The following is a 45,600-nucleotide window of genomic DNA, read 5'->3' on the forward strand; positions in this document are numbered from 1 at the left end:
CCGGCATCCTACGGGCCAACGGAAGCCAGAAATCGACGAGTTATTTTTCGACAGCCCCCAGGGTCCTGGCGGTGGCCCTTTCACTACGCGTGGCCTGCCCGGGGTGTGCCGGCCGGGACGTCGGTGAAGGGCGGCACGCCCTGAGCAGTCCTGGGCGAGGCGAGCACCCCTGATCTCGATGGGCATCGCGACCTTCCGGCGGGCAGAGCACCGCATCGCGACCTGTGCGGCCGGCCGCTCGCACGGCTCGCCGTACGCCATCGTCCTGTCAGCCTTCGCTCGCCATTGTCGAGCGGGTGCGCCCCGATCGCCGATGCTCCCGTGCATGCGGGCGCACTCGACCGTCCGTTGATGAGAGAGTGCGAGGCGCCCCTCCGCGGTGCCCGGGACACAGGCGGGTGCACCACAGCGGCAAGACCGGCAAGTCGTCCGTCGGCGACGTGAGACCTTGCGGTTGCGTGCCGGTTACGTGCGGAAGCAGGTGTCCGCGTGCGTGCCGCAGCGGCTCGGCCGACCGGCTCGACACGTCGTAGGCCGTCCCCCGGAGGCGAGTCCGCACAGCCCGGCCGGGACCTTCGGCCGGCTGGGGTACCAGCGCCACCTCGCCGGCTGCCACGAGATCCTCCCGCACCGCCGCGAAGCCATGATCCACATCGCGATGATCGACTCGCCCGCGGCGACCGCGACACCCCACTCGACGAGTGAAACGGCGGACCCCCGCCACCAGGGCGGGGGTCCGCACGACGTCACGGCTGTCCGGTCAGCCGGACCCGACGAATACCACCAGCAGCAACCACACCACCGGCGCCGTCGGCAGCAGGGAGTCCAGGCGGTCCATGATGCCGCCGTGGCCGGGCAGCAGCGTGCCCATGTCCTTGATACCGAGGTCCCGCTTGATCATGGACTCGCCCAGGTCGCCGAGGGTGGCGCTGACCGAGACCGCGAGCCCGAGCAGCAGCCCCTGCCACCAGATGCCGTCGTCGATCAGGAACTGCATGCACAGTGCGCCCGCCACCATGGCGAAGGCGACCGCGCCCAGCAGGCCCTCGCGGGTCTTGCCGGGGCTGATGCGCGGGGCGAGCTTGTGCGTGCCGAAGCGCCAGCCGACGGCGTACGCACCGGTGTCGGCGACGACCGTGATCACTATGAACGTCAGTACCCGCCAGGGCCCGTCGTCCGCGGCCAGCATCATCGACACGAAGGTCGCCAGGAACGGCACGTAGAACGCGGCGAAGACCCCCGCCGTGACGTCTCTGAGGTAGTTCTCGGGCGGTTGGGCCATCCGCCAGACCAGCACCGCCAGCGCGGTGAGCGCCATCGCGATCCACGCGCCGTCGGCGCCCCGGACGTATCCGGCGACGATCGTGGCCGCACCGCCGACGGCGAGCGGCACGAACGGCACCTTGATGCCCTTGCGCTCGTCCAGCCGTTTCGTCAGCTCCCGCAGGCCCACCACGATGGCGACAGCGACGACACCGACGAAGACGGCCTTGACGACGAACAGCGACACGGCGACCAGCACGCCGAGCCCGAGGCCGACCCCTATCGCGGCACCCAGATTGCGCCCCGCGCTCTTCTTCTTCGGCGGGGGCGCCGGCTGCGGGGTGTCGGACATGGACTCCGGATTCTGCGGTATCTCCCCGGGATGGGAGCGTGCCCGCGCCGTCTCGTCTCGGACCAGGGGGCCGCTCGGCCGAGCGGCCCCCTGGTCCACCTCCTGATCACCGCCGTGTTCGGGTTCGCCGGGCACGACCGGCATGGGGCGAGTCTGCTGCGCGTAGTGCGCATCGTACGGGGGACCCGCCGGGACAGCTCCCTGGACGGGCCCCTGGTCGGGCGGCCCCCAGTACCCGGCCTGCGGCGCCCCCCAGGAAGAGTCGTTCATCAGACCTCGAGGAGTTCCGCTTCCTTGTGCTTCAGGAGCTCGTCCACCTGGGCGACGTACTTCGCGGTGGTGTCGTCGAGCTCCTTCTCCGCACGGCGGCCCTCGTCCTCGCCGACCTCGCCATCCTTGATCATCTTGTCGATGCCGTCCTTGGCCTTGCGGCGCACGGCGCGGATGGAGACCTTGGCGTCCTCGCCCTTGGCCTTGGCGACCTTGATGAACTCGCGGCGGCGCTCCTCGGTCAGCTCGGGGAACACCACGCGGATGATGTTGCCGTCGTTGCTCGGGTTGACGCCCAGGTCGGAGTCGCGGATGGCCTGCTCGATGTTGCGCAGCGCGCTCTTGTCGAACGGCGTCACCACGGCCATGCGCGGCTCGGGCACGGAGAACGAGGCCAGTTGGTTGATCGGCGTCAGTGCGCCGTAGTAGTCGGCCACGATCTTGTTGAACATCGCCGGGTGCGCACGGCCGGTGCGGATCGCGGCGAAGTCCTCCTTGGCGACCACGACGGCCTTCTCCATCTTCTCCTCGGCCTCGAGGAGGGTCTCTTCGATCACCACTTGCTCCTGCGTGTCTTGAGTAGGCCCGGCCACGGTTCCCTGTCGGGGCGGCGGCCGGCTGCGTCGCGTCTTCTTCCTGCACGGTTCCCGACCGGTGGGACATTGTCCATCCCCCGGCCCGGTCCGTCCCGTCCGTCCCCCCGGGGTGTCGCCCCTCGGACGGGTGCTTGTGGTCCGGTCACTTCCGGTCCGTCGGGTCACCCACCAGTGTGCCGATCTTCTCACCCTTGACGGCGCGCGCGATATTGCCCTCAGTCAGCAGTTCGAAGACGACGATGGGGAGCTTGTTGTCGCGGCACAGGGTGACGGCCGTGGCGTCGGCGACCTTCAGATCACGCGTGATGACCTCGCCGTATCCGAGCTGGTCGAACTTCACCGCGTCGGGGTTGGTCTTCGGGTCGGAGTCGTAGACCCCGTCCACGCCGTTCTTGCCCATCAGCAGTGCCTCGGCGTCGATCTCCAGGGCGCGCTGGGCGGCAGTGGTGTCGGTGGAGAAGTACGGCATGCCCATGCCGGCGCCGAAGATGACCACGCGGCCCTTCTCCAGGTGCCGTACGGCCCGCAGCGGGATGTAGGGCTCGGCGACCTGGCCCATGGTGATGGCGGTCTGGACCCTGCAGTCCACGCCCTCCTTCTCCAGGAAGTCCTGGAGCGCGAGGCAGTTCATCACGGTGCCGAGCATGCCCATGTAGTCCGAGCGGGCCCGGTCCATGCCGCGCTGCTGGAGTTCGGCACCGCGGAAGAAGTTGCCGCCGCCGATGACGATGGCGATCTCGGCGCCGTCACGGACGACCGCCGCGATCTCGCGTGCGATGGCGTGCACCACGTCGGGATCGACGCCCAGGCCTCCGCCACCGGAGAAGGCCTCTCCGGACAGCTTCAGCAGAAACCGTCCGTGCACTGTGCCGTCGTCGCTCTTCTCAGCCTTGGTCATCGGGGATCCCGCCTCTTTCACCTGTTGCACATACGAAGGAGGCCACTGCCGGTGGGGTGTACTACGCATCCCATACGGCAATGGCCTCCTCGTCAGATCTGCTGTCGTCCGGCACGCGCGCGTGCGTGACGGCGTGTCCGAACGACTGCTGACGACCCTATAGGGGTCGCACGCCCGTCGCGGTACGGACTCAGATGCCGACCTTGATGCGCGTGAAGCGCTTCAGGGTGACACCGGCCTCGTCCAGAACCTTCTGGACGGACTTCTTGTTGTCCAGCGCGTAGGGCTGACCCAGCAGCGTGGCGTCCTTGAAGAAGCCGCTCAGGCGCCCCTCGACGATCTTCGGCAGGGCGGCCTCGGGCTTGCCCTCCGCGCGGGTGGTCTCCTCGGCGACGCGGCGCTCGGTCTCGACGACCTCGGCCGGCACGTCCTCCTTGGAGAGGTACTTCGGCGCGAACGCGGCGATGTGCTGGGCGACGCCCTTGGCGACCTCGGCGTTCGGCTTGTCGAGCTCGACGAGAACACCGATCTGCGGGGGCAGGTCGGGCATCGTGCGGTGCATGTACGCCGCCACGTAGCCGTCGGTGTACTGGGCGAAGCGGTCCAGGACGATCTTCTCGCCCAGGTTGGCGTTGGCCTCGTCGACGTACGCCTGGACGGTCTTGCCGGCCTCGATCTCGGAGGCGAGCAGGGCCTCGATGTCGGCCGGGGAGGTCGCGGCGACGTGCTCGACGATGGCGTTGGCCACGGCCTGGAACTTCTCGCCCTTGGCGACGAAGTCCGTCTCGCACTTCAGCTCGACGAGGACGCCGGAGGAGTTGTCGTCGGCGATGATCGAGACCACGGCGCCGTTCTCGGCGGAGCGGCCCTCGCGCTTGGCGACGCCCTTCTGGCCCTTGATACGGAGCGCCTCGACGGCCTTCTCGACGTTGCCCTCGGCCTCGTCCAGCGCCTTCTTGCAGTCCATCATGCCGGCGCCGGTGAGCTCCCGGAGCTTCTTGACGTCGGCGGCGGTGTAGTTCGCCATGAGTCTGTGAATCTTTCTCGAAGTCTGGAGAATCGGAGATCTGCGGGGTCTGCGGTCCACAGTGAGCTGTCCGAACCGGGGAACCGTGACGCGCCGCGCGCCTACGGGTGAACGGCGGGAGCGGTGGGGGGATCTCCCATGCCCTTCAGGCAATGGGGGATCATGTCACTCGCTCCCGCCGTCATCAGCACTGACGGGCAGCTCAGGCCTGCTCGGCCTCGGCGGCCTCGGCGGCCGGGGCGGCGTCGGCCGCGGGGGCCTCCTCGGCCGGCTTCTCGGCCTCGGCCTCGGCGGCGGCCGGGGCGTCGGCGGCGGGGGCCTCGGCCTCGGGAGCCTCGGCGGGCTTCTCGGCCTCGGCGGCGGCCGGGGTCTCGTCGGCCTTCTTCTCACCCTCGAGCAGGTCGCGCTCCCACTCGGCGAGGGGCTCGCCGGCGGCCTTCTCGCCCTTGCCCGCGGTGGCGACACCGGAACGAGAGATGAGGCCCTCGGCGACCGCGTCGGCGATCACGCGGGTGAGCAGGGTGACGGAGCGGATCGCGTCGTCGTTGCCCGGGATCTTGTAGTCGACCTCGTCGGGGTCGCAGTTGGTGTCGAGGATGGCGACGACCGGGATGTTGAGCTTCCGGGCCTCGCCGACCGCGATGTGCTCCTTCTTGGTGTCCACGATCCAGACGGCGCTGGGCACCTTCTGCATCTCGCGGATACCGCCGAGGGTCTTCTCCAGCTTGGCCTTCTCGCGGGAGAGGACCAGCAGCTCCTTCTTGGTGAGGCCGGAGGCGGCCACGTCCTCGAAGTCGATCTGCTCGAGTTCCTTGAGGCGCTGCAGACGCTTGTAGACGGTCGAGAAGTTGGTGAGCATGCCGCCCAGCCAGCGCTGGTTGACGTAAGGCATGCCGACGCGGGTGGCCTGCTCCGCGATGGCCTCCTGCGCCTGCTTCTTCGTACCGACGAACATGACCGTGCCGCCGTGGGCGACGGTCTCCTTGACGAACTCGTAGGCGCGGTCGATGTACGACAGCGACTGGAGCAGGTCGATGATGTAGATGCCGTTGCGCTCGGTGAAGATGAAGCGCTTCATCTTCGGGTTCCAACGACGGGTCTGGTGACCGAAGTGGACGCCGCTCTCCAGCAGCTCCCGCATCGTGACGACGGCCATGGCCGCATCTCCTTGATTTTCTCGGTTGTGCCGCGGGAACCGGCGGCTCCCGCGCCTGACGCCCACGACGCGCCATTGCCACGAAGGACCGAGGGGCGCTGACACCGGGAGCGGTCGTGACCAGTCCTGATGTCGGGGCGTGCGAAGTCGACCCGGTGACCCGGGTCGCCACCAGAAGTGTACGGGACCCGCGGGGTACTGGGTGACGCCGTTGTCCACAATCGGGTGGCGGTCCACAGGTCCGGGCCGTGATCACGGATTCCGGGGGAGGCTCTCCGGCATGCGAGTGAGCCGATTCCCGAGGGCATGGGCACGCCTGATCGTCCTGCTGGTCCTGACACCGACGACCCTGCTGTCACCGCCGCCGGCACTGCCGCCGGCACTGCCGCTGCTGCTCACGGCCGACGCCGGGAACCCTGCTGGGGCTGGGGCTGGGGACGCGGCTCCGGCCCCCGGTGCCGGGGCGCCGGACGCCGATGCCGGAGTGCCGGCCGTCGGACGGGCCTGGCCCGTGGGGGTACGGCCCCGGGTGCTGCGGGGCTGGGAACCGCCGGAGACCGTGTACGGACGCGGACACCGGGGAGTGGACCTGGCGGCGGCCCCGGGGACGCCGGTGCGGGCGGTGGCGGCGGGCCGGGTCTCCTTCGCCGGGCAGGTGGCCGGGCGGGGCGTCGTCTCGGTGGAGCTGTCGGGCACGGGGACGCCACCGCTGCGTACGACCTACGAGCCGGTCGTCCCGTCGGTGGAGAAGGGGACCGAGGTGGCGCCGGGCGAGGTGATCGGCGCGGTGGCGGCGACGGCCCCGGCGAGGAGCCCTCACTGCGCGGCCCCCTGCCTTCACTGGGGCCTGCTCAGGGCGGACGTCTACCTCGACCCGCTCTCCCTGCTCCCGCCCTGGCTCCTGCGCAACGGCCCGCCGAGGCTCCTCCCGGTCCTCGGCCTGCCGGTACCCGAGTGACCGGCCGGGCGGGCGACGGGAGGTCGGGCGGCGAGGCGGCGGCCGTCAGGGCTGGACGCCGCGCAGGGTCATGGCGACCGCTGCCTCCGTGATCGTCTCCGGGTGTTCGGCGGCGCCGAGTTCGATGCGGCGCACCGCCGCGTCGACCACGCCCTGGAGCAGCATCGCCGCGAGCCGGGGCTGGTCGTGACCCAGTTCGCCCAGGGCCTCGACAATCATCGCGACGAGGCCGCCGTGTGCCGCGCGGATCTTTTCCCGGGCGCCCCCGTCGAGTTCGCTCGCGGAGATCGCCACCACGGCCCGGTGACGCCGGTCCCCGACCAGTTCCAACTGCTTGCGGACATACGCCTCGATCTTGGCCTCGGCCCCGCCGGCCGCGGCCATCGCCGTCTCCACCTCGGCCGCCCAGACCGGGAAGTCGACCTCGCACAGTTCCTCGACGACGGCCGCCCGGGACCGGAAGTACTCGTAGACGGACGAGCGCGCCAGGCCCGTGCGTTCGGCGAGGGCGGGGAAGGTCAGCGCCTCCGTACCGCCCTCGGACAGCAGGGAGCGTGCCGCGTCCAGCAGGGCGGCGCGTTGCATCGACCGGTGCTCGGCCACGGAGGCCGCTCGAATCCTTGGCACGCCACCACTTTACGGACGCGCCGCGCGAGACGGGAGTCCCCCGGCCGAAACCGCAGGTCAAACAGCCGTATCTCACCGACGGGCCCGGCGGCCGGCTCAGCCGGCGGGTCGAGTCGGCCGGCTCAGCCCCGGAAGCTCGCCAGCTTCGCCCTGAGCTGGAGCACGGACTTGGTGTGGATCTGGCTGACCCTGCTCTCGGTAACCCCCAGCACATGGCCGATCTCGGCCAGGGTGAGCCCCTCGTAGTAATACAGCGTGACCACGGTCTTCTCCCGTTCCGGGAGTGTGTTGATCGCCCGCGCCAGGAACCGTCGCAGCTCCCGGCCCTCGGCCACTTCCACCGGGTTGTCGGCGGCAGTGTCCTCCAGGGTGTCCATCAGGCTGAGCCGGTCGCCGCCGTCGCCCCCGGCGTGCAGCAACTCCTCCAGGGCGACGACGTTGGCGAGCGACAACTGGCTGAAAACCGCGTGCAGCTCGTCCACGGCAATGCCCATCTCGCCGGCGACCTCGCTCTCCGTCGGCGTACGCCTGAGCCGTGCCTCCAGCGTCGCGTACGCCCGCTCGACCTTGCGCGCCTTCTGCCGCACCGAGCGCGGAATCCAGTCCAGGGCCCGCAGTTCGTCGATCATCGCGCCCCTGATGCGGGTGATCGCGTAGGTCTCGAACTTGATCTCCCGGTCGACGTCGAACTTCTCGATCGCGTCGATCAGCCCGAACACCCCGGAGGAGACGAAGTCCGCCTGGTCGACATTGGGCGGCAGCCCCACGCTGACCCGGCCCGCGACGTACTTCACCAATGGCGAGTAGTGCAGGATCAGCTGCTCCCGCAGCCGCTCGTCGCCCGTCGCCTTGTACGACCGCCACAGCTCGTCGAGCGTCGAGGGAGCGGGCGGCCGCACGCTGCCACCGTCACGGGCGGCTGGGGGGATCGCCGCCCGGTCGGACCCGGAGGTGTGCTGGGGCATTCGTCGCCTTGTGCCGTTCTGCAGTGGAGTGGTGCTGCCTGGGTGAGCTGTCCGTCTGATGCCGAGCTGCCTGTCTGTGCCGCCTGCCCGTATCGCCTGCGATATCGCCTGCCGGGCGTCCTTCCGTACCGTCGTTCCGTGCAGGGACGCTTGTGAGCGTAGCGTGACTAAGGGGTCGCGGTGTGCGAGGAAGTGAGGTCGGGACGGGTACGAGGGTGTCCCGCGCGTCATCCCACCGGGTGAACCACGTCGCTCTGCGTGATCACCCGGGTGCTCCAACTGACGTATTTTCCAAGGGATGTAGCCGTTCCCCCGGACGGCCGAACACCCTCCGTCAGGGCACGCCGGAACCGTCGTCGGCCGGGATCACCGCCTGGCGTGTCAACTTCCAGCCATCGCCGTGTCGTTCGACGTAACCGAGTGCTCGCAGTTCGTACAGTCTCGCGATCGCGTCGTCCCGGGTGGTCCGTGCGTCGCGCGCGATCCCGTCGGCGAGGGCCGCGCCGCGCGCGGGCAGCGCGTCGAGGACCTGGCGGGCGGTGGGTCGCAGCAGGTCCCGGGGCAGCACCGGCCCGCGTCGTTCCGGGGCCAGTTCGCCCATGTCCCCGACCAGTTCGACGATCTCCGCGGCATCGGTGACCAGTACCGCGCCCTGCCTCAGCAGTTCGTGCACTCCGGCCGAGCGCCCGCTGGTGGCCGGCCCCGGTACTCCCATCGTGTGACGTCCGAGGTGCCCGGCCGCCCTGGCGGTCACCAGGGAGCCGCTGCGGTGCGCGGCCTCGACGACCACGGTGCCCCGGGTGAGTGCGGCGATGACCCGGTTGCGGAGAATGAACCTGCTCGGAGTCGGGTGATCGCCGGGCGGCAACTCTCCGATGACCAGCCCTTGTTCCGCGATCCTGCTGATCAGTCCGGTGTGTCCGCGCGGGTAGGGCCGGTCGACGCCGCAGGCGAGTACGGCGACGGTGGCACCGCCCGAGCCGAGCGCGCCGCGGTGAGCGGCGCCGTCGACCCCGTAGGCGCCGCCGGAGACCACGACCCAGCCGCGCTCGGCGAGCTCGGCTGCGAGGGTGGCGGCCATGTGGGCGCCGTACTCGGTGCAGGCGCGGGCGCCGACGACGGCGACCGAGCGCAGCGCCCACATCCGCAGGTCGGCGGGGCCGCGCACCCACAGCCCGAGGGGCCGGCCGTCCCCCAGGTCGTCGAGCTGCCGGGGCCACTCGGCCGTCCCGGGGTGCACGAACCGCGCCCCGGCACTCCGCGCGACGGCGAGATCCCGGCCGGGGTCGGCCCGCTCGGCCCGTGCCAGCGACCCGGCCCAGCGCCGGCCGCTCGCCCCCGGCAACGGCTCGCCCCCTGCTCGCAACCGTGCCGCCACCTCCCGCGCGCCCAGCTCCCGTACCCACCGCCCGGCGGTCTCGTCGCCGGGTTCGACGACGCGTGTGAGAAAGATCCGGGCGAGGAGTTCGCCGTCCATGGGCCCGGCGGCGGGCTCGGCGGCGCCGCTCATGTCAACGCCCCGATCGCCATGGGCACCCCGCGCGGGACGCCGGTGCGCAGGTGCAGTGCGAGGGCGACGTCCCTGGCGTCGGGCCGGTCGCGGCCGACCAGGTCGGCGACCGTCCACGCGACCCGCAGCACCCGGTCGAGTCCGCGTGCGCTGAGCACGCCTCGCTCCAGGCTCCGCTCGGCGTCGTCCATCGCGCCGGGTGCCGCGTGCCAGCGGTTGCGCAGCTCCCGTCCGGGGATGTCGCTGTTGGTGCGCCACGGGGTGCCCGTGAGCCGCCTCGCGGCACGTTCCCGGGCCGCGCGCACCCGGTCGGCGACCGTGGCGGTGGACTCGCCGCAGGCTCCGTCGGCGGTCAGTTCGGCGCGGGTGACGCGTTCGGCCTCGACCCGCAGGTCGACCCGGTCGAGCAGCGGGCCGGACAGCCGGGCCTGATAACGGCGGATCGATGAGGGCGGGCACTCGCACAGGGTGCCCTTCGGCGAGAAGCGGCCGCAGGGACAGGGGTTGGCGGCGAGCACCATGAGGAACCTCGCCGGGAAGCGCACCACGCCCGAGCTGCGTGCGATGACGACGTGCCCGGCCTCCAGCGGCTGGCGCAGGGCGTCCAGGGCGTGGCTGCCGAACTCGGGGGTCTCGTCCAAAAAGAGCACGCCCCGATGCGCGAGCGACACGGCTCCGGGGCGGGCCATACCGGGGCCGCCGCCGACGAGCGCCTGCATGGTGGCCGAGTGGTGCGGGGCACAGTAGGGGGCAGTGTCGATCAGGGGCTTGTCCGGGGGCAGCAGGCCGGCCACTGAGTGCACGGCGGTGACCTCCAGGGACTCCTGCCGGTCGAGCGGGGGCAGGAGCGAGGGCAGCCGCTCCGCGAGCATGGTCTTGCCCGCTCCCGGCGGCCCCTCGAGGAAAAGGTGGTGTCCGCCGGCCGCCGCCACCTCCACCCCGGTCCGCGCCGGGAGTTGGCCGACGACGTCCGCGAGGTCGTGGCCGGTGTCGTACTGTGCCGCGCCGGCGCTGTGCATGCCGGTGGCCGCGCCGGTGCCGGGCATCCGCAGTCCGGCGAGGAGCGGGTCGGGCCGTCCCTGGTGGGCTGGTTCCTCCTCGGGCACCGGCTCGTCGGTGAGGAAGGCGATCAGCTGGCGCAGGCTGCGGACGCCCAGCACGGAAACGCCCGGCACCAGCGAGGCCTCGGCGGCGGCGCACTCGGGCACCACGACCTGTTCGTACCCGGCGTCGACCGCCGCGACGACCGCGGGCAGCGTGCCCCGGACCGGCCGCACCCGGCCGTCCAGTCCCAGCTCGCCGATCATCACGAGGTCGGCGAGCACCCGCGGGTCGATCCGCTCGGCGGCGCCCAGGACGGCGCTGGCGACGGCGAGGTCGAAGCCGCTGCCGGCTTTCGGCACCGACGCCGGGCTGAGGCCCACGGTGAGTTTCTTCTGCGGCCATTCCGCCCCGGAGTTCTCCGCTTCCCTGATGATTGAGTGAGTTCAAGCGTCGGGAGTGACAGCAGTTGAGTACGTGGCAAGTAGTGCGGGTACCGGACCCAGGTCGGTGGGGGACGCTCCCGCCTGAGGGTGTTTTGGGGGTTCGGGATCTGCCGGAAGCGGTGGCCCGGATGGGCCTGAAGCCGGGTGATCCGGTGTTCGTACGGCCGGACGGAATGGTCGATGCGGATCTTCTGGATTTCGTCCGGTCGAGCACCTTCCGGAATATGGAGCGTGAGTCGAAGCGGAATTACTCGACGGATATGCGTCTTCTGCTGGATTTTCTGTCCTCGCGGGGTGTCGAGTGGCGGCAGGCGACTCAGCAGGACCTGGGGGACTTTCGGGACTGGCGGTGCGAGGCGCCGGAGAACCCGGGGCAGATCAGCGGAACGAAGTGGGATCGGGAGGCGGCGGCCTTCACGAAGCTGTTCAAGTGGGCTGGGGTGCGTCCCATGCCTGTGGACATCTCGCGGCCAGAGGACCGGGCGGCGGACTCGGTCAGCTCGCGTGTGTCGTGGCTGACGCCGCGGACCTGGGGCCTGTGGTCGGACATCGGCCTGCGCGGCCACGGCCGAGGCGGGATACCGGTGCCGGGGTGGGATTCGCGGACGGAGATACGGAACACCAGCTTCGTGCAGCTGCTGCTGTCGTCGGCTCTGCGGCGGCAGGAAGGCGGGTCACTGCTGACGTTCGAATTGCCCACTCAGCAGCTACGGCACGGGCGCTACTGCCACGGGCGAATAGCGGGGGCGGTGACGCGGTCGAAGAGCAGCAGGGTCTTCTACGTCTCGGTCGATGCGGTCGGCCAGGTCGAGGCATACATCCAGTCCGAGCGGGCCTGGGCCATCACGCGAGCCCAGGCGACGGGCCGCTACGAACGGCTGCCCCAGATGCGGCTCATCACCCGGATGACTGGCGGGCTGAAGCCGAAGGTCGAGTGGGTCGACCGGAACGGCGTCGTCGGCGAGCGGGAGCTGAGCCGGCTGCGCTGGATGGAACGGCAGTCACTGTTCCTGGAGGGGCCGGAGGGGCCAGAACCCGCGTATCTATGGCTGACCGAGCAGGGCATGCCCATGCCACCCGAGCGGTGGAACGGGGTCTTCAGAACGGCGAACCAGCGTTGCGAGAAGGTCCTGCTGACCGAGAAGGAGCGGAAGGTCACCCGTGATCTGCGGCTGACAGCGATGCGGGCCAAGAGCCCGTACGCCACCCCACACTCGGCCCGGCACTCGGCGGCGCTCTATCTGCTGATCGTGCTGAACCAGCTGGTGGAGACCCGTTACGGACTCACGAAGGCCGAGAGGCGGGACTTCGCCCTGCTGTTCGGCGACCCGTGGTGGCTGGTGAAGACGATCCTCGGTCATTCGGACGTGGAGACGACGAAACGGCATTACCTTTCGCCTGTCGCTCACCTGCAGCTCGAATCGATCCTGGCCATGGCCGACACCACTGACGACCAGGACAAGGGCACGGAGGATCTGGACGGTGTCTTCGCCCGACTGGCCCGGGAGACAGCCGGGATCCAGGACATTGACACGCTTCTCGGGACGGTGTCGTGAGCGGCCGGGGGCGCAGGGCGATCCCGCCGCCGCCCGATCACCGCGTTGATCCGCCGCTGGCCCCGGACGGACTGGTCGTCACAATCACCAACAAGGCGGGCTACAAGAAGGAGTTCGACTTCGCCGAACTTCCTGTTGCTGAGCCGATGCAGCGGTCTCTGGCCAACGCGTTCGCCGGCCAGTCCAGGAACTGGACGAGTCACAGGTCCAGTCGGAGTTTCTGGTCGAACATCAAGTTGTTCACAGAGTTTCTCGCGAAGCTGGACAGTCCGCCGAAGGACTTGGATGGTCTGACCGTCAGTGTGATGCAGAGCTGGCGGGACGAGAACAAGGGCACCAGCAGCGGCAGGAACAAGCAGGCAGCGGTTCGCACGATTCTGCGACGGGACCCGCGTTTGGCGACTGGGCCCTTGGCGGAGGAGTTGGCCCGTCGGATCCCTCGGTCGAAGCCGAGTAAGCAGTCCTATGAGGAGGCCGAGTGGGAACGGGTGGTACTGATCGCTCGGCGCCAGTTCCGGTCGGCCTGGCTGCGGATCGGTGAGAACACGCGCCTGCTGAACCGCTGGCGGGGCGGCGATCTCTCCAGGGGAAGCCGCGAGTGGAAGATCGGGAGGATTCTGGATCACCTCGCCCGCTCTGGCGATGTCCCCCGTACTCTCTACCCGAGTGGACAGTTCGGCGTGACGAACCACAAGCTGTTGGGCGGCAGGGGGCCCGAGCAGACGTGGGGAAGGCTCTTCTTGACCGGTGGTGAGCTCACTGCGCTGGCAGTCCTGCTGACGGACAGGTTCGGATGGAATCTGTCCGTCTATGACCGTATGCCGGTGCCAACGGCGGCGCCGTCGGTCGGCGAGACCACCTCGGTGACCTATCAGGTTCAGGTCGAGAAGCGCAGAGCAGGCGGCGGTCGGTGGTTCTCCACCGAGAACATCACCGATTCAGGGGCCGACTCGCTCGGGAGGCTGATCACTCAGGCGCTGGAGGCCACTGCGCACGCGCGGGCCATGGCCCACCGGCTGAAGCCTGGTGCCGATCTTCTGATGGTCGCTCGCGCCTACCGGTCCGAGGACAAGCACGCGGATCTGGACCGGCCGGCCCCGCAGTGGCCCCTGTCCTTTGGTGTCTCGGACGCGATGTCTCGGTGGTGGGCCGAGAGCAACGGGCTCGGTGGGGCGCCGTTCCAGCGGATCCGCCGCACAACGGTGACGGGCGAGGGTCGCCCTCTGCAGCACACCCAGCGAACTCACGAAAGCGTCTATGTGCTGCCCGACAAGAGGGTTCAGCGCGCTTCGCGGAACGTGTTCACCGATGGTGCCCTCGACGCCCTGGACCAGGCCCGAGCTGCCGTCTTTGGCGGGAAGATCGCCAGCGAGCCGGATCCGGAGCATCAGGAGACAGCGACGGTGGATTGCGAAGAGGAGGAGACCAGCCCCTGGCCGGCTCCCGAGGGTGGCTGCGGAGCGGACTTCCTGCTCTGCCTGGCCTGCGCAAACGCATACGTCCACCCCGGCCATCACCCCCGGCTCGCCCACCTGCACCAGCAGATCGTGAGTCTGCAGTCCGTCCTGGAGGACCGCATGTTCCGCGAGCGCTGGAACGATCATCTGCTGCGGCTGGAAGACCTGCGCAGGAAGGTCGGCTCGGTCGCCTGGGAGGCGTCCTTGGCCCGCGTCAGCGAGATCGACCGCACCATTGTCCAACTCCTGGTGAAAGGCGACCTCGCCCCGTGACCAGCCTTACTGCGGAATACGACCCCTACATCCTGCCTCTTCCCGGCCCGGACACCCTGGCAGTGCTACCTCAGTGGATCAGCCCGGGCAACACCCACCCCAACTCCCTCTACTGCGAAGCCGTCTGGCCTCTGGGCCCTCTCATCGACAACCCCAGCACCCTGCTGGTCAAGATCCAATGGAGACGCTGTCCGACTCCCCTACTCGGCGAGATGAAGCTCGTCACCTGGACGATGATCAACGGCCAGCTCCGGCCCACCTACCTCAAAGACCGAGGGGCCGGAGCCCGGGCTAGGACATCCGCCCTTGACATTCGGGACACCTGCAACGAATGGATACGGCTGGCACGGTGGCTGCATAAACGTCGCTTCACCAGTCTCGCCGACTGCACCGAGCATGTATGGCGGGCCTACATCTCCGAACGCTGCAGCAAGATCTCCCGCGGTTACGCGGAGAGGGTCTGCAGCAGGTTGACGGATCTATGGGCGTTCGATCAGCTCAGCGCCCAGCCCGCAGGCGTCATCCGGCCTCCGTGGGAGGTCGAGGGAATCGATGACTTTCTTCCTTCAGCTGACGACGCGGCGCACGGCGAGAACAGTACAGAGCCGCTGGACCCGCAGGTCCTGGGTCCTCTGCTGGTCTGGGCGATCCGTTTCGTCGACGACTTCGCCGACGACATCCTGGCGGCCTGGGCCGAAAGAGGCCGCCTGTTCGCCGCCGCCGCAGCCAACGAGGCGACCCCGGAGAGTCGTGTCGCGCTCAAGGAGTTCCTACTGCCTCTCATCCGGTCGGGCTCTCCTCTGCCCTCCGTTCAGCAGAAGGGGCAGCGCGCCCCGGCCCGCACTTACATATCTGCCCTCACCGGCGCGACCCCCAGCCAGGTGGAACGGTTCACCGCACAGCACCAGTTGTCCGCCCTGGTCACCGAGCGGCCGGGCCCGTGTCCTCTGCAAGTACCGGTCACCGGTCGAATCGACGGGAAGCCGTGGCGCGAACACATTGACTTCGATGAGGCCGCCGAGCTGATGCGGCACCTCGGCACAGCCGCAGTTATTCTTTGTCTATATTTGACTGGCATGCGCCCACAGGAGGTGCAGGGATTGCGATCAGGTTGCTGCCCTGATCCCGCTCCCGCACCCGATGGCTCCCCCGGGCGGCATCTGATCCGCAGCCAGCACTACAAGAACGTCACCGACGAGGACGGAACCCACGTCTCCGCAGGCGAGGAACGTGAGGTTCCCTGGGTGGCGATCACCCCGGTTGTCCACGCGATTCGCGTACTGGAACGGATGGTCCCCGACGGGGAACTCCTCCTCAGCGCCAGCCACCATGACATTCCCTCCCAACGTGGATACCACGGGGTGTTGAAGAACACTACTCTGAACGACCGGATCGATAAGTTCGTCGACTGGGTGAATCGCGAGGCCAAGACTCAGGGGCTGTCCAATCAGATCATTCCGCAGGACCCCCACGGAGCGATCGGGATGTCGCGATTCCGCCGGACTCTGGCCTGGCACATTGCCCGCCGTCCCGGCGGGCTGGTGGCACTCGCAATTCAGTACGGGCACATGAGAACCGTCCTGGACGCCCGAACATCCAGCGGCTACGGCTCCCGCAGCCGCGGTGGCATCCACAGCGTCCTCGACGTCGAGACCGCCCTCGCGGCCGCAGATACTGCCGCCCGGCTAAGTGATCGTCTGGCCGCGGGGGAGAAGGTCTCCGGCCCGGCCGCCCGCAGGGCGCTGACCGCAGCCGCCACGACCCCGCGGTTCGAGGGCCGGATCGTCCCTGCGACGTTCGCGAAGAAGGCCGCCCAGTTCCTCGACCGGAACGGAATCGTCCTCTTCGACAACCCCGAGGCCATGCTGATCTGCGCATTCAAGCGGGACAAGGCACTCTGCGAGCCGGAGCCGGGGGCGAACGCGCCGAGGCAGTACGACTGCCGGCCCGGCTGCGGCAACACCGTCCGCACCGACGCCCACGCCCTCCTCATGCGAGAACGCGCCGACCAACTCGATCAACAGGCCGATGCGTCACCCGGCCCGCTCGGCCGGCGGCTCAAAGCCAATGCCGACCGGCTCCGAGAAATAGCCGATGCCCACGACGCCACCTCTCTGTCCGCAAAGGCCAGCGCATGACCCTCCAGCCCCGTCACGACGACGAGCGAGCCCGGATCCGCGAAGCCATCGACCGGCTCCTTGCCGGGACACCGACAGCGTCGGACGGGAGTCTCACCGTCAAAGCCCTCGCCATCGAGGCCGGCGTCCACCGCATGGCCCTCATGAAACGGCACGTCGATCTGAAGAACCACTTCTATGAACGCGTCCGGAGTGAGACCTCACAGATCCCGGAGTCCGAGAGGAAGCTGCGGGAGACCAATACCCGGCTTCGGCAGATGGTCAAGGACCAGAACGCCGAGATCGAAGAACTACGCCAGCAGGTCACCCTTCTCACCCTCGCCAGTGCTGTTCTGACCCAAGCGAGGGACGCCCCGCAGCCGTCCTCGCCCGGGGCCAGCAACATCACCCAGCTGCGTCCGAGACGTCGATAACTCACGGACCGTCCTGAATCACCTGGCCTTGGGGCCCGGTCTTGCCGGGCCCCAAGGCATCCAGTGAAGCTTCCAGAAACCGCCAGCCCAGAACACGGCAACGGATCGCCGACCCATGCCCGGTATCCCCTGTGACGTTGGCAGCCACTCGCCATCCCCTCCGCCACCCGCCCCCGACAGAGTTAAACGCCAGGGGACCAATCCTCAAGACCCAGAGATCAGAAATTCATCCCTCAATGGAATGCGCTCCGTCAACGGCTTGAATTCTCGCGAGGACCTTTCCGAGTTCAGCCAAGGATTCCCTGGTGAGCAATGAAGGGTTCACCTCGAGCATCAATCTGACATTATCCACGACCTGCTGAAGCGTGAGCTGTTCAACTGCACTCAACTCTGGAGAACCACCCTCACTCTCAATCCGAGCATTACGCAGAATTTCCATCTGCTCATCACTGAAGAGCCTGGCCATCAGGGCTGCCGCGAAGCGCGCCGATGCCTCTTCGCTGCCCATACTCACTTGATCTTCTTCGAGTTCGGCAATCACTTCTCGCGAGGGCCCTGGAGGTGCAGATCCGATCAAGGTGACCGACTCGTCAGATGTGTTTGAGCTGTCATCCTTGCGAGTCCGAGAAAATCTACTACGCGTCGACTTCGTGAACGGAAGAGCCCGATCTTTCCACCACCTCTTAAGGCGTGGCGCAGTCCACGCCGCAAATTTGATGAGAATGATCAGGGCTTCGGCTATCTCCTCGGGTTCCAAGCGCTCCCGCGATCGGGAATCCGAATCGCAGTCACACCCGCTTGCACCAAAGAAGAGCGGCGGCGGCTCCGCTGTCGAGTCTTCCTTAATCTCGCCGTCAGGAATGAACTTGCCGTGCCCGACGAGATTTCCTTGGTCGTCATACAAGTTATGGTGCAGGCCGCCATCTTTTGACTGACCAGGAGTCAGTCCATCAGGATACTCAAAACGGCCACTAACGCTAGCCATTTCCACTCCCCTCAAAAATGTGCACGACAGATACTCCCCCGACTACAGTCGACCTTCCGACTCGCCCAGGGCATGCACACGCTGCCATCAGGCGAACGCGGCAAGCTGCACCAGAGCAATGCTCCAGCTGTACTTGCGGCCGCTGCCGCTTCCGCGCGGCTCGTGAGCATCGTTTCCCCATGAGCTGCCCCGGGGAGACGATGCTCACGTTCAAGAATCCGACCATCGCGTAGCGCTTTGGCCGCCTCGCGGGGAACTCACCCAGAGGCTCCAAAAACGACGTCTGCGTTCTCGCCACCCCAACCGGCCGGGCTGTGCCAGATGACATTGACGCGGAAGACGTCACGAATCGTGTCCACGGACCAGTCCTCGGCGGGCGGTTCGGAGAGAACGAGGTAAAGACCATCGGCCGGCGCGGGCAGCGTGTGGTTGATCTCGAGCAGGCGGGTCGCGCCCGATCGCAGGTCCGCATAGGTGGAGCGGCCTGCGCCCAGGGCCTCGTAGAGGAAGAGACCGTGCTTGGTGACGCAGCTGACGTCGACGACCGAGGAGTCGGCCGGCTGGAGGTCCGCCCAGAGAAGTGCTGCCTTCAGCGCGTGGCGGACCGCCTCGTGCTTCTTGCACGTGCGGTCGGCCCCGGCAGCCGCTTCCAGCGCGCGGAGGAAGCCGTCCTTCGTGGTCGCAGCCGGTGTTGCGGCGGTGGTGTCCGCGGTGGTCATCCGTACTTCTTCCTTCTGGTCGGGTTGCGTCGGGGCGACGGGGGCCACACCGTCGGAGTTCGGCTCCGTCGCCGCGCCGAAGCGCTCCTGGAGGTCTCGCCGCGCTTCGGCGAGGGGCTTGGCCCAGCCGGAAGCAGCCAGTTTCTCCGCGAGTTGGCCTGCGTCGAAAGTGCCCTCCTTGAGGGCGCGGTTGGTGGTCGCGGCGAGGTCGCGAAGGACTCCGAGCCTTTCTCTGTCCGGATCACCGAACAGGTGCAGCACGTCGACCCAGTCGGCCTGGTCCCTTCGAAGGACGCGGCTGGCCATGCCCTGGAGTTCGGAGAGACGGCTGCGGGCGTCGGGAACGTCGCCATCGCTCTCGGTCAGTTCTCCGAGAACGTCCAGTGCCGCGAGGTAGCGCCCCGCCATCCGCTCCGAAACCGGCGACCGACCGCGCTGGTCGGCGGTGAGCACCGTCTGGGTCGTCTCGTTCACGAACACCCAACAGTCCAGCTTCTCGCCCCGCCGCGGGGGCGCCGAGCCGTGGCGGACGGTGAGGAGGAGCCGTCGGTCGATCACCGGCGACAACGGTTTGACCTTGTAGCGACCGCCCGGGGCCCGGTCCACGACCTCGACCCGGACATCGGTACCGATTCGGGGAAGCCTTCCGGCTCCGCCGTCCTCCGGCCGGGCATCGGGCACCGTCGGCGCCTGGGCGTCCGTGGAAGCGGTGAGCGCCTCCGGCAGCGGGGCGGTGTGCAGGACGGTCAGGCTCTGGGTGCTGCGGGTGAGGGCCACGTACAACTGGCGCAGCCCGGCGGGACCGCGGTCGGCGATCGTGGCGGGCTCGACGACCAGGACGTGGTCGTACTCCATGCCCTTGACCTGAGCTGCGGCCAGCACGGATACAGCCTCGCGGTTCCGCTCGCCGATGTCGCCGTCCTCGGCAATCCTGCGGCTGATGGCGTCCAGCCAGTCCGAATCGTCGGGAACGATGACGGCGACGGAGCGAGGGGTGCTGCCGTCACTGGTGCCCATAAGCCGGGCCACGTGGGCGACGGTGTCGTCGAGCAGCTTCCACGGCTCGGTCGCCACGGTCCGTACGGCGTCCGCTCCCGCCTCCCGGACAGCCTGCGGGTACGGCAGGGTCGGAGCGATCGTCCGTGCGAGAGGGGCGACGAACTCCATGATCTCGGCGGGAACACGGTAGCTGGTGGTGAGCTGGGCCACGCTCCAGTCGCCGTGGTCGGAGAGGAGTGCGCCGAGCAGGTCCCAGCTCGTCGGGATGTGGGCGCCCGTCGCCTGCGCGAGGTCGCCCAGGACGGTCATGGAGCCGCCCACGGCACAGCGCCGCCGCAGGGAGCGGGCCTGCATGGGTGTGAGGTCCTGGGCCTCGTCGACGACGATGTGGCCGTATCGCGGCGGGGTGTCACCGCTGATCAGCACTCGGAGCTCTTCGAGGCAGACGTGGTCGCCGAGGGTCCACGGATCGGCGTCGGCGCTGGCGGCGCGGGCCCGCAGCAGGGCCGCCTGCTCGTCCTCGTCGAGGATGCCGTCGGCGCAGTCCCGCAGCAGGTCGGCCGAGTCGTAGAGGCTGCGCAGGGCCTCCCGAGAGCCGGGGGACGGCCAGACGCGCTCGATGAGGCGCTCGACCCGGCGGTTGCGTTCAAGGTCTCGGCGGATCGTGCCGGCCTGCCCGCGGCGCGGCGCGATGTCGGCGAGCTCCTGGAGGAGCCGGTCGACGAAGAGGCCGCGGAAACGGTCGCGCCGCTCCCGGAAGGGCCCGTCGCCGGTGTGGGCCCGGTCGAGGAGGGCGAGGACCTCGGACTTCGGCACGCGAAGGGTCGTACTACCGGCGGTGACGACGATCGCGGGCTCGTCACCCTCGAAAGAGGGATCGACGGTGAGGGCGTCGAGAGCCTCAGGGCGGTAGTCGCTCTCGACGCGACGCCGCAGGACGGCCGCCATGCGGTCGTCCGACTTCACGAGGCGCGCCTTCGAGGAGTCGGTGCCGAGGATCTCGCCCTCCCACAGCCGATCCAGTTGGACGGCGTTGACGTCTCGGGTGCCGAGGGTGGGGAGGACCTGGCCAACGTAGTCGAGGAACCGCTGGTGGGGGCCGATGACGAGGATGTCCTGGGCCTTGAAGTGCTCGTTGTTGACGAGCCAGGTCACCCGGTGGAGACCGACCGCCGACTTGCCGGTACCAGGGCCGCCCTGCACGACGAGGATGTCCGACGGCGAGCCGGTGACCAGCTCCATCTGGTCACGGCGGATGGTCTCGACGATGTCCCGCATCCGGCCGCCGCGCGACCGCTGGAGTTCGCGCAGCAGGAAGTCGTCCGGCTGGAGCGCCTTCCGACGCTGCCGCCGTACGACGTCGCCGGGGGTGGGGGCCGACGTACGCTCCGGGGCGGGGGACGCGTCCATCTCCTCCGCCGCGCTGTCGTCGGCGGCCTGACGGGGCTCCGGTACGGCGGCGGGCTCGGGTACGGCCAAGGGCACGGGAGCGGACGTCGGCAGGGAGATCTCGTCGAAGTAACTCTCGACGATCCGCTGCACGCAGCGGAGCTGCCGACGCAGGACCACCTCGCCTGGGTTCTCGGGCCGGGTCTCGATCCACTTCTTCGCCAGGGGGCTGGTCCACAGCAGGACCACCGGCTCGTGCGAGGCGTCGTGCACGCCGCGGCGTCCGATGTACCAGGGGCGGGGGTCTCCTCCCGGGTCCTCCGGCGCGTCGACGCGGGCGAAGACCAGGGCTTCGTCACCGAGCCCCCCGTAGGCCTCCGCGCGAGCCTCGGCCTCGGCCCGGTTGGCGATTCCGTCCTTGCCGCTCGCCGAGGCGGTGGCGGCCGAAGTGCCGCTCAGTTCGGCCAGTTTCGTGGTGTAGCAGTCGTACGCGTGATCCACCGCCCGCTGCTCGCCGGCGAGGATCCCGTCCCGAGTGGTGGTGCTCATGTGCGTCCTCCCTGCGGTGCCGGGGGACACCGCCACGGGCATGTGCCCGTACCCCGCTGAAACAACTATCAGAAACCGGACGGTGACGAACAGTCAGTGGATCAGTTCTCGGACGAGGTCGTCGGCCTCGGTCCGCCAGACCTGTACCTGGTCGTACGTGGGCCCGAGCTCGTACAGGTGGTAGTGGCATCCCAGACTCAGCTGGGCCCAGAGGGCCTTCGCCCGTCGGGCCGTCTCCGACGGCGCGACGGAGTGCAGGAGGAGCAGCTTGGCGCGCCCCGTGGTGCGGGACAGCCCGGGCGTCGCGGCTTCCAGCACCCGGTCGACGCAGAGCTCCAGCGCGGTCCGCAGCGCGAGGCAGGCGCCGCGGTGCCGGCCGACGGTGGTGGCCTCGGCGAATTCACCGTCGAGGAGGCAGTCGGCGGTCAGCAGCAGACCTTCGACGGAAACGGGAGAAGGGGTGGTCATGCGGTCACCTCCGGCTTGCGGATCTTCTGCGCCAGGTTCTCGATGTCCGTGACAAAGCGGTGGGGGTTGGGGATCGTGGCGCCGTCGGGGTGGGCTCCCTTCTGGCACTGCTGGATCAGGGAGCACGCCGGGCTTCCGTAGCGGCGGCGCACCTCCTCCTTGACTTCGTCACCGCGCCTCACGTCGCCGAAGAGAGCGAAGGCCGCGACCTCCTGGAACCTCTCCGCGCTGTCGATCGCGACTTGGAGGTCGTGTTCCGATCCGCCGGTGCGGTGGTGGCGGATCCACGCGGCCTCCAGGAAAGCGTTCTCCAGGGCGATACGGCACAGGCCGGGCAGCACGTGGCTGTACGTCTCGGGGGGAAGGCCCCGGGTGGCGGCGATGGCCCGGGCGTCACCGATGGCCTGGGCGACCGGGTCGTCGACGCAGTCGACCTTCACCCGGGACCTCTCGCCACGCGTCACCTGGAAGACCGTGACCGGCAGTTCCTGGTCGGTGAACGCCTTCTGCAGACGGGGGTCGTGGGTGAAGACGACGATCTGCCGGTGCCTGCCGATCTCGTGCAGCACCTGGGCGAGTCCGTGCACCTTGGTCGGGTCCATGGACTGCACGGGGTCGTCGATGACGAGGAAGCCAAACGGGCTGTCCGCGGTCGTGGCCCTCGGCAGGAAGAGGGAGAGCGCGAGGGAGTGCAGCTCACCCTGGCTCATGACGTCGAGCGCCGGGGCGTCCTGGCCGTCGACGGAGGCCGCCATGACGAGCTTGCGGACGTTCGCCTTCTCGCTGCCCTTCAGGCTCACGGCCGTGAGGTCGACGTTGCTCTCCTGCCGCAGGCGCTCCCAGATGCCCTGCGTGGCGTCGGTGAAGCGCTCCATGCGCTGCTCCCGCAGCTCGGTGGAGAGGTCCTTGAACCACTTCACCGCCTTGCGGAGGTTGCTCAGCAGGGGCTTGTCCCGTTCGGTCTCGCGTGCCTTGTCCGCCCAGGCGGCGAGCCGGGTGACGAGCGCGCGCCACCGCTCGTCGCGCTCCTCCAGCTCGTGGGCCGCGTGCCTCCTGACGGTGTCGCAGGCGTCGGCGAGGACCGTGGCGGCCTCCTCGGCTCTCCGGGCGAGCTCGGCAGGGTCGGTGATCTGTCGGCAGTCGGTCCACGCCCTCCACGGGCCGGCCAGGGCCGCGGGGATCCGCGCGGGGTGCTCGATGAGGTTCTGGAGGTTCCGCGCACCCGTCCGTACGGCGGCGCGCGCGTCCTCGGCGGTCTTCGCCTCGCGGCGCAGCTCCGCCACCTGTCGGGAGGCACGGTCGTACCACTCCCGTCCGAGGACCCGTTCCGTTCCGCACGCCGGGCAGGCGTCGTCGTCGGGGTGTCGGTCGGCGTGGGCGAGGGCCTTCTCCAGCAGGTCGGCGCGCAGCCGGGCGTTCTCGGCGTCGGTGCCGCGGAGGTCCTCCACGTCGGCGAGGGCGATCCGCAGCCGCTGAACGGCCTCGCCGACCTCCATCAGGTCGGGCCCATGTGCCCCGGCCTCGACGCGAAGCTCGGCGAGCCGGCTGCCGTCGGCCGGGGGGAGACCGGCGACGAGCGCGTCGATGGTGTCGAGGTCCAGGGCGCCCGGGGTGTCCACGGCGAGCAGGGCCCGTACGGCGCGGTCGTCGTCCTCCAGCGCGTAGAGGGAGTCCTTCAGGCCGGGCAGGGCGTCCCTCGTCTCCTTCGCGGTGGTGGCGAGGGCCTTCTCCCGCGCGCTCAGTCTGTTGGTCGCGGTGGAGAGCAGGTCCATGCCGAGGATGGTGGCGATCGCGTCGTACCGCTCGGACGGCTTGCCGGTGAGCATGAGGTCGAGGTCGGTGTACGAGAGGAACGGCCGGTGGTCGGCGAGGGCCGTGTCCCAGCCCGCCTCGGCCAGGGGGACGGTTCCGTGGCCCGGGCGTTTGAAGGTGGCCTCGGAGCTACCGAACTCCTCCCTCGTCCAGGTGCGGATGAGGGTGCTGTTGCCGGTGTCACCCTCGATCGCGAGCTTGAGCTCGATCTTGGGGCTGTCAGCGTTGTGGAGGTTGTACCAGTGGCCGCCGCGCGTGGCGTCCTGTCCCGGCCGGTGGGCCCGGGTGCCGGTGAAGCCGACCTCGATGGCTTCGGCGAGGCTGGACTTGCCGGAACCGTTGCGGCCCACGACGAGGTTGACACCCGGACGGGGGCTGAGGCTCAGCCGGGCACGGGGACCGATGCCGCGGAAGCCGTTGACGGCGAGGGAGTCGAGGTAGACACGCCCAGAGGCGGCGGACGACGTGGTGGTGCCGGCGTCGGCGGTGTCACTGCTGAGCGCGTCGCGGAGAAGGGCCTTGACGGGCTCGGGGAGAGCCGACTCGGCCAGGCGCGTCGCCACCATGTCGGCGAGGGGAAGCGCGGTCTGCTGGTGCTGTTCCGTCTCGGTCACCAAGGGCCTCCTGCGCGGTGCGGCGGGGATGAGGTGGTGTCGTGCACCACCTGCTGACAGGACGGAACGTTAGGGAGAAAGTGAGAGTGATTCTCTACGGCTTACTGGTAACCGGGGTTATCAACTTGCTTTTCTAAAACTGCAGTTGAGCTTTTCGCCGCCTTCCTTCTCACCTCCTTGGCGCGACGAGGGCCCTGGCACCGGATTGCTCGACAGAGCCGTACCTCTGGGGCCAGGGTCTCGTCACGATGGTGATCGTCGCTGCCCGGCCGGCACGTAGATGCGTCGGTGGCCCGACAGCCCGTCGCCGATGTCGTCGTTCAGTCGTCGCCGAGGGTGAACGTGAGTTCTCCGGAACGGAGTTCGTCCTCGGTCTGGGTGAGGCCGCCGCGGTGGGACACCTCCACCGTGTAGAACTTGGAGCCCTGAGGTATCCCCTCGATCGTGAACGAGAACTCGCACCCCAGCGCGGCCTTCTTCCCGCCTTCCAGCTCACCGGTGGCGACGAGAGTGCCGTCCGCGCCGGTGACGTTGACCTGCGCACCGCGCTGGATGTCCGAGTAGCCGTCCAGCCCGGTGCAGTCCTCTCCCTCATCAAGGAAGGAGAGGGGAGAGTCGGCGAGGGTGAGCGTGCCGCTCGTATTGAACGTCTTCTCGGCGGAGGACGCGTCGCCGCCGATCAAGGAGACGATCAGCCAGCAGCCGCCCGTGACAGCGGCACCGAGGACCACGCCGACGGCGAGAACCGCGGGGCGGGACAGCCGGGCCCAACGTGAACCGGCCGCCGGAGCGTCAGGAGCGGGAGGCGGCCCTTCGCCCCCGGACGCGGGCGGTTCCGGAGGCGGCGGCGGGGCGCTTCGGGGTTGTTCGGGAGGGGTGGTCATCGGATGGTCCTTCCGTCGGGGGTGCGGCGGTACTCGTCGAGCGTCGCGGCAGCCCACAGGGGGCGAGCCGCGGGATCCCATCCGGGGGAACGATGCCGCGCACGGTGCGCAGGCCGAGCTTGGCCAGGGAGTCGGCGGCCTTGTTCAGGGCGTTGCCGATGTGGGCCTTCTCGTGGACGAACGTCAGGTTCGGGGCGTACTCGACGCACATCTGGAGCTGGACGAGGCTGGGCGTGCGGCCCCGGGAGCGCAGCCCTGTCTCGTACCCCTCCGGCATCCGGGTACCGCCGTTCTGCCAGGCGCGGAGGTAGCGGTGCGCGTCGAGGCTGTCGACGCGCACCTCGACGGGGTTGCCGGGGCGTGTAGCGAGTACATTTTTCAACTCCCATTGGAACGGGCATAGTTCGGAGAAGGTGACGCGGGTACGGGGGCACGCGAGGTGCTCCGGGTAGAGGTGCGCGCGCAGCCCGGTGTGGCCGGTCGTGGCGAGGAAGCTGATGGAGGCGTGCTTCCTGTACACGTAGGTGTCGGTGGCGAGGACGACGAGCCCGGGCACAGCCTTGGTCACCTGGTCGATGACGATCCCCCGCCAGCCACGGGACGTGGGGCTGGGCGGACGGGCGAGGGGAGAGCGGCGGCCCACGGTTCCTCCGGTTCGGGACGAGGGGGGGCGATCGCTTCGGGGCGGAGCGAGACAGAAGCCCGGCTCGGTGGCTCAGCCGGCCTTCTTCCATGGCAGGCAGCCCTTGACCTCCAGGTACTCGCCCTTGCGGGCGGTCACCCGGGTCTGCCCCTGGACGTTGCCGTTGGCGATGATCGACGAGAACTCGCCGGAGGCGTCCTTGTGCCGGGCCCAGTAGCAGTTGGGGATGAGGCCGTCCGCCGGGCCGGCGGTCTTGTACGTGTCGGCCGCGATGTCCTCGCCGACCAGGTACTGACCGTCACCCTCGAAGGAGGGCGCCTGGCCGGGCTTCGCAGGCGGCTCGGGTGCACGCGTGTTCTCGGCGGCCCGGGAGGACGTGGTGATGGTGGGCGCGGGCCGCTCCCGGCCGGCCTTGTCCTCGGTGTCGTCGGGGCTGCCGATCGCCACGCTGACGATCAGGGCGCCGAATGCCGTCACGCCGTGGGTCAGTCACGCCTTCGCCCGGGACGGCCCGTGCGGGGGCCGGCGGCATCGGCGGCGGCACGGGGCCTGCCAGGGCCGGGGTGAGGTGGACCTGGCTGTATTGGGGACGTGCCGGTCATGACGGAGCTCCCTGCTTCCGGGGATCGCGTGGTCGTCACGCGATCGGCCTGTGAATGAGGGAAACCTGTCACTCCCCACGAAGGGATCGATTTCTCCATTTTGATAAGAGGGGTTACCAGGCGATCAATAGATCTTCTCTTGATCGGCGGTAGGCTTCTGCCGTCCGTCGTCGGCGGCTCCCTGGAACCGTCACGGCGGACGTGATTCCACGGAGCTCCGTGGACATCCGCGAGAGTCCACGGGAGGGGGACCGATGAGCAGCCCGACACCGGTTGACGGCGCCCCCATCCTGCCCGGCTCGCTGGCCTGGCGTATCGGTTACGCCGAGATCGCCGCCCTCGCCCAGGTGAAGCGACCTGTCCCCACCACCTGGAGCCGGCGCCACCCCGACTTCCCCGCCCCGGTGATCCGCGAGGGCGGCAGCCCGCTCTTCGATGCCCGGGAGGTTGTGGACTGGTTGATCCGGACCGGCCGCGGCAACACCGAGCCCCGCCGCCTGCAGGCCGAGGCGGCCCTGCACACCCTCTCCGCCTGGCGGTCCTCCGGCCTCCCCGCACCTGTACTGGTGGGCGCGCTGACGGCCCTGATCTGCCTGCGCCAGCAGTACGACGCACCCGTCGGGGAGTGCGTCTGGGGCGACCTCCTCGCTCAGGCCGCCGACCTCGACGCGGACGACATCTTCCTTCTCTCCGAGCTGCGGGCCGTCCCCGACCCGGACCACCTGGGCCCGGCCCTGGGCGCGCTCGCCGACGAGTTGACCGAGGCGGCCTACACCCCCGCCGAAGCCTTCGACTGGGTGCTGGAGGCCCGCCGTCGCCTCGGCTCCCACGACCTGGCCGCCGACGAGCCCACCCCGGCAGTGGCCCGCGCCCTCGCGGCCTTGGCCGGCGTCGGCACCCTGCCTGACGAGTCCGTCCTGGCCACCCCGTACGCCCGCAGCGGCGACCTGCTCGCTGCCCTGCACACGGCCGTGCCCGAGGACTCCGGCCACACCTACCTCGCGGCCGAGCCCGATCCGACGCTCGCCCGTCTCGTCCGGCGCCGGATGCTCGTCCGGGGCGTGTTCGAGTTCTCGCTCGACGTGGCTGAGGGCGAGGAGCTGGCCACGGACGACTGGGGTAACCCCGACGTGCTGGTATGCGCTCTCCCGTACGAGGCGGGCGAGACCCGAAGTACACGCCAGGTCCTGGAACGGGTCCAGGACCTCACCGACTACCTCGCCGAGGGTTCGACGGCCGTCATCCTCGGCCCGGCCGACGCGCTCGTCCGCTCACTGCCCCGGCATGGCGACGCGGACCGGCTGCGCCGTTTCTTCCTCGACGAGGGCCTCCTCAAGGCGGCGATCAGCCTGCCCGACGGAGCTTTCGCCTACCGCCCCGGCTACCGCACCGCTGTCTGGCTCCTTGCCCGTACTCCTAAGGACGAGCGCGCGGGCCGTGTCCTCCTTGCCGACTACTCCACCCAGCCGCTCACCGAGCCGGTCCTCGACGTGCTCGCCGAGGATATTGCCATCTGGCGGGCTTCGGGATGGCGCGGAGACCGCCGCCACCAGCTCCGCAACGCGGCCGTCGTACCCGCGAAGGAACTCGACGACCGGCCGGGCTCCGCCTTCACCCCTCAGCACCGCTCCCCCGAGGCCCGGTACACCAGGGTCGTCGTGGAACGCCCCGTCCGCATCGCCGACGTGGAACGGCACCTCGCCGAACTCGACGAGGGGGCGACGCGCTGGGCCGGCGTCGACGGCCCCCTGAAGACCGGGGCCGTACTCCGCCCCGAGGACCAGCCGGTGCGCCGCACGACCGTCCGTCGGCTCCTCAAGGACCGCCGTCTGCGTCGCCGCCCCGGCCACCGCATCGCCCCCGAGCACCTCTCCTCCGACGGCCACTACGCGGTGATCGGGCCGGAGGAGATCCTCGGCGCCTCGCGGTTCGGCAGCCGCCGCATCGACCGGGGCCTGGTCCTCACGGCGTACGAGCATGCCCAGTTCACCGAGCCGGGTGATCTCGTCGTCACCACCAGCCCGCGCTTCGGCGTCCACGTCGACGCGGAGGGCCTGTCAGTCGTGATCACCCCCGCCCGGGTCCTGCGCATCCACCCTGATGCCGACCCTCCGGTCCGGCCTCGGGTACTGGCGGCGCTCCTGCGGGCCGCCGCCTCCGACCATGGCCGTACCAGCGGAGCCGTACGGGCCTCGCGCGGCATCGAGGATCTGAGCGTCCCGGACCTGGGGCGCGAGGAGGCGGAACGGTACGAGGCCGTGCTCGCCGAGATCGAGCGCCGGGCGGAGCTGCTGCGGCAGCAGTCCGAGGCCCTCGACGACCTGGCCCGCATCACCGCCGCCGGCATGACCGACGGCACCCTGACCATCCAGAACCTGCCCGATCTTCCCGGCCTCACCGGAACCAACCATTGAAGGAGGCGGCCCACCTCATGCCCCCGCGCAAGAAGAAGCCCACCGAGCAGGAGGAGCTGTTCAGCGCCTCTACGCCCAAGGAGATCCAGGCGATCCTGTGGAAGGCCGCCGACAAGCTGCGCGGCTCCATCGACGCCGCGCAGTACAAGGAGTTCGTCCTCGGCCTGATCTTCCTGAAGTACGTCTCCGACGCCTTCGAGGAGCGTCGCAACGAACTGGCCAAGGAGCTCGCCGAGGACGGCATCTCCGAGGACCAGATCGGTGACTTCCTGGAGGACCGCGACGAGTACACCGGCGCCCACGTCTTCTGGGTCCCGGAGACCGCCCGCTGGTCCTGGATCGCGGCCAACGCCAAGAGCCAGGGCGTTGGCAAGCTCCTCGACGAGGCGATGGACGCGGTCATGCGGGAGAACGCCGCCCTGACCGGCGTCCTCCCGAAGATCTTCAACCGTGACAACGTCGACCAGAAGCGCCTGGCCGAGCTCGTCGACCTCATCAGCGACGCGCGTTTCGGCGGCACAGAGGACAAGCCGGCGCAGGACGTGCTGGGCGAGGTGTACGAGTACTTCCTCGGCAACTTCGCGCGTGCGGAGGGCAAGCGGGGCGGCGAGTTCTATACCCCGCAGTCGGTGGTCCGGCTGATCGTGGAGATCCTGGAGCCGTACAACGGGCGCGTGTACGACCCGGCGTGCGGTTCGGGCGGCATGTTCGTCCAGGCGAGCAAGTTCATCGAGGCGCACCGGGGGCGCGGCCACAAGGCCGACATCGCGGTCTACGGCCAGGAGCTCAATGAGCGCACCTGGCGCCTGGCTAAGATGAACCTCGCGATCCACGGTATCGACGGCAATCTGGCGGCGCGTTGGGGCGACACCTTCGCCGACGACAAGCACCCGGACCTCAAGGCCGACTTCGTCATGGCCAACCCGCCGTTCAACATCAAGGACTGGGCCCGGGACGAGAGCGACGCCCGCTGGAAGTACGGCGTCCCCCCGAAGAGTAACGCCAACTACGCGTGGCTCCAGCACATGGTCTCCAAGCTGGGCGAGCGGGGGACGGCCGGCATCGTCCTGGCCAACGGCTCGATGAGCTCCCAGTCGAGCGGCGAGGGCGAGATCCGCCAGTCGATGGTGGAGGCGGATCTGGTGGCTTGCATGGTCGCGTTGCCGTCCCAGCTCTTCCGAACGGCGCAGATCCCAGCGTGTTTGTGGTTTCTGACCAAGGACAAGTCCCCGCAGGGCGCAAAGGGACTGGCCGACCGGCGTGGCGAGATTCTGTTCATTGACGCCCGGGCGATGGGCAAGATGTCTGACCGAACGGAACGCGTACTGACGAACACAGACCTCGCGAAAATCGCCAACACCTATCACGCATGGCGAGGTACGGCCTTGGCGCAGGCCGAGGGGCTGACGTATGAGGACGATCCGGGGTTCTGCTTCTCGGCCGACCTGGCGACGGTGCGGGAGCACGAGTACATCCTGACGCCAGGCCGATATGTAGGGTCTGTCGCGGCGGAAGAAGAGGACGCGGATACGGTGGGCGCGCGGATTGCCACACTAACGGAGGAACTCCTCGGGCTATTCGAGAAGTCAGCGGAACTCGAGAAGACGGTGCGGGAGCAGCTGGGGAGGGTGGTCCATGTCTGAGTGGCGCGCAACGACTCTGGACCAGTTGGTCAAGCTTCAACGCGGCCACGATCTCCCCACTGAGCAACGTCGCTCAGGGAACGTGCCCGTAGTCGGAGCAGCTGGACCAAGCGGTCTGCACGATACGGCGATCACCAAAGCGCCAGGAGTGGTTATCGGGCGTGCTGGTGCGTCGATGGGGCACGCGACGTATTGCAATGTGGACTTCTGGCCACTCAACACTTCCCTATATGTCACCGATTTCCTTGGAAACGATCCACGCTTCGTTTATTACCTCCTCGGAGGGATCGATTTCTCCGGATACAATTCCGGCGCTGCACAACCAATGCTCAACCGGAACTATATCAAGCAAATTCCGATCAACCTGCCGTCGAGGCGGGAACAGGAGGCCATTTCGTCCGCTCTCGGAGCACTGGACGACAAGATCTCCATTAACGAAGTCATTTCGGTGCGAGCTCTAAACCTCGGAACGGAGGAGTTTCGGCTACTATCCTCCTCCGCGCAGGAAGATTCGACCGTCGGCGACTTGGTTGAACTCAGGTACGGAAAGGCCCTGCCGTCAGTTCAGCGTACCCCAGGCGACATCCCCGTATTTGGCAGCGGAGGCACCGGCGGTCACCATGCCGAGGCCCTAGTAAAGGGTCCGGGGGTCATCGTTGGCCGTAAGGGAACCGTGGGCGCCGTGTACTGGTCGGACACGGATTTCTTCCCTATCGACACCACCTTCTACGTTTCTCCTAAGGGAGATCGGACGTCATTGGAATACATGTACTTTGCGCTCAAGAGCCTGGGCCTTGAGCACATGAACTCTGACTCTGCTGTGCCGGGACTCAACCGTGAACGTGCCCACTCACTGCGGCTGCGAATCCCTACGGAAAACGCTATGCAGGGGTTCACCGCGAAGGCGCGCGACCTCTTCGAGCTGCGCCGTGGCCGTGCCGCGGAGAACGTCACCCTTGCCGCCCTCCGCGGTGCCCTCCTCCCCCAGCTCATGTCCGGCCGCCTCCGCGTCAAGGACGCCGAGAAGGTTGTCGAGGACCACGTATGAGCGACGCTCCCGACGACAGGACGAACCACCGTCCTCATGAGGCCGACTGGGAGTCCCTCGCCCTCGATGAGCTGGCCGAGCTCGCCTGGGTGCCCGGCCCCGGCAACGAGTTCGCGGTCGGCTCCGGGCACCGGAAGTCCTGGGACGATCTGATCCTTTACCCGGACCTCCGGGAGGCCATCGAGCGGCTCAACCCGGACCTGCCGCCGGACGCCGTCCGGGACGCGGTCAGCGTTGCCGCGACGCCCGCCTCCCAGGACACGTACGAGGAGAACCGGACCGCCCACGGCTACCTGACCGTCGGCATCCGGTCCGTCACGTACACCGACGGCTTCGGGGCCGAGCACAACCCCACCATCCGGCTCGTCGACCTCGACGACCCGGACGGGAACGTGTACCGCGTCCTCAACCAGGTCACCGCCATCGACGGCGAGAAGCGGCGCCGCTTCGATGTCGTCCTGTACGTCAACGGCCTGCCGCTCGCCGTCCTGGAGCTCAAGCGTGCGGGCGACGAGGACGCGACCCTCCAGGACGCTCACTCCCAGGTCGCCCGCTACGTGCAGGAGTTCCCGACCGCCTTCCGCTATAACGCGGTCGTCCTCGTCTCGGACGGCATCACCGCCAAGTACGGCACGCCGTTCACCCCGTACGAGCACTTTGCGCCGTGGAACACGGACGAGCTGGGCGAGCGCGTCGAGCCGTTCGCCGCCGAGGGCATAAGGGAATCGGGCCAGAACCTGGCTCTGCACGGCCTGTTCACGCAGGACCGCTTCCTCGCCCTCATTAAGTCCTTCGTCAACTTCGTCCCGTCGAAGCGGATGAAGCGGATCGCGAAGCCGCACCAGTACCACGTCGTGACCCGCGCCGCCGAGGCCGTACGCGTGGCCGCCGCGAGCGACGGGAAGGCTGGCGTCGTCTGGCACACGCAGGGCTCGGGCAAGTCCGAGGAGATGGTCCTCACCACCACCATGGTGATGAAGGACCCGGCGTTGCTGAACCCGACGGTCGTCGTCATCACGGACCGCACCGACCTCGACGACCAGCTGTACTCGACGTTCCTGGAGAGTGAGATCCTCCCGGAAGAGCCGAAGCAGGTCCTCACCCGGAGCGAGCTGCGCGAGAAGCTCGCGGCCAAGCGGGTCGGCGGCATCCTCTTCACGACGCTGCAGAAGTTCGGGCGTACCAAGGAGGAGAAGGAGTCCGGCGCGGACCACCCGCTTCTCTCCGACCGCCGGAACATCATCGTCGTCGTCGACGAGGCGCACCGCAGCCACTACGACAACCTCGACGGCTATGCCCGCCACCTGCGCGACGCGCTCCCGCACGCCACGCTCCTTGCCTTCACCGGTACGCCGATCTCCGAGGCCGACCGCAACACGCGCGACGTGTTCGGCGACTACATCGATGTCTACGACCTCAAGCGGGCCGCGGACGACGGGGCAACGGTCAAGGTCTTCCACGAGAGTCGGGTCATCCAGCTCATCATGGACAGGGACGTCGACCCGACGGCCATCGACGAGGAGGCCGACCGGATTACCGACGGCCTCGACGACGTTGAGCGCACTCGCGTCGAGCAGGCCGTCGCCACGATGAACGCGATGTACGGCGCGCCCGCCCGCATCCGGGACCTCACCGTCGACCTCGTACAGCACTGGGAGACGCGCCGTACGGCGATGCAGCCGTTCGTCGGCGTCTCCGAGACGGGCGGCGCAGCCGGCAAGGCGATGATCGTGTGCGCCACCCGCGAGATCTGCGTCAGCGTGTACGACGCCCTGCGCGAGCTGCGGCCCGAGTGGCACAGCGACGAGGTCGACAAGGGCGCGATGAAGATCGTGTTCTCGTCGAACACGCGCAAGGACGGCAAGCGGCTGCTCGCCCACGCCCTGAGCGACAGCCGCCGCAAGACCGTCATCAACCGGGCCAAGGACCCGGAGGACGAGCTGCAACTGCTCATCGTCAACAACATGCTGCTGACGGGCTTCGACGCGCCGCCCGTCCACACCATGTACCTGGACCGTCCGCTCAAGGGCGCCGGCCTGATGCAGGCCCTGGCCCGCGTCAACCGCCGCTTTCGAGGCAAGGAGGACGGGCTCCTCGTCGGATACGCGCCTCTCACCGAGAACCTCCAGCGGGCGATCGCCGAGTACACCGACGCCGACCAGCAGGATCGTACGCTCGGCCAGGACCTCGACCGGGCGCTGGACGAGCTGCGCAACGAGTACGACATCCTCAACGACCTCCTCCGCGGCTTCGCCTGGCGGGCCCGGCTGGACATGCCCTCCAAGACGGCGTTCATCGATGCCGCGCTCCGGGCCGCGAACTACCTCCTCGACCCGGCCACCGCGGGCAACAACCCCGAGACCCTCGACGATCCCCGTCAGACGCTCGGCCGGCGCTACCGCGAGCACGCCCACCGCCTGGAGCGCTTCTACGCGCTCTGCGGCAGCTCCACCGACATCGGTGAACGCTTCCCGGACCATCCGGCCTGGCGGCGGGACATCCAGTTCCTCGTCGAGGTCCGCGCCTACATGGCGAAGATCGACGCGATGAACCGCGAGGCCCGCGGCCTTCCCGTCGCCCGCGACGTCGAGCTGTACCTGGCGCAGCTGACGTCCTCGGTCGTCGAGACCGGTGGGGTGACCGACCTGCTCGCCGAGGCCGGCCTGGAGACCGCCGACCTGACGCACCTCAACGACGCGCTCGTCGCAAAGCTGCAGAGCAGCGAGACCCCCCACCTGGCGGCAGAGGCCCTGCGGCGGCTCATCGAGCGGAAGATGCGCGAGGTGACCCGGCACAACATCGTCCGGCGCACGACGTTCTCCGAGCGGCTGCAGGACCTCATGGTCCGGTACATGCGGCAGCAGTGCACCAGCGCGGAGCTCATCGCCAAGCTCGTGGAGATGGCCAAGGAAGTCATGGAGGACGCCCGGCGCGGCGAGAAGTTCGAGCCGCCGCTGGACTGGCGCGAGCTCGCCTTCTACGACGCGGTCGCCGACCACGGCACGGCACGCTCGGTCATGGGCGACGAGGTGCTGGCCGGCATCGCCCGCGAACTGGTCGCGGAGGTCCGCAGCAAGCTCAAGCCGGACTGGATCGCCCGCGAGCCAGTCCGCGCCCGCCTCCGCAGCGCCATCAAGCGTCTCCTGGCCCGCCGCAACTACCCGCCGGACGAGGCCCCGGAGGCCATCGACCTGGTCCTGAAGCAGATGGAGCACTTCGCCAACGAGTGGTCCACGAACGGCACTCAGGACAGCTGATCCTGGGCGGGAGACGAGAGGACCGGTACGAGGCAACAGGCTCGTCTCGTACCGGTCCTTCTTGGTTCTTGGGGTGTCATTAACGAACGTGTCACCAGCCCCAAATCGGTGGAGTTTTGATGGATCTGCCGTTCGTTCCTGGGGTGCTTCGGCATGATGGGCGGCCATGGGGCGGCGGTCGGTGGGAATGGACGAGCTGGTCGAGCACTGGACGGTGCTCGATGACGAGTTGGAACTCGTGGCGGGCAAGCGCGGCGCGACGCGGCTGGGCTTCGCGTTGCTGCTGAAGCACTACACGCAGCACGGACGGTTCCCCAGGGGGCGGGCGGAGTTCCCGGACGAGGTGGTCGCCTTCGTCGCCAGGCAGATGAAGGTGTCAGCTGCGGAGTTCGACTCCTATCAGTGGGCCGGCAGCACGATCGAGTACCACCGGGCCCAGATACGCGAGCACCTGGGGTTCCGGGTGTGCTCGGTGCAGGACGCGGAGAAGCTGACGGCCTGGCTGGCTGCCGAGGTCGCGCATGCGGAGCGGAACGCCGAGCGGGTGCGCGAGGAGCTGCTGAAGCACCGCCGCGGGGAGTCCATCGAGCTGCCGACGCCGGACCGGATCACCCGGATGGTCCGCTCGGCCCTGCACACTGCGGAGGAGGCCTGGTTCGGGCGCATCGCGGCCCGGCTGACGGCGGAGGTGCGGGCCCGGGTCCTCGCCCTGGTCGCCGCCGCTGACGATGCCGAAGATGACCGGGACGGCGTCGAGGCAGGGGGCGGCGAATCGGTGCTGTCCCTGGTCAGGGCGATGCCGGGCAACGTCAGCCTGGAGTCGATGCTGCGGGAGATCCGCAAGCTGACCGCGATCCAGGCGATCGGCCTGCCCGCGTCGTTGTTCGCCGATGTGGCGCCGAAGGTGCTGGCCTCCTGGCGGCAGCGAGCAACCGTCGAATCGCCGTCTCACCTGCGGCGCCGGTCGGACGAGGCGGCCGTGACCCTGCTGTCCGCGCTGCTGGTGGAGCGGGAGCGCGAGGTCATCGACTCGTTGGTGGATCTGCTGATCGCCACGGTGCACCGGATCGGCGCTCGCGCCGAGCGGAAGGTGACGAACGAGCTGATCAACGCCTTCAAGCGGGTGTCGGGCAAGGAGAACATCCTGTTCGCCGTCGCCGAGGCGTCGCTGGCCGAGCCGGACGGCGAGGTGCGCGAGGTGGTCTTCCCGGCCGTGCGGGGCGGTGAGCAGACGCTGAGGGAGCTGGTGCACGAGTACAAGACGAAGGGGCCGGTATATCGGCGGACGGTACAGACCACGCTGAAGGCGTCGTACACCAACCACTACCGCAAGGGTTTGATCGAGTTGCTGGGCATGCTGAAGTTCCGCTCCAACAACTTTGCGTACCGCCCGGTCATCGACGCACTGAAGCTCGTGCAGCGATACGCGAAGGCGGGGAACACCACCTACTACCCGCTGGACGAGGTGGCGCCGATCCATCGCGGGACCACCGGGCAGTGGGCGGAGCTGGTGCACCGGGCGGACCGGCGCGGCCGGCGCCGGATCGTGCGCATGGTGTACGAGGTGGCCACCTTCCAGGCCCTGCGTGAGCAGTTGCGGTGCAAGGAGGTGTGGGTGGTCGGTGCCGGGCGGTGGCGCAACCCGGACGAGGACCTGCCACGCGACTTCGAGGCCCGCCGCACCGAGCACTACGGCGAGCTGCGCAAGCCGCTGAACTCCGCGGTGTTCAAGGCCGGGGCGATCAAGTTCACCGTGCCGGAAGCGCAGGAGGAGCCGCGCAACCTGCGCCGGGTCAAGAGCGAGGTGAGCCGCCGGTGGAACGCGGTGCCGCTGATCGACATGCTCAAGGAGGCGGTGCTGCGCACCGGCTGCGTGAAGGCGGTCGCCGCGGTGGCCGGCAGCGGGCACCTGGCGCCCGAGGTGCTCGCCGAGCGGCTGATGCTCGCGATCTACGCCTATGGGACCAATGCGGGGATCCGGTCGGTGGCCGGCGGCGCGCACGGCCATACCGAGGAGGAGATCCGTTACGTCCGCCGCCGCTACCTGAACCCGGAGGCGGCCCGGCAGATCGCCATCGAGATCGCCAATGCCACCTTCGCCGCCCGTGATGCGGGGCTGTGGGGTTCCGGGTCGACGGCGGTGGCCTCGGACTCCACGCACTTCCGCTCGTGGGACCAGAACCTGTTCACCGAGTGGCACTCCCGCTATGGCGGCCGGGGCATCCTGGTGTACTGGCACGTCGAGCGGGGCTCGGTGGTGGTGCACTCCCAGACCCTGCGAGCCTCCGCCTCGGAGGTGGCGGCGATGGTCGAGGGCGCCATCCGGCACGGCACCACGATGAGCGTCGAAGGCAACTATGTGGACAGCCATGGCCAGTCCGAAATCGGCTTTGGGGTGACGCGGCTGTTGAACGTGGACCTGCTGCCGCGGATCAAGCAGATCAACCGGGTGCGGCTGTACCGGCCGAACGCCGGCGAGCCCGGCGCCTACCCGAACCTGCAGGCGGCGTTGACCCGGCCGATCCGGTGGGACGTGATCAACGCCAACTACGACCAGGTCATCAAGTACGCCACCGCGATCCGCACCGGCACCGCCTCCACCGAGGCGATCCTCTCCCGCTTCACCCGGGCCGCCTCCCACCCCGCCTACCAGGCGATGCTGGAGATCGGCCGCGCCCAGCGCACCTGCTTTGTCGCCCGCTACCTGCGCGACCGGGATCTCCAGCGGGAGATCGAGGAGGGGCTGAACGTGGTGGAGTCGTGGAACGCGGCGAACGCGGTGATCTACTACGGCAAGGGCGGAGAGATCTCCACCAACCGGCGCGAAGAGGTGGAGATGGCCGCGCTATGCCCGCGGATCCTCCAGGCGTCGCTGGTGTACGTCAATACCCTGATGCTCCAGGACGTCCTGGCCGAACCCCGGTGGGTCGGGCTGCTCGGCCCGGCCGACCGGCGCGGCCTGACCCCGCTGTTCTGGCAACACGTCCGCCCCTACGGCGAGGTCCGCCTTGACCTGGGCGCCCGGCTGGACATCGGCACCCGCGCCGCGGCCGGGGAAGTCCGGTGACGCGGACCCGGCCGACACCGCGGAGGCCGATGGCGGGCCGTCACCTGCGGCCCCGCACGGCGCGGATCACCTCGGCGACAGCGCTGAGGACCCTGGCGCGGTCCCGCGAGGCGGTGCCTTTCAGCGCGAGGCCGACGATCAGCACGGCCGCGGTGGCCGCGACCAGCATGCCGGCCACGGGCACCAGGCCCCAGGCGATGACGTCCATAACAGTCCCTCCGTCCGTGCCGCCGTCCGACGAACGGCACGAGGGCCATCCCACAAGAACGGCCCCGGGCGGCGAAGACCTGCCGGACCGAGCGGACGGCATCGACAAAAGACCAGGTCATACACGTATCCGGTCCCTCTCCGAGCGGATCCGCCGGATCCGGGGCGAGGGGAAGGGAGCGCGGTGAGCAAGAAGACGAACCTCAACGCGGGACGGCAGGCGCTGCGCGCGGCACTGCGGGAACTGGAGCAGACGGCGCTTCGGGGCAGAACCCGCACAGAGGCGATCGACACGGCAAACCGCCGACTGGAACAGGCCGGGCTGGCGAAGCTCGGGCCCACCACGGTGGGCGGCTGGTTCGAAACGGGCAGCCCGGCCAAGGACTTCCGCTCCCTGTGGGCCCTGGTCCGGGTGCTGCTGGAGTGGTCCGGGCAGCCGCCGGCGGACACCCTTGAAGGTCCCTCCCATGGCCGGGCAACAGCACGCTGGATGGCCACCGAGACACTGTGGAAGACCCACTGGGAACAGGCCAAAGACACCCAACCCCGCACCCCCACACCCGTCAACGCCCCGTTGCTGACCGCTTACCTGACGGCGGCGCGCAACGCCGCCAGACAGCATCCCTATCCGGGCGTCCCGGGCGCCCCCAATCTGCCCGCGCTCGCCGATGTCTACGTGCACCAACAGACTCATGCCCCGGCAGCGGACGACCAGGACAGCCCGAACCCGGGCAACGCGCATGCACGTGGAAACCAGACCGTCCCCGTGATGCCCGCCACCGAGGTCTTCCAGGAAAACGCTGCGACGTGCGTGCTGCTGGGCGGACCCGGCGGCGGCAAATCCACGCTGCTCCGCGCTCACGTGGCCGACTCCGCCGACGACTGGCTGAGCGGCACCACCGGGAAGACGATCCCGGTCCTGGTGAGCGCATCTGCCCTGACCGGCACGGACCCCCTACCCACGGCCCTCGCCAGAACCGTAACCGGCGACCTGCGCCAAGCCGGGCTGCTCGACGAACCGGGCGCGGACTTCTTCCGCCACCCGCCACGCGCCGGGGTGTCCTGGCTGGTGCTGGTCGACGGCCTCGACGAGATCCCCGACACCGATACCCGCAGCGCTGTTCTGACGATGCTCGCCAACACGGCCGCGGCCGGGACAGGACCGTATCGGTTCGTCGTAGCGACCCGCCCCCTGCCCGAAGGAGAACTCGGCGCACTGGGCCGGCCCGTGCCGCGCTACGAACTACAGCCCTTCTCCCCCGACGACCTGCTCATTTACGCCACACGCTGGTTCCGCCCCCTGGACGACCCCGGCCGCCACGCCAAGGCATTCATGGGCGGGCTTGTGCGCACCCGCTTGGAGGTCCTGGCCCGCACCCCGCTGATGGCCTCCCTGCTGTGCCAGCTCTACGCGGCTGATCCCACCCGTCCCCTGCCCGACGGACGTACCGGGGCTTACCGGTCATTCGTCGAACTGATCTACGAGCAGAATGCCCACAAGAACATCAAGAACACCCACGACGAGGCCATCCGCCAGCTGAAGGACCGCCACCAGCTCCCCAGGGACGACCAGGCCGCCGAACAGGCCGCCCGACAAGTACGCGATCACCTGCCGGAGCTGATCGACCACCTCGCCCACGAAAGGATCAACGGCAGCACCGCGCCCGCCGTCGAAATACTGGCCTCACACCTGCAGGCCAGCCGCCCGCAGAAGGTGACACAGCACCTCTGGTACTCATTCCTGGGCGATCTCCTGCGGCCCACCGGCATCCTGGCCCAGCGCGCGAACGACTTCGACTTCCTCCACCAGACCCTCCTCGAATACCACGCCGCCCGCCACGCCACCCGCGACGAGCAGGCCCGCACCCAAATCCTGCACGACCTGATCGCGTCCCGTCATCCTGCCGATGGCCGACTGGCACCGCCCACCCTGGACGCCTCCTATCTCGGCTTCCTCCTCGACGGACTCCTCACCCCCCAAGACCGCATCGCCACCCAGACCACCCACTACGTAAAAGAACTCACCGCACACGGAAGAGGGGAAGCCTGCCGATTCCTCATCACACAGGTGACCCTGAGGACCAACCTCCCTCTCCGCTCCACCGCCGCCCAACTGGCCCGCTTCGCCGACGACACCACCCTCGACGGCGGCGTCCGCGTGGGGGCGGCCGGGGTTCTGGCCGGGGTGGACCGGGAGGCCGGTGCGGCCCTGCTCGCCCGCCTCGCCGACGACACCACCCTCGTCGGCTACGTCCGCGTGGGGGCGGCCGGGGTTCTGGCCGGGGTGGACCGGGAGGCCGGTGCGGCCCTGCTCGCCCGCTTCGCCGACGACACCACCCTCGACGGCGGCGTCCGCGTGGGGGCGGCCGGGGCTCTGGCCGGGGTGGACCGGGAGGCCGGTGCGGCCCTGCTCGCCCGCCTCGCCGACGACACCACCCTCGACGGCTACGACCGCGTGGGGGCGGCCGGGGCTCTGGCCGGGGTGGACCGGGAGGCCGGTGCGGCCCTGCTCGCCCGCCTCGCCGACGACACCACCCTCGACGGCAGCGTCCGCGTGGGGGCGGCCGAGGAGCTGGCCGGGGTGGACCGGGAGGCCGGTGCGGCCCTGCTCGCCCGCCTCGCCGACGACACCACCCTCGAGGGCTACGACCGCGTGGGGGCGGCCGAGGAGCTGGCCGGGGTGGACCGGGAGGCCGGTGCGGCCCTGCTCGCCCGCCTCGCCGACGACACCACCCTCGACGGCTACGACCGCGTGGGGGCGGCCAGGGCTCTGGCCGGGGTGGACCGGGAGGCCGGTGCGGCCCTGCTCGCCCGCCTCGCCGACGACACCACCCTCGACGGCGGCGTCCGCGTGAGGGCGGCCGGGGCTCTGGCCCGGGTGGACTCGAAGCGTTAGGACGTAGAAGTGTTCGGTAGAGGATCCCTCAGCGAACAGACGCGATCTTGCTCGGCAGGAAACCGCGACCTGCAAGATCGCCGTCTCATTTAAGGTGTCCGGTGATCCGTACGGTCAGCGGGGGCTATCCGTACACTCGGGGCCGTGAATGAGTCCATCGGCTACGCCAGGTGTTCGCTCGACGAACAAGACCTCACCGCCCAGCGTGGCATCCTGCTCGGCCTCGGCGTCGCAGAGGACCGCATCTACCTCGACCACGGACTTACCGGAACCAACCGCGACCGCCCCGGGCTCGACTAGGCGCTGGCCGCCGTACGGGCCGGCGACACCCTCGTCGTCCCCAAGCTCGACCGCCTCGCCCGCTCCGTGCCCGACGCCCGCGACATCGGTGACTCCCTCACCGCCCGCGGCGTCAAGCTCTCGCTGGGCGGCACTCTCTACGACCCAGCCGACCCGATGGGCAAGATGTTCTTCAACATCCTAGCCACCTTCGCCGAGCTGTTCAGCGTCAGCCGCGCGACGGTGTACCGAGTCCTCGAACGCGCCCGCGACAACGCTTGAGATCAGCATAGAGCGCGCTCACCAGGCAGAACATCGCCATTTGGGGCTGGTGACACGCTCGTTAATGGCACCCGTTCTTGGGCGCGGCTCTCGGACGGCGGAGCTGATCATCCTCCGGACCTTTGTGGTTTCGTGGACGAGTTCATACCGTCAGAGACGTACGGATTCGTCTACGAAGTCGAAACCGAGGGCTCTGTCATGGACCACCCAACCATGCGCGCGGCGGTCGTGGCCGCACTCGCCGACGTCGAATCACTCCACACCAAGCTGAACAGCCTGCTCGCCGACATCGACGGAACCGACGTCGTCGTCGACCTCGGACGCCAAGGGCTGTGGACGAAGGCGCAGGTCTCGCTGCTGTGGAGCAGGGTGAACCACCTTCCCGGCGTCCGCGCGCTCTTCGAGGTCACCGCCGAACGGCCCGACGAAAAGATCACCTTCACGGAGGTGATCCAGCGCTCCGGACTCCAGGAACGCCAGCAAAGCAACGAACACGCGGCCCTCAGCCGTATCTCCTCCCATCTGTTCAAGGAGAAGCGCTGGCCCATCGACAACAGCCAGGGCGGTTCCGACAGCACGACAGGCAAAGCCGAGATGCTCTACTGGATGGACAGCCGCGTCGCCGAATGGTGGCGCGACATCACCCAGTAGAGCCCGAACAGAGGAGATCAGTGGCGCCGGCACACTGGACCGCCCGCTATGCCTCGGCGGATATGGGGAGCGCTCAGTGGATGCACGGTCACGGTAGGGCCACTCACCGTGCAACCGGAGATGCGGGTGTCAACGTTCACGCCGCAGCGAAACCCGCACACTCGAATCGTCATCACGATCAAGGAACAGGCCCGACCCGTTCACGCTGGTGAGGTACGGAACGCGCACGCCTGCACCGAGAACCTTCGGCTCACCTGTGCTGGTCGTCAGGTCCAGCTCGGCAATGACCGCTTCCGATCCGCTGGCCGCCGACTTCCCCAGGACCGCCCCGTAGGCCGTGCCGTCGTCGCGGATCGCGGCGAGCGCGATCGTCTTGCGGTCGCCGTCACCCTCCAGGCAGGTGCCCTTGCCTCGCTTCAGATCGAAGACAACAGGCCCGGCTGCCAGGTAGCGGTCGTCCGGCGAAGTAATCACGGGGTAGTCGCGAGCTTCATTGGAGTCCGCGACGTCATGCGCACAGATCATGCTGGCCCGGAGCTTGCCCGTTCGCACATCGTGCACCGACCACAGCGGGTCGTTCGGAGCGCCGAACTTGCCGCCCGTCGACCAGCCGACGAGAAGGTTGCCGTCGGCGACGCCGTACGCATCGCCATTCCAGGAACCGACAATGCCCGTCTTCGCTTCGAGGCCGTGCGGGCGCACATCGTCGCTGAACCAATGGCCCGGGATGCCGAAACCGCCGGTACCCATGCTTACCAGCGGGCCATCCGGCGTGGCTGCCATCACGCGGGTGCTGGAACACGCCACCGTCGTTGCACACTGGGAAAGGAGCCCGTCCGGCTTCTCGTACGAGTCGACCTTTCCGGTCGCCACGTCCACCACCGCAGCCGAGCGGGGAAAGGCCTCATTCCCACCCCAGACGACGAGGACCCGCCCACCAGTCGATCCCACACGCACCTCACCGGGGTCCGTCGAGACGGGGACATCGATCTCCCGCAGCGGCTTGACCGAGGTGCCCGAGGCGTCGGCGGCGTACACGGCGAGCCGCACCACCTCCGCCCCCTCGTGGAGAGAGTCTCTGCCCCGCATTCCGTGCGCGTACGCAAGCACGTACTCACGCCCGTCCTGCTCGACCGCCGTCACATCCGGGATTTCTCCCAACTCACCGGACCCCGCGTCCCCCTCCGCACCCTCGACCGGCGTGGGCGGGTTCCAGGGTTCGGAGAGCCAGCGGGCCTCGCCGGTGTCGGCGGCCTTCGCCTCGACGGTGTAGCCGTTCGAGGCGACGCGCAGCATGGCGATCACACCGGAGCGCGGTGCGGCGGTCACGGGAATCGTCCGCACCACGCCTGGAACCCAGTTCAAGGTTGCGTCCCAGCCTTTGGCAGGGTCGTAGGCCGACGGTACGTTCAGCTCAGCGAGCGGCTTCGCCTTTTGGCTCGGCTGAGCGAACCCGTTCTTGTCTTGGTCGCGGCTGTCACCGTTGCCGCCGCTACAGCCCGCCACCAGGACTGCCGCCAACAGGACCCCGCCTACCGACGTGGCCACACGCATGTCGCTCTCCCTCTTCGCCCCCATGGCAACCCTCACGGCCGCCCGTGATCAAGCGTTTGGCGACGCTACCAGGGCCGACTACACAATTATCGCGGGCGATCACTCTCTGCTCGCTACCAGCAGCACGTTCACCTGGTCTCCTGGCTGACTCCGCGGAGGCGGCGTCGGTGCGCCCGATCGAGAGGCACATACAGATTGGCTGATAGGGGCCGCTGCATGGCGGGGAGCCGACCTTGACCAGGTTCCACGAGAGCTGGTCCGCTGAGGTTCCCCCGGGATGCGGAGGATGCTGGCAGAGGGCCAGATGGTTCTCATGAGAGGAACGTCGATCATGGCTGCCCCCAGGAAGTACTCGCTGGAGTTGCGCGAGCGTGCGGTGCGGATGTACCGGACCTCCGCCCCGAAGCCCCAGATCAAGCATCTGGCCATCGAGCTCGGGGTACATCCCGAGGCCCTGCGTGGCTGGATCCGGCAGGCCGAGGCCGATGCCGGCAAGCGGGACGACCGGCTGACCACCGATGAACGCGCCGAGCTCGCCGCACTGCGCAAGGAGAACGCCCAGCTCAAGCGCGCGAACGAAGTCCTGCGCACCGCCTCGGCTTTTTTCGCGGCGCAACTCGACCCGACCCGACCCAGGTGACGGCGCTCCTCGAGGAGCATCCGCACCTGGGAGTCGAGTGCGTCCTGCGGGAACTGCACATCGCCTCCTTCACCTACTACCGCCGGCGCCGCGCCGAGCGCGAGCCGTGCGCGCGCACGTGTCAGGACGCCGTGCCGACCGGGCGGATCCGGCAGATCCACACCGACTCCGGCGGAATCTATGGCTCGCCCCGCGTCCATGCCGTCCTCAAGCGCGAAGGCGTGGCGGTCGGCCGCTGGGGTGCCCCCGCTTGCGGGGGAGGGTGGAGCGATTGATGCGTGAGACCGAGCTCGCGGGCGTCAGTCCGCGCCGCAAGGGCTTCACCCGCCGGGACCCGAAGGCCATGCCCACCCCGGACCTGGTCCGGCGCGACTTCACCGCGCCCGCGCCGAACCGGCTGTGGGTCACCGACCTGACCATGGTGCCCACCGGCGAGGGCCCGCTGTGGCTGTCCGCGATCCGCGACGCGTTCTCCCGCCGGGTCGGTGGCCTGGGAGACCTCCGCCCGCGCGGATGCCGACCTGGTCCTGACCACCCTGGAGTACGCCCTCGCCTCCCGCGAGCCCGACCCCGGCACACCGATCCATCACGCGGACCACTGGTTGAACCTGGTCAGTACACGTCTGTGAAGCTCACAACTCGCTTGGTGCGAGCGGGAGTGCAGGCGTCCATGGGTTCCGTCGGGGACTCATACGATAACGCCCTGGCGGAAAACCTGTGGATGCTGATCAAGACCGAGGGGCTGGGTGGGCGCACCTTCGCAACGAGGGCCGAGGCGAACCTCGCGCTCTTCGAGTACATCGACGGCTTCTATAACAGTCGCCGCATCCAGGAGAAGCTCGGCTGGCTCAGTCCCATCGAGTTCGAGGAGAAGTGCTACGCCGACCAGGTAACGGCCGAACGAGCGAACCTGAAACCCCGCAAACCCGCCCTGACCAGCTAGTCAGCACCTCTCGCACAGTGAGGGAAGCTCACAGGCCTACGTAAGGAGGCGTCGCGTATTTACGGGTTGCTTCCGGGGCTTGGGTTCGTTGATGTGGTATGGGTCGTTT

General features: G+C 68.9%; 33 protein-coding genes and 2 pseudogenes. 17 read left to right on the forward strand and 18 right to left on the reverse strand.

Annotated elements, in window-relative coordinates; translation table 11 throughout:
- Positions 1–760 precede the first annotated feature (760 nt).
- The 5 genes from ACFP2V_RS28290 to rpsB form a co-directional block, all read right to left on the reverse strand.
- A complete protein-coding gene (locus ACFP2V_RS28290; RefSeq protein WP_381218139.1) occupies positions 761–1,885 on the reverse strand; it encodes a phosphatidate cytidylyltransferase in 1,125 nt (374 codons plus the stop codon).
- Positions 1,885–2,442, reverse strand: coding sequence for a ribosome recycling factor (gene frr / locus ACFP2V_RS28295; protein ID WP_109381790.1), 558 nt, complete (start codon positions 2,440–2,442; stop codon positions 1,885–1,887). Before frr ends, ACFP2V_RS28290 begins: the two co-directional genes overlap by 1 nt.
- A gap of 181 nt (positions 2,443–2,623) precedes the next feature.
- Positions 2,624–3,379, reverse strand: coding sequence for a UMP kinase (gene pyrH / locus ACFP2V_RS28300; protein WP_381218140.1), 756 nt, complete (start codon positions 3,377–3,379; stop codon positions 2,624–2,626).
- A gap of 190 nt (positions 3,380–3,569) precedes the next feature.
- Entirely contained in the window at positions 3,570–4,406 is an 837-nt protein-coding gene (tsf, locus tag ACFP2V_RS28305) for a translation elongation factor Ts (protein WP_381218141.1), read from the reverse strand.
- Between the two features lie 202 nt (positions 4,407–4,608).
- A complete protein-coding gene (rpsB, locus tag ACFP2V_RS28310) occupies positions 4,609–5,562 on the reverse strand; it encodes a 30S ribosomal protein S2 (RefSeq protein WP_381218142.1) in 954 nt (317 codons plus the stop codon).
- Between the two features lie 280 nt (positions 5,563–5,842).
- Between rpsB and ACFP2V_RS28315 the strand changes: the two genes are divergently transcribed.
- Positions 5,843–6,520 (forward strand): M23 family metallopeptidase, encoded by a 678-nt coding sequence (locus tag ACFP2V_RS28315; RefSeq protein WP_381218143.1) that lies wholly within the window; start codon positions 5,843–5,845, stop codon positions 6,518–6,520.
- A gap of 45 nt (positions 6,521–6,565) precedes the next feature.
- On the opposite strand, the gene ACFP2V_RS28320 is transcribed toward ACFP2V_RS28315, so the two are convergent.
- From ACFP2V_RS28320 to ACFP2V_RS28335, 4 genes and pseudogenes are all read right to left on the reverse strand, one after another.
- On the reverse strand, positions 6,566–7,123 hold the full coding sequence (locus ACFP2V_RS28320) for a TetR/AcrR family transcriptional regulator (protein WP_381218170.1): 558 nt from the start codon (positions 7,121–7,123) through the stop codon (positions 6,566–6,568).
- Between the two features lie 146 nt (positions 7,124–7,269).
- Positions 7,270–8,112 (reverse strand): RNA polymerase sigma factor WhiG, encoded by an 843-nt coding sequence (gene whiG / locus ACFP2V_RS28325; protein WP_381218144.1) that lies wholly within the window; start codon positions 8,110–8,112, stop codon positions 7,270–7,272.
- Positions 8,113–8,446: 334 nt separating this feature from the next.
- Positions 8,447–9,622 carry a DNA-processing protein DprA gene (dprA, locus tag ACFP2V_RS28330; RefSeq protein WP_381218145.1) on the reverse strand — a complete coding sequence of 392 codons (1,176 nt, stop codon included), beginning with the start codon at positions 9,620–9,622 and terminating at the stop codon, positions 8,447–8,449.
- Positions 9,619–11,082 (reverse strand): annotated as a pseudogene (locus tag ACFP2V_RS28335) (YifB family Mg chelatase-like AAA ATPase); the annotation flags it as partial. The gene dprA and the pseudogene ACFP2V_RS28335, both read right to left, overlap by 4 nt.
- A gap of 251 nt (positions 11,083–11,333) precedes the next feature.
- On the opposite strand from ACFP2V_RS28335, the gene ACFP2V_RS28340 reads away from it, so the two are divergent.
- The 4 genes from ACFP2V_RS28340 to ACFP2V_RS28355 are packed head-to-tail and all read left to right on the forward strand — an operon-like array spanning position 11,334 to position 16,946.
- A complete protein-coding gene (locus ACFP2V_RS28340) occupies positions 11,334–12,665 on the forward strand; it encodes a site-specific integrase (protein ID WP_381218146.1) in 1,332 nt (443 codons plus the stop codon).
- Positions 12,662–14,395 carry a hypothetical protein gene (locus ACFP2V_RS28345; protein ID WP_381218147.1) on the forward strand — a complete coding sequence of 578 codons (1,734 nt, stop codon included), beginning with the start codon at positions 12,662–12,664 and terminating at the stop codon, positions 14,393–14,395. Before ACFP2V_RS28340 ends, ACFP2V_RS28345 begins: the two co-directional genes overlap by 4 nt.
- A complete protein-coding gene (locus ACFP2V_RS28350) occupies positions 14,392–16,533 on the forward strand; it encodes an integrase (RefSeq protein WP_381218148.1) in 2,142 nt (713 codons plus the stop codon). Before ACFP2V_RS28345 ends, ACFP2V_RS28350 begins: the two co-directional genes overlap by 4 nt.
- A complete protein-coding gene (locus ACFP2V_RS28355) occupies positions 16,530–16,946 on the forward strand; it encodes a hypothetical protein (protein WP_381218149.1) in 417 nt (138 codons plus the stop codon). Before ACFP2V_RS28350 ends, ACFP2V_RS28355 begins: the two co-directional genes overlap by 4 nt.
- 226 nt (positions 16,947–17,172) lie before the next feature.
- Here the strand turns inward: ACFP2V_RS28355 and ACFP2V_RS28360 are convergent, their stop codons facing one another.
- The 7 genes from ACFP2V_RS28360 to ACFP2V_RS28390 all read right to left on the reverse strand — a co-directional run bounded on the left by ACFP2V_RS28360 (position 17,173) and on the right by ACFP2V_RS28390 (position 26,485).
- Complete coding sequence (locus tag ACFP2V_RS28360; protein WP_381218150.1) at positions 17,173–17,931, reverse strand: hypothetical protein; 759 nt, start codon at positions 17,929–17,931, stop codon at positions 17,173–17,175.
- 257 nt (positions 17,932–18,188) lie between these two features.
- Positions 18,189–21,587: a HelD family protein gene (locus ACFP2V_RS28365; protein WP_381218151.1), complete on the reverse strand. Its 3,399-nt coding sequence runs from the start codon at positions 21,585–21,587 to the stop codon at positions 18,189–18,191.
- A 93-nt stretch (positions 21,588–21,680) separates the two neighbouring features.
- Positions 21,681–22,055 carry a hypothetical protein gene (locus ACFP2V_RS28370; protein WP_381218152.1) on the reverse strand — a complete coding sequence of 125 codons (375 nt, stop codon included), beginning with the start codon at positions 22,053–22,055 and terminating at the stop codon, positions 21,681–21,683.
- A complete protein-coding gene (locus tag ACFP2V_RS28375; RefSeq protein ID WP_381218153.1) occupies positions 22,052–24,481 on the reverse strand; it encodes an AAA family ATPase in 2,430 nt (809 codons plus the stop codon). The genes ACFP2V_RS28370 and ACFP2V_RS28375 overlap by 4 nt, the downstream gene beginning before the upstream one ends.
- A gap of 320 nt (positions 24,482–24,801) precedes the next feature.
- Positions 24,802–25,212 carry a hypothetical protein gene (locus ACFP2V_RS28380; RefSeq protein ID WP_381218154.1) on the reverse strand — a complete coding sequence of 137 codons (411 nt, stop codon included), beginning with the start codon at positions 25,210–25,212 and terminating at the stop codon, positions 24,802–24,804.
- Between the two features lie 61 nt (positions 25,213–25,273).
- Positions 25,274–26,008, reverse strand: coding sequence for a ribonuclease H family protein (locus ACFP2V_RS28385; RefSeq protein ID WP_381218155.1), 735 nt, complete (start codon positions 26,006–26,008; stop codon positions 25,274–25,276).
- Positions 26,009–26,080: 72 nt separating this feature from the next.
- The gene (locus ACFP2V_RS28390; protein WP_381218156.1) at positions 26,081–26,485 is read right to left on the reverse strand and encodes a hypothetical protein; all 405 of its coding nucleotides are present in this window, start codon (positions 26,483–26,485) and stop codon (positions 26,081–26,083) included.
- 379 nt (positions 26,486–26,864) lie between these two features.
- Here ACFP2V_RS28390 and ACFP2V_RS28395 point away from each other — a divergent pair, with 379 nt between their 5' ends.
- The 5 genes from ACFP2V_RS28395 (at position 26,865) to ACFP2V_RS28415 (ending at position 38,039) form a co-directional block, all read left to right on the forward strand.
- Positions 26,865–29,024, forward strand: a complete 2,160-nt coding sequence (locus ACFP2V_RS28395; protein WP_381218157.1) for a DNA methyltransferase family protein — start codon at positions 26,865–26,867, stop codon at positions 29,022–29,024.
- Positions 29,025–29,041: 17 nt separating this feature from the next.
- Positions 29,042–30,667, forward strand: a complete 1,626-nt coding sequence (locus ACFP2V_RS28400) for a class I SAM-dependent DNA methyltransferase (protein ID WP_381218158.1) — start codon at positions 29,042–29,044, stop codon at positions 30,665–30,667.
- On the forward strand, positions 30,660–31,715 hold the full coding sequence (locus ACFP2V_RS28405) for a restriction endonuclease subunit S (RefSeq protein WP_381218159.1): 1,056 nt from the start codon (positions 30,660–30,662) through the stop codon (positions 31,713–31,715). Before ACFP2V_RS28400 ends, ACFP2V_RS28405 begins: the two co-directional genes overlap by 8 nt.
- Positions 31,712–34,972, forward strand: a complete 3,261-nt coding sequence (locus tag ACFP2V_RS28410) for a type I restriction endonuclease subunit R (RefSeq protein WP_381218160.1) — start codon at positions 31,712–31,714, stop codon at positions 34,970–34,972. The genes ACFP2V_RS28405 and ACFP2V_RS28410 overlap by 4 nt, the downstream gene beginning before the upstream one ends.
- Before the next feature lie 166 nt (positions 34,973–35,138).
- Positions 35,139–38,039 carry a Tn3 family transposase gene (locus ACFP2V_RS28415; protein WP_381218161.1) on the forward strand — a complete coding sequence of 967 codons (2,901 nt, stop codon included), beginning with the start codon at positions 35,139–35,141 and terminating at the stop codon, positions 38,037–38,039.
- Between the two features lie 40 nt (positions 38,040–38,079).
- Here the strand turns inward: ACFP2V_RS28415 and ACFP2V_RS28420 are convergent, their stop codons facing one another.
- Positions 38,080–38,247, reverse strand: coding sequence for a hypothetical protein (locus tag ACFP2V_RS28420; RefSeq protein ID WP_381218162.1), 168 nt, complete (start codon positions 38,245–38,247; stop codon positions 38,080–38,082).
- Between the two features lie 183 nt (positions 38,248–38,430).
- Here ACFP2V_RS28420 and ACFP2V_RS28425 point away from each other — a divergent pair, with 183 nt between their 5' ends.
- The 3 genes and pseudogenes from ACFP2V_RS28425 (at position 38,431) to ACFP2V_RS28435 (ending at position 42,354) form a co-directional block, all read left to right on the forward strand.
- On the forward strand, positions 38,431–41,142 hold the full coding sequence (locus ACFP2V_RS28425) for an NACHT domain-containing protein (protein WP_381218163.1): 2,712 nt from the start codon (positions 38,431–38,433) through the stop codon (positions 41,140–41,142).
- A 144-nt stretch (positions 41,143–41,286) separates the two neighbouring features.
- A pseudogene (locus ACFP2V_RS28430) lies at positions 41,287–41,703 on the forward strand (recombinase family protein).
- 198 nt (positions 41,704–41,901) lie between these two features.
- Positions 41,902–42,354: a hypothetical protein gene (locus ACFP2V_RS28435; RefSeq protein WP_381218164.1), complete on the forward strand. Its 453-nt coding sequence runs from the start codon at positions 41,902–41,904 to the stop codon at positions 42,352–42,354.
- Positions 42,355–42,483: 129 nt separating this feature from the next.
- Here the strand turns inward: ACFP2V_RS28435 and ACFP2V_RS28440 are convergent, their stop codons facing one another.
- Positions 42,484–43,908 (reverse strand): hypothetical protein, encoded by a 1,425-nt coding sequence (locus ACFP2V_RS28440; RefSeq protein WP_381218165.1) that lies wholly within the window; start codon positions 43,906–43,908, stop codon positions 42,484–42,486.
- A 331-nt stretch (positions 43,909–44,239) separates the two neighbouring features.
- Here ACFP2V_RS28440 and ACFP2V_RS28445 point away from each other — a divergent pair, with 331 nt between their 5' ends.
- The 4 genes from ACFP2V_RS28445 (at position 44,240) to ACFP2V_RS28460 (ending at position 45,491) form a co-directional block, all read left to right on the forward strand.
- Positions 44,240–44,548: a transposase gene (locus ACFP2V_RS28445; protein ID WP_381218166.1), complete on the forward strand. Its 309-nt coding sequence runs from the start codon at positions 44,240–44,242 to the stop codon at positions 44,546–44,548.
- Positions 44,545–44,823: a transposase gene (locus tag ACFP2V_RS28450; protein WP_381218167.1), complete on the forward strand. Its 279-nt coding sequence runs from the start codon at positions 44,545–44,547 to the stop codon at positions 44,821–44,823. Before ACFP2V_RS28445 ends, ACFP2V_RS28450 begins: the two co-directional genes overlap by 4 nt.
- Before the next feature lie 210 nt (positions 44,824–45,033).
- Entirely contained in the window at positions 45,034–45,177 is a 144-nt protein-coding gene (locus ACFP2V_RS28455) for a hypothetical protein (RefSeq protein WP_381218168.1), read from the forward strand.
- Positions 45,178–45,269: 92 nt separating this feature from the next.
- On the forward strand, positions 45,270–45,491 hold the full coding sequence (locus ACFP2V_RS28460) for an IS3 family transposase (RefSeq protein WP_381218169.1): 222 nt from the start codon (positions 45,270–45,272) through the stop codon (positions 45,489–45,491).
- Positions 45,492–45,600 lie beyond the last annotated feature (109 nt).

Origin of the sequence: Streptomyces incanus (assembly GCF_042656345.1) — a bacterium.
GTDB lineage: Bacteria > Actinomycetota > Actinomycetes > Streptomycetales > Streptomycetaceae > Streptomyces > Streptomyces incanus.

What these genes read in the sequence shown, in the direction of transcription:
- ACFP2V_RS28290 (WP_381218139.1), bottom strand. Translation starts at nt 1,885, where the DNA reads ATGAACGACTCTTCCTGGGGGGCGCCGCAGGCCGGGTACTGGGGGCCG.
- pyrH (WP_381218140.1), bottom strand. Translation starts at nt 3,379, where the DNA reads ATGACCAAGGCTGAGAAGAGCGACGACGGCACAGTGCACGGACGGTTT.
- tsf (WP_381218141.1), bottom strand. Translation starts at nt 4,406, where the DNA reads ATGGCGAACTACACCGCCGCCGACGTCAAGAAGCTCCGGGAGCTCACC.
- rpsB (WP_381218142.1), bottom strand. Translation starts at nt 5,562, where the DNA reads ATGGCCGTCGTCACGATGCGGGAGCTGCTGGAGAGCGGCGTCCACTTC.
- ACFP2V_RS28315 (WP_381218143.1), top strand. Translation starts at nt 5,843, where the DNA reads ATGCGAGTGAGCCGATTCCCGAGGGCATGGGCACGCCTGATCGTCCTG.
- whiG (WP_381218144.1), bottom strand. Translation starts at nt 8,112, where the DNA reads ATGCCCCAGCACACCTCCGGGTCCGACCGGGCGGCGATCCCCCCAGCC.
- dprA (WP_381218145.1), bottom strand. Translation starts at nt 9,622, where the DNA reads ATGAGCGGCGCCGCCGAGCCCGCCGCCGGGCCCATGGACGGCGAACTC.
- ACFP2V_RS28340 (WP_381218146.1), top strand. Translation starts at nt 11,334, where the DNA reads ATGGAGCGTGAGTCGAAGCGGAATTACTCGACGGATATGCGTCTTCTG.
- ACFP2V_RS28355 (WP_381218149.1), top strand. Translation starts at nt 16,530, where the DNA reads ATGACCCTCCAGCCCCGTCACGACGACGAGCGAGCCCGGATCCGCGAA.
- ACFP2V_RS28360 (WP_381218150.1), bottom strand. Translation starts at nt 17,931, where the DNA reads ATGGCTAGCGTTAGTGGCCGTTTTGAGTATCCTGATGGACTGACTCCT.
- ACFP2V_RS28365 (WP_381218151.1), bottom strand. Translation starts at nt 21,587, where the DNA reads ATGAGCACCACCACTCGGGACGGGATCCTCGCCGGCGAGCAGCGGGCG.
- ACFP2V_RS28370 (WP_381218152.1), bottom strand. Translation starts at nt 22,055, where the DNA reads ATGACCACCCCTTCTCCCGTTTCCGTCGAAGGTCTGCTGCTGACCGCC.
- ACFP2V_RS28395 (WP_381218157.1), top strand. Translation starts at nt 26,865, where the DNA reads ATGAGCAGCCCGACACCGGTTGACGGCGCCCCCATCCTGCCCGGCTCG.
- ACFP2V_RS28400 (WP_381218158.1), top strand. Translation starts at nt 29,042, where the DNA reads ATGCCCCCGCGCAAGAAGAAGCCCACCGAGCAGGAGGAGCTGTTCAGC.
- ACFP2V_RS28405 (WP_381218159.1), top strand. Translation starts at nt 30,660, where the DNA reads ATGTCTGAGTGGCGCGCAACGACTCTGGACCAGTTGGTCAAGCTTCAA.
- ACFP2V_RS28410 (WP_381218160.1), top strand. Translation starts at nt 31,712, where the DNA reads ATGAGCGACGCTCCCGACGACAGGACGAACCACCGTCCTCATGAGGCC.
- ACFP2V_RS28415 (WP_381218161.1), top strand. Translation starts at nt 35,139, where the DNA reads ATGGGGCGGCGGTCGGTGGGAATGGACGAGCTGGTCGAGCACTGGACG.
- ACFP2V_RS28420 (WP_381218162.1), bottom strand. Translation starts at nt 38,247, where the DNA reads ATGGACGTCATCGCCTGGGGCCTGGTGCCCGTGGCCGGCATGCTGGTC.
- ACFP2V_RS28435 (WP_381218164.1), top strand. Translation starts at nt 41,902, where the DNA reads ATGGACCACCCAACCATGCGCGCGGCGGTCGTGGCCGCACTCGCCGAC.
- ACFP2V_RS28440 (WP_381218165.1), bottom strand. Translation starts at nt 43,908, where the DNA reads ATGCGTGTGGCCACGTCGGTAGGCGGGGTCCTGTTGGCGGCAGTCCTG.
- ACFP2V_RS28445 (WP_381218166.1), top strand. Translation starts at nt 44,240, where the DNA reads ATGGCTGCCCCCAGGAAGTACTCGCTGGAGTTGCGCGAGCGTGCGGTG.
- ACFP2V_RS28460 (WP_381218169.1), top strand. Translation starts at nt 45,270, where the DNA reads ATGCTGATCAAGACCGAGGGGCTGGGTGGGCGCACCTTCGCAACGAGG.